The following is a 57,671-nucleotide window of genomic DNA, read 5'->3' on the forward strand; positions in this document are numbered from 1 at the left end:
CGAGGCCGATATCCCTGGCCATTTCAGAACCGGCGATCGACAGCGTCGCGCGGTCGCCATAGTTAAAGGATGTGACGATAAACAGCATCACCACTATCCAATAGCGAGCATTGGTGCGCTTTTCAGCGGCGCTCGCAGCCTGACTTAATGAACTCATTGTTGTACTCCTGAATCATAGCGTTTAGCTACGTTCATTCTGAACAGCACAACCTGTAGGGTAATCAGAATGACGTGTTAGTGTTTTTTTCGTTATATCTGGCGTACTGCTTTTGTCACTGGCAGGAAAAGTATAAAAAGAGGCCTCGACGGGCTCACCGTGCATATACACAGCTTTAGCGGGCGGAACTGCGTTAGTTTGTGGCGCATGCCTAAGGTTGTGGGGAGTAGTTCACGGAAATGGAAAACCGTCGCCTGCTTAGAGGAAGATGGGCAATATAACCTTCAGAGTGTGAATCCCCTCTCTTGACGCCGGGGAAACGCAAAGAAAAAAGCCATAGCGATGGCGTGGTTATCAGGCACATGCCCGAAGCCGGGAGGAATGGAGAACGTTAAGATAAGCCTGACCGTTTATCCGGCCACTGGCAGCTTAAGCGCGCCCTCTACGTAGGGAGAGGGCGTTCTTAATAGGATTAGTCGAGCAGTTTCGCCCACCCTTCTACCCAAGGATTGGAAACGCTTTCCGGTTCCGGGTCTTCGCTGGCGTCGATGGTGAGCATCTCGCCGATACGTCGCGCGCCCTGTTCCTGCAGCAGCGCATCAAAAGTTTTACCGCCGCCGCAGAAATTAGCGTAGGTGCTATCGCCAAGCGCGATAATGCCGTAGCGCAGATGCGGCTGATACATATCTTTAATGCCTTCATACAGCGGAACGATACTGTCCGGCAAATCGCCCTGCCCGGTGGTCGACGTCACGACCAGCACGTACTTGCCGGTATAGGATTCCCAGTCTTTCACTTCCGGGTCCTCAAATACCGTCGCTTTATGCCCCAGCCCGCTCAGAATGGCTTCCGCCTCCTCGGCGACCAACAGCGAGTTTCCGTACATTGTGCCGACAAAAATTCCGACTTCTGCCATAGTGATTATCTCCCTGGATTATCCGCGATACTCTCATCCTGACCGCTGTCGTCGGCAAACTCAACCCTTTCATTTAGCGGGAGAAGCCCCCGCCAGCCAAACTGCGACAGCGCGCGCATCCAGACGTCATCCAGACCCGCACGAATCGTTAGCGGCTCGCCGGTAAAGGGATGCGTTAATGACAGCTGGCTGGCGTGCAGCATCAGACGATTGCAGCCGAAATGTTCAGCGGCGCTGCGGTTTTGCCGTAAATCGCCATGTTTGCTGTCGCCGAGGATCGGATGGCGCAGATGAGCCAAATGACGACGCAGCTGATGTTTACGCCCCGTTTTCGGCTCCAGCTCCACCAGCCCGTAGCGGGTGGTCGGGTAACGGCCGGTGGCGACCGGCATTTCTACCGTTGCCAACCCGCGATAGTGGGTCACCGCCGGCTGCGGGCCTTTATCCTCACGAGCGAACTTATCGGCGATTTTGTCCAGCTCTTCCACCAGCGGGTAATCCAGCACATCCTCTTCAGTCAGCCAGCCGCGAACGATCGCGTGATAACGTTTTTGCATCTGGTGTTGCTCAAACTGCTGCGCCAGCAGCCTGCCCGCCTCGCTCGATAATCCCATCAGCAGCACGCCGGAAGTCGGTCGGTCCAGACGATGAGCGGTGAAGACGTGCTGGCCGATTTGATCGCGCACGGTCTGCATCACCACCACTTTCTCATCGCGGTCCAGCCAGCTGCGGTGCACCAGCCAGCCGGAAGGCTTATTCACCGCCACCAGCCACTCGTCCTGATAAATGATCTCCAGCATCAGGCGTCGTCGTCCGCGAATAACGCATCCAGCAGCAGTAGCTCGGCTACGATAGGTTCGCGCGCCGGATGAGCTTTATCCAGCGCCATCTCGTAATAAGGCGCGACGGCAAAGTTCTGCGGCAGCGGCATACCGCTGGCGATCAGTTGATGCAGACGCGGGATCAGCACCCACTGCAGCCATTCCAGCGGTTCGAGCGTGTCCAGGCAAAACGGCTGTTCGCTGGCGAAAGCGCTGCTATACGGCGCCTGTTCCTGCCAGTGGTTTGTTTCGCGCAGCAGCGCTTCAATGGCGTGCAGGCGATCGCGCACGCTAGCGTGAAGGGTCATGGGGAAACCTCGATGAATTGTAAACCGGGCGCAGGATAGCAAATCCGCGAGAGAAATAAAAAAAGGGAGCACTGTATAAACAGTGCTCCCGGTTCGTTTTGCAGCATTCCAGCTACATTGGTGCTCCCTGCTCGTCCTTGAAAACTTTTCCTGAGGTCTCCTGACCAAGTTCATCCTTAAACTAGCGCATCCTGCTTTCACACCACCCCGATGTGAAATAACTTATCCCTAAGTGTGTCCAGATCTTCCTGATCCACCGTTCATCCTGAGCGGCTCTCGTTCTCCATCCTGGAGGTGTCCATTACGCAATCCTGCGTTATCCTTGCTTCATCCTGAAGCCTGTCCTTGCAACGCCATCCCGGCGGGTCCTGCAGAAGAGCCATCATCCTGATGTTCTCTTCATTTCGCGACTCCCTGTCGACGTACATAGGATCACTGATTCCGCCTCTTCTTACAAGACTTACTACGACAATCTCTTAAGATTAGTGGCCAGACTAAAAGACCATATAATTATCAAATCATTTTATAACAATAAGTTAGATGTAATCCTTACGTTTAAAATTGCTGAAAATGATGACGATCTCTTACAGGTCTTGTAAGAGATCTCTCACAAACAACCAGGGTAAATGGATTACAGAAGGGGCTCAAGCTGATTCAGGAAACTCGCAAGTGAGTGAGAAAGGGTCTCTCTTTTTCGGGTTCCGAGCGTCTCTTTAATGACTTCGCCGCTCAGATTGCAGACCGAAATAACCTCCAGTTCGCTATCCAGCGTGGCGATAAACAGCGTCGGCGATAGCTTGAGGCGTTTTTGCACCACCAGGTGACCAATAAGGTTTTCCTGCACTCGCTGGAAGTCATCCGGGCTCCAGGCCTGCAATAAAGTAAGGTCCTGTGCCGCAAAGCGGGCGTGCATATCGCCAGCGAACTGAGTGGTATAATAACTATGAATTGGCTGTTGTACCACAATCTCCAGCGCTCGTTCAACTCCATCGAGATGGCGTGCTAACGTAAACGGCTGCGGCTGCCAGAAAACGGCATCGTTTTCACTGGCGCTGATACAGGGAGATGGGATGCCATAAAGGTCTTCGCTACGCGGCAGGCTGGCATAACGCTGCTGCCACGCATCGCAGTAACGTTGGGTAAATGATTGCAGCGCTTCTATGGTCTGATGATCCACCGGTTTCTCTCTTCACGTTAGACAGGATACACTTGGCATATAGTGTACCCGCTTTACTATGGTGAAACATGTCTTCTTACGATAATCATCAGGCGCTGGCCGGCCTGACGCTCGGTAAATCAACGGATTACCGTGATACCTATGACGCTTCGTTGCTGCAGGGCGTGCCGCGCAGCCTGAACCGCGACCCGCTTGGCCTGCATGCCGATAATCTGCCGTTCCACGGCGCCGATATCTGGACGCTGTACGAGCTGTCGTGGCTGAATGGCAAAGGCCTGCCGCAGGTCGCCGTCGGCTACGTGGAGCTGAGCGATACCACCGTCAATCTGGTGGAATCGAAAAGCTTCAAACTGTACCTGAACAGCTTCAACCAGACCCGCTTCGCCGACTGGCAGGAAGTCCAGGCCACGCTGACCCGCGATCTCAGCGCCTGCGCCCAGGGCGAGGTCAAGGTTTCGCTGTACCGCCTGGATGAGCTGGAAGGGCAACCGATCGCTCATCTGCACGGCGCCTGCATCGACGATCAGGATATCGAGATTGATAACTATCAGTTCAGCGCCGACTACCTGCAGGACGCGGCCAGCGGCAAAGTCGTCGAAGAGACGCTGGTCAGCCATCTGCTGAAATCAAATTGTCTGATCACCCACCAGCCAGACTGGGGCTCGGTACAGATTCAGTATCGCGGGCCGAAAATCGATCGCGAAAAACTGCTGCGCTATCTGGTGTCGTTCCGCCATCACAATGAATTCCACGAACAATGCGTCGAACGCATCTTTAATGATGTGCTGCGTTTCTGCCGTCCGGAATCGCTTTCTGTGTACGCTCGCTACACCCGCCGCGGCGGCCTGGATATTAATCCGTGGCGCAGTAACGGTGAATTCGTGCCGGCAACCGGCCGTCTGGCGCGGCAATAAGCGAAATTTTTCACACTTTGCGTGCGTTAACGCGTACGCAAGGTTGTGGAAAGACTACGGCCAGGGCTATTGTAATCACAGGAAGACGATAATCGTCCTGTAAGGAGTTCACTTGATTACACACGTTAGCCCGCTTGGTTCAATGGATATGCTGTCACAGCTGGAAGTGGATATGCTTAAACGCACCGCCAGTAGTGACCTGTATCAACTCTTTCGCAACTGCTCGCTTGCTGTGCTCAACTCGGGGAGCCTGACCGATAACAGCAAGGAGCTACTGTCTCGTTTTGAAAACTTCGATATTAACGTGCTGCGCCGCGAACGCGGCGTGAAGCTGGAACTGATCAACCCGCCGGAAGACGCTTTCGTCGATGGCCGTATTATCCGTTCCCTGCAGGCCAACCTGTTTGCCGTGCTGCGCGATATCCTGTTCGTCTACGGGCAGATCCACAACACCGTCCGCTTCCCGAATCTCGATCTCGAAAGCTCAATTCACATCACCAACCTGGTGTTCTCGATTCTGCGTAACGCCCGCGCGTTACACGTCGGCGAAGCGCCGAATATGATTGTCTGCTGGGGCGGCCACTCTATTAATGAAAATGAGTACCTGTACGCGCGCCGCGTCGGTACCCAGCTTGGCCTGCGCGAACTGAATATCTGCACCGGCTGCGGGCCAGGCGCCATGGAAGCGCCAATGAAAGGCGCCGCCGTCGGCCACGCCCAGCAGCGCTATAAAGACAGCCGCTTTATCGGCATGACCGAACCTTCCATTATCGCCGCTGAGCCGCCAAACCCGCTGGTCAACGAACTGATCATCATGCCGGATATCGAAAAGCGTCTCGAAGCGTTCGTACGCATCGCCCACGGTATTATCATCTTCCCGGGCGGCGTGGGTACTGCGGAAGAGCTGCTTTATCTGCTGGGCATCCTGATGCATCCGGATAACAAATCTCAGGTGCTGCCGCTTATCCTCACCGGGCCGAAAGAGAGCGCCGACTACTTCCGCGTGCTGGACGAGTTCATCGTTCATACCCTCGGCGAATCGGCTCGCCGCCACTACCGCATTATTATCGACGATGCCGCTGAAGTGGCGCGCCAGATGAAAAAAGCGATGCCATTGGTCAAAGAGAGCCGCCGCGAAACCGACGACGCCTATAGCTTCAACTGGTCGATTCGTATCTCGCCGGACCTGCAGATGCCGTTTGATCCAACGCACGACAATATGGCCAATCTCAAACTTTATCCGGACCAACCGGTGGAAGTTCTGGCCGCCGACCTGCGCCGCGCCTTCTCCGGTATTGTCGCCGGCAACGTGAAAGAAGTCGGTATTCAGGCTATCGAGAAATATGGCCCTTACAAGCTGCATGGCGATCCGGAAATGATGCGCCGCATGGACGATCTGCTGCAGGGCTTCGTTGCCCAGCACCGCATGAAGCTTCCGGGCGGCAGCGCCTACATTCCGTGCTACGAAATCTGCTCCTGATAATGTAATACCTCTCCCGGGCGGCGGTCGATCCCCTGCCCGGGCACTCCCGCCCGTAATTTCCAGTTAATTAATTTTTCTAATTAATGATTCGTAGAGTTTCCACATAGCCAATCGTTTGCGTTTCCAAAAAGAGCAATAAAATTCACCATAAAAATAACATTATGGCGAAAAAACGTCGTTTACATCACTTTTTTGCAGCAAAAACCTCGTTATTTGGTAACAGAGCTTTTATCTCATGTGCTGCAAATGATAGCCTTCGCGCCACATTTATCTGGCTGATCACCATAAACAGACTGTTGGGCTAAAAACGTTCAGGTTTAAAGTGGATTATTGCATTTGGGATCCCGATCACTGATGTATTTTCCATATAAATGTATCTTGCCGCCCAATTGTTACGGAGAAAATTTCTAAAAAACCGTAAAGCAGCGAATTTCATATTATTTAATCGTTTTTATTTACTAGATTTTGTTGATTCCTCCAGGAGATACAGATGGAAACCACACAAACCAGCACTATCGTTTCGGGTGAAACCCGCAGCGGATGGCGCAAAACGGATACCATGTGGATGCTGGGCCTGTACGGCACGGCGATCGGCGCGGGCGTTTTGTTCCTGCCAATCAACGCCGGCGTCGGCGGTATGATCCCACTGATTATCATGGCGATTCTGGCCTTCCCGATGACCTTCTTCGCACACCGCGGTATGACCCGCTTCGTGCTTTCCGGTAAAAACCCGGGCGAAGACATCACTGAAGTCGTTGAAGAACACTTTGGCGTGGGCGCAGGTAAACTGATTACTCTGCTCTACTTCTTCGCAATCTACCCGATCCTGCTGGTTTATAGCGTGGCGATCACCAACACCGTCGAAAGCTTCATGGCGCACCAGCTGCACATGACGCCGCCGCCGCGCGCCATTCTGTCGCTGATCCTGATTGTCGGCATGATGACCATCGTTCGTTTCGGCGAGCAGATGATCGTTAAGGCAATGAGCATCCTGGTATTCCCGTTCGTTATCGCGCTGATGATCCTGGCTCTGTACCTGATCCCGCAGTGGAACGGCGCGGCGCTGGAAACCCTGTCGCTGAGCAGCGCGTCAACAACCGGTAACGGTCTGCTGATGACCCTGTGGCTGGCGATCCCGGTGATGGTCTTCTCCTTTAACCACTCGCCGATCATCTCCTCCTTCGCGGTAGCGAAGCGTGAAGAATACGGCGAAGGCGCAGAGAAGAAATGCTCCAGCATCCTGGCGCGCGCTCACATCATGATGGTGCTGACCGTTATGTTCTTCGTCTTCAGCTGCGTACTGAGCCTGTCTCCGGCAGACCTGGCGGCGGCGAAAGAGCAGAACATCTCGATTCTGTCTTACCTGGCGAACCACTTTAACGCACCGGTTATCGCCTGGATGGCGCCGATCATCGCGATGATCGCTATCACCAAATCCTTCCTCGGCCACTACCTGGGCGCTCGTGAAGGTTTCAATGGCATGGTGATTAAGTCTCTGCGCGGCAAAGGCAAAACCATCGAAATCAACAAACTGAACAAGCTGACCGCGCTGTTTATGCTGGTCACCACCTGGATTGTGGCAACGCTGAACCCGAGCATCCTCGGCATGATTGAGACCCTGGGCGGTCCAATTATCGCGATGATCCTGTTCCTGATGCCGATGTACGCAATCCAGAAAGTTCCGGCCATGCGCAAATACAGCGGCCACATCAGCAACGTCTTCGTTGTGATTATGGGCCTGATTGCCATCTCCGCGATTTTCTACTCTCTGTTCAGCTAATTCTTTTAAGACCTCCCCTCGCGCCGCTTAACGGCGGCGCGCTTTCCGACAGTACTGGAATACATCATGATCAGCGTATTCGATATTTTCAAAATCGGCATTGGCCCATCCAGCTCCCATACCGTTGGACCGATGAAAGCGGGCAAACAATTTACTGACGACCTGATTGCGCGCGGCCTGCTGGCCGACGTCAGCAAAGTCGTCGTCGACGTTTACGGCTCCCTGTCTCTGACCGGTAAAGGCCACCATACCGATATCGCCATTATCATGGGACTGGCCGGCAATCTGCCGGATACCGTCGACATCGACGCGATCCCGGGCTTTATCCAGGACGTTAATACCCACGGCCGCCTGCTGCTGGCGAACGGCCAGCACGAAGTCGAGTTCCCTGTCGACCAGTGCATGAATTTCCATGCCGACAACCTGTCTCTGCATGAGAACGGCATGCGCATTACCGCGCTGGGCGACGACAAGGTGCTCTACAGCCAGACCTACTACTCCATCGGCGGCGGTTTTATCGTCGATGAAGAGCACTTCGGCCTGACCACCGAAGCGCCAGTTGCCGTACCTTATCCGTACAAAAACGCCGCCGATCTGCAGAAACACTGCAATGAAACCGGCCTGTCGCTCTCCGGGCTGATGATGCAGAACGAGCTGGCGCTGCACAGCAAAGAAGAGCTGGAACAGCACTTCGCCGCGGTATGGGAAGTGATGAGCGCCGGTATCGAGCGCGGTATCACCACTGAAGGCGTGCTCCCGGGCAAACTGCGCGTTCCGCGCCGCGCCGCCGCCCTGCGCCGTATGCTGGTGAGCCAGGACAATACCAACAGCGACCCAATGGCGGTAGTGGACTGGATCAACATGTTCGCGCTGGCGGTAAACGAAGAGAACGCCGCCGGCGGGCGTGTCGTCACCGCGCCAACTAACGGCGCCTGCGGTATCGTTCCGGCGGTACTGGCCTACTACGACAAGTTTATCCGCAAGGTGAACGCTAACTCTCTGGCCCGCTATATGCTGGTCGCCAGCGCCATTGGTTCGCTGTACAAGATGAACGCCTCTATCTCCGGCGCCGAAGTCGGCTGCCAGGGCGAAGTCGGCGTGGCCTGCTCGATGGCGGCGGCCGGTCTGGCGGAGCTGCTGGGCGCTAGCCCGGCCCAGGTGTGCATCGCCGCGGAAATCGGTATGGAACATAACCTCGGCCTGACCTGCGACCCGGTTGCCGGCCAGGTGCAGGTACCGTGCATCGAGCGTAACGCTATCGCGGCGGTCAAAGCGGTTAACGCCGCGCGTATGGCCCTGCGCCGTACCAGCGAACCGCGCGTGTGCCTCGATAAGGTTATCGAGACCATGTATGAAACGGGCAAAGATATGAACGCCAAGTACCGCGAAACCTCTCGCGGCGGCCTGGCGATGAAAATCGTCGCCTGCGATTAACGCCTCTGGCCCGGCACGCTTCGGCATGTCGGGCCAACTCTCCTCCAGCCCTGGCTCATTCTGCGAGCCTGCTTCCCGAACTTCGCTCTACCAATAGCCTCGTATTGCCACCGATGTTACCCTTATAGCCTGAGAACAAAGGGAGATATCTTGTGGCTGTTCATCTGTTAATTGTCGACGCGCTCAACCTGATCCGCCGTATTCATGCGGTGCAGGGTTCCCCCTGCGCGGATACCTGCCTGCACGCCCTCGAACAGCTTATCGTCCACAGCCAGCCGACGCATGCCGTGGCGGTGTTCGACGATGAAGACCGCGCTCACGGCTGGCGCCACCAGCGGCTGCCGGAATATAAAGCCGGGCGCGCGCCGATGCCGGAAACGCTGGAAGCGGAAATGCCGGCGCTGCGGGCGGCTTTTGAACAGCGCGGAATACGCTGCTGGGCGCTGCCCGGCAGCGAAGCGGACGATCTGGCGGCCACGCTCGCCGTTAAAGTTGCCCAGGCGGGGCATCAGGCTACCATTGTCTCGACCGATAAAGGCTACTGTCAGCTGCTGTCGCCGACCATTCGCATCCGCGATTATTTCCAGAAACGCTGGCTGGATGCGCCGTTTATCGCCAATGAATTCGGCGTGACGCCGGAGCAACTGCCGGACTACTGGGGTCTGGCGGGGATTAGCAGTTCGAAAGTACCGGGCGTTGCCGGGATTGGGCCGAAAAGCGCGGCGCAGCTGTTAACGGATTATCAGGATTTAGAAGGCATCTACGCGCGGCTTGCGGATGTGCCGGAGAAGTGGCGTAAGAAGCTTGAAGAGCATAAAGAGATGGCGTTTACCTGCCGGGAAATCGCCCGCCTGCAAACGGACTTACAGCTCGATGGCAACCTGCAGCAGCTGCGGTTGCCATCCGCGTGATCCCCGGCCGTGCTGATGCGTGACCGGGGCTGCTGAGCGCTGATTAGCGCTCGTCGCGGCGGCCGCCGACCGCCGCCCACAGGCGACGCACGTGCACGGTCACTTCTTCACGGTCGTGATACAGCTGACGGGCCTGAATCTGCGCGTTAATACCGTGCTCATCAAGCTGCGCCTGGATATAGGCCAGGTTTTGCGACACCTCTTCATAGCGCTTTTTCATCGGCAGCTTGAGGTTAAAAATGGTCTCGCGGCACCAGCCGTTCACCAACCACTGAGCCATTAACGCCGCCACTTTCGCCGGTTTCTCAACCATGTCGCACACCATCCACGAGATGTTGTTGCGGTTCGGACGATAGCGGAAGCCATCTTCACGTAGCCAGGTCACCTGTCCGGTATCCATCAGGCTCTGCGCCATCGGGCCGTTATCGACCGAAGAGACCCACATGTTGCGCTTCACCAGCTGATAGGTCCAGCCGCCCGGGCAGGCGCCGAGATCCACCGCGTACATGCCATTCGCCAGACGCTCGTCCCACTCATCCGCCGGAATGAAGACGTGAAATGCCTCTTCCAGCTTCAGCGTCGAACGGCTCGGCGCATCGGAAGGGAACTTCAGGCGCGGGATCCCCATATAAAACGGCGAGTTGTTATTGCTAAAGGAGTAGCCGGTATAGCAACAGCCGGGTGCGATAAAGAACACGTGCACCACCGGACGCTTAGGCGTTTCATAGTTAGTCAGCACGCCAGCTTCACGCAGCGCCGCGCGCAGCGGCACCGTGAACTTGCGGCAGAACTTCATCAGCTCTTTGCTTTCATTGGTATCCGCGACCTCAACGCGCAGATCGCCGCCCTTTTCCACCACGCCCTGCAGCATGCCGACGATCGGCGTGATGCGGTCTTCCGGCGGCAGGTCGCGCAGCAGTTCGCCAACGACGAACATCTGACGCGCGAAAATCAGCGAGCTAAACGGCAGATCGCGCACCAGCTTCTCGCCGTCGCCCTGTTGATAGCACTCAAAAATCACATAGCCGGAGTCGTCTTTGACCCGGGCAAAACCAAATACCTCAAGGCGGGCTGCCTTATCGGTAATTTCTGCTGCGCACTCTTTCTCAAACCCGGGGCGACAATAGAGGACAACCTTATTCATGAACAACGCCCTTACGTTTCAGACGAATTGCACCAATTAACATTAATACCCAACCGGCAAGGAAGCAGACGCCGCCTACCGGGGTAACGAACGCCCACAGGCGTAAATGCGACAGCGCCAGACAATATAAGCTGCCGCTGAACAACACGGTTCCCAGCGCCAAAAACACGCTGCTCCAGTAAAACCAGATGCTTATCCGCCGCTGCATGGCGACAGACAGGCCTAAAATCGCCAGCGTATGAAACGCCTGATACTCAAGGCCGGTGTGGATCCAGGCCATTTCGGCCGCACCCAGCGATTTACTTAATACGTGTGCGCCAAAGGCGCCCAGAGCCACAAAGATAAAGCCGCTGATGGCGGCAAAAATCAGCATAAAACGGCTGGTCATGTTGATACCCTACAAAGTCAGTTAACGCCTGGTCATCAGGCCGTTATTGTTCGTAACGAAAGCGGAATTTTTCTTGTTCGCTCGCCGCCTTCGCTAAAATCCACTGGCGGAAAGCGGCTATTTTACCCAGTTCAGCCTGACTGTCATGACAAACAAGGTAAAACGCGTTCTTACTGACCAGAACATCATTAAACGGGCAGACCAAACGGCCTGCTTCAATTTCGGACTGGGCCATAACGTTATTGGCCAGTGCGACGCCTTGTCCATGGATTGCCGCCTGCAGCACCATCGCGCTGTGGCTGAATATCGGTCCCTGTTGCACATTGATATGATTTAGACCCAGTTGCCGGGTATAAGTTTGCCAGTCGCGGCGAGAGGCATCATGTAACAGCGTATGTTGCGCCAGATCGGCAGGCGTTTTCAACGCTTTGTCGCCGGTTAACAGCAATGGCGAACAAACCGGCAGTAAATATTCGGCGTACAGTTTTTCAACACGCAACCCCGGCCAATTGCCGCGGCCATAGAAAATCGCCACGTCGACGTCGTCGGCCAGTTTATCTTCCTGACGGTCCACCGCCTGGATCCGCACGTCGATCCCCGGATAAGCTGAGTTAAAGCTTGAGAGTCGCGGCACCAGCCACTGAATGGCGAAACTGGGCAATAAACTAACAGTTAGCGCCCCTTTCGCGCTGCGCGCCTGCAGTTTACGCGTCGCTTCGGTGAGCTGCGAAAAAATCTCTTTAATATCCTGAAAATAGCTTTGCCCCTCTTCCGTTAACAGCAGCGAGCGATTGCGTCGACGAAACAGCTTCAGGCCCAGAAAGTCCTCTAGTGACTTGATTTGGTGACTTACTGCGGCCTGCGTCACAAAAAGCTCATCGGCTGCGCGAGTGAAGCTCAGATGACGTGCGGCTGCATCAAAAACACGTAATGCATTCAGAGGTGGTAATCGCTTCGACATGGTTATTCTGACTGAGATGTTAACGAGTTTTAACAAATAGGAAACAACAGTTAACCTATTAGTTTTTTTTATCTGAGCCATTATAAATTGTCCGTTGAGGTTCTACCAGCAAATACCTATAGTGGCGGCACTTCCTGAGCCGGAACGAAAAGCTTTTTTTGGAATGCGTGTTCCAACAAGCTTTTGGCTTACGGTTGTGATGTTGTGTTGTTGTGTTTGCAATTGGTCTGGGTTTGCAGACCATGGTAGCAAGGCTACCTTTTCACTTCCTGTACATTTACCCTGTCTGTCCATAGTGATTTAATGTAGCACCGCAATGCGCGGTGCTTTTTTTTGCCGAAAAATCACCGTTCTCCCCGCCTCCTCGCTATCACCAGCCTTGCCCTAATGGGGAATTTGCGCGACGATCGTGATATCGATATGAGGAATTCCATGAACGCATTCAATCCCGCCCACTTCCGCGCCCAGTTTCCAGCCCTGGCGGATGCCGGCGTCTATCTGGATAGCGCGGCGACGGCGCTAAAACCGCTGGCCGTAATCGATGCCAGCGACCAGTTTTATCGCCTGAGCGCCGGCAACGTCCACCGCAGCCAGTTTGCCGCCGCCCAGCGTCTTACCGAGCGCTACGAGGCGGCGCGCGAACGCGTCGCAGGCTGGCTTAACGCCCCTTCCGGCAAAGATATCGTCTGGACCCGCGGCACCACCGAAGCTATCAATATGGTCGCGCAGAGCTACGTGCGCCCGCGCCTGCATCCTGGTGATGAAATAATCGTCAGCGAAGCCGAACACCACGCCAACCTGGTACCGTGGCTGATGGTTGCCGAACAAACCGGCGCGCGGGTGGTCAAGTTGCCGCTGGGCGCCGATCGTCTGCCGGATATCGCGCAACTCCCTTCGCTTATCTCTTCACGCAGCCGGGTGCTGGCGATTGGCCAGATGTCTAACGTCACCGGCGGCTGCCCCGACCTGCAGCGTGCCATTGCTCTCGCCCATCAGGCGGGAATGATAGTGATGGTTGACGGCGCGCAGGGCGCGGTGCACTTCCCGGCCGACGTGCAGGCGCTGGATATCGATTTTTATGCCTTCTCCGCCCACAAGCTGTATGGACCAACGGGTATTGGCGCGCTATACGGCAAAAGCGACCTGCTGGCGGAAATGTCGCCATGGCTCGGCGGCGGCAAAATGATTACTGAAGTCTCATTCGATGGTTTTAAAACCCAGCCCGCCCCCTGGCGGCTTGAAGCCGGGACGCCCAACGTCGCCGGCGTTATCGGCCTCAGCGCCGCGCTGGAATGGCTGCAGGAAATCGATCTTGCACAGGCGGAAAACTGGAGCCGTAGCCTGGCGACGCTTGCGGAAGACGAGCTGGCAAAGCGGCCCGGTTTTCGTTCGTTCCGCTGTCAAGATTCGAGCCTGCTGGCCTTTGATTTCAAGGGCGTACACCATAGCGATATGGTTACGCTGCTGGCGGAGTCCGGCATTGCGCTGCGCGCCGGGCAGCATTGCGCGCAACCACTGCTGGCGGCATTAGGCGTCAGCGGTACGCTGCGCGCCTCATTCGCGCCGTACAATACGCAAGATGATGTTTATGCGCTGGTGCACGCTATCGACCGCGCGCTGGAAATACTGGTGGATTAATGATGACCTCGCAACCTTTAAGCGCCGCGCTCAGCGAAGCAACGCTGCGCCAGACCTTCGCCCCGCTGACTCAGTGGGAAGATAAGTACCGCCAGTTGATTTTAGTGGGTAAGAAACTGCCGCCATTAACGGACGCCCAGCGGACGCAGGCGAAAGAGATTGCCGGCTGCGAAAACCGCGTCTGGCTCGGGTATCAGGTTGATGCCGAGGGCAAGATGCACTTCTTTGGCGATAGCGAAGGGCGTATTGTGCGCGGCCTGCTGGCGGTGCTGTTAGCCGCCTGCGAAGGAAAAAGCGCCGCTGAGATTTTAGCGAAAGATCCGTTGGCGCTATTCGATGAGCTGGGTTTGCGCGGGCAGCTTAGCGCCTCGCGCACCCAGGGGCTGCAGGCGCTAAGCGACGCGGTGCTCTCCGCCGCCCGCGAGGGCTAATTCAAACGCCGTCTTCCCGGCTTGCGCTACGCTGAGCCGGGCTACGTTTCTGCGCCGTCCGGAAAAAGTCCCTCAGGCTATCCCCCCTGACGCTGCGCTTTCGCCAACATCTTCTTCAACGCATGGGATACGGCGACAAAACCAAAAGTCGCCGTCACCATCGTCGCCGCGCCAAAACCGGAGGCACAATCCATCCGCTTCGGCCCTTCCGCCGTGCTTTTCATTGCGCAGACGCTGCCATCCGCCTGCGGGTAGACCAACGCTTCGGTCGAGAAGACGCAATCGATGCCCAGCTTTCCTTTACTATTCTTCACTACGCCGAACTGGCTTTTCAGCCGCTCACGCAGTTTTGCCGCCAGCGGATCCTGAATAGTTTTCGCCAAATCGGCCACCTGGATCTGCGTCGGATCGATTTGACCGCCGGCTCCGCCGGTCGTCACCAACGGCACTTTATAACGACGGCACCAGGCGATTAGCGCCGCTTTTGGCCTGACGCTATCGATAGCGTCGATAACATAGCTAAAGCCCGCTCCCAGGTATTCCGCCACGTTCTCCGGCGTGATGAAATCATCTATCACCGTAACCCGGCACTCCGGGTTAATCAGACGTATACGCTCGGCCATCACTTCCGCTTTCGCCAGCCCAACGTTACCGCCAAGGGCGTGGATTTGGCGATTGGTATTGGTGACGCAAACATCATCCATATCAATCAGCGTAATCGCGCCAATCCCGGTTCGCGCCAGCGCTTCCGCCGCCCATGAACCGACGCCGCCGATGCCGACCACGCAGACATGCGCCTCGGCAAAACACTGCAGCGCCTTTTCGCCATATAAACGCGCCGTGCCGCCAAACCGCTGGCGCCAGGCATCGCTGATTACTACAGACATAAAACCTCAGAATAAAGTAGAGACCCCGGATCCGGCGCGTTACGCGGATCCGGGTTAGAAACATACGGACGTTTAAACGTTAACCGCTAAAGACGCTACCGGCGCCTGGCGCGTTTTTCAGCACCCACACGCGGCCATAGTGGTTATACCAACCGGCGCGATGACCGGCATCCGGGCCAATGCCCTGGTAGATATCGAAGTGCTGGCCTTTAATCGCCCCGCCGACATCCAGCGCCACCATCAGGCGTAGCTCGTACTGACCGTTAAACTTACCGTTATTATCCAGCAGAGGCACCTCGGCCAGCAAGGTGGTTCCCGGCGGAATAATCGAACGGTCAGAGGCGACCGACGCGCGGCCAATCAACGGTACCGCGCTGGCCCCTTTCACCGGCGCGTAGGACTGCGGTTTAAAGAAGACGAAAGATGGGTTCTGTTCCAGCAGCTCGCGGACTTCCGCTTCGCTATGCTTTTCGCCCCATTCACGGATCGCCTGCATCGACATATCTTCCCGCTTCACTTCGCCGCGGTCGATAAGCACTTTACCGATACTACGGTAGGGCCAGCCGTTTTTCCCGGCGTAGCTGAAGAAGTTAAGCGGCGAACCGTCGCCGAAATCGATATAGCCGCTGCCCTGAACGTCCATGATGAAGTTATCCATCAGCGAGTTGCTGTACGCCAGCACGTAGTTATCGCTGAGCGCTCCGGCATAGATGCTGGCGCGGGAAGGGAGCTTGCCGTTTTTCGGCGGCATACGGTAAATAGGATACTGGAACTCGCCCTGGCGAGTGTGGCGGGCCTGTACGACCGGGGTGTAGTAGCCGGTAAACTGCACGTTGCCGTAGTTATCGGCACCCTGCATCTGCCAGGCATCAATACCAAACTGGCGTAACGTGCGGGTATCGCCGCCGGAACGCAGCCACTCCTGAATCGCGTTATAAACGCTGCTCTGGCTGTTATAGAGACGCGGAGAGGCGCTACGAATCTGACCAACCTGCTGGGAGAAGTCGCCGGCGTTAATCGGCGCGCCTACCGCATCAGGTTGGTTTACCAATGAAAACGGCTGGGTAAACTTGCCATCACTATATTGCTGACCGCGATCGGTCGGTTTCGAGGAACAGGCGGCGAGCATCGCCAACATCGCCCCCGTCGCTACATATTTTGCCCAACGTCCTTTCATGGTATCTCTTCTTTATTGCTGCTAAGCCTTAGTGCGTGATGAAGATAACAAACCCATGCGGCTAATGAAATGCGCGAAAGCGAGCTGCAGCCCAAATTGTGTAAAAATCCGCCCATCACTGTCTACTTAGTCGCCATTTTTTACAAAATTGACGATTTCTACGAAAAAAGGTTGCATCAGAACGCTAGCGGAGTATAGTGCGCTTCCACGGACGCGGGGTGGAGCAGCCTGGTAGCTCGTCGGGCTCATAACCCGAAGGTCGTCGGTTCAAATCCGGCCCCCGCAACCAATTAAAATCTGAAGTAAATCTACTTGATGGAAGAGTAGACGCGGACGCGGGGTGGAGCAGCCTGGTAGCTCGTCGGGCTCATAACCCGAAGGTCGTCGGTTCAAATCCGGCCCCCGCAACCAATTACAATCAGAAGCAAATTTACTCGATGGAAGAGTAAACACGGACGCGGGGTGGAGCAGCCTGGTAGCTCGTCGGGCTCATAACCCGAAGGTCGTCGGTTCAAATCCGGCCCCCGCAACCAACACAATGAACACCCTCAAGGGTGTTTTTTTTGTTTCTGTCGTCCGTAGATACCGCTACAAAAAAAGCGCCCGAAGGCGCTATTTTTTTATCCGCGTCTGGCCAACGTCGCCCCATCGGCAAAGTAGGCTTTGATCCCCGCCAGAATCGACTCCGCCACTTCCTGCTGGAATTTCGCGGTCTTCAGTTTACGCTCTTCTTCAACGTTACTGATAAAGGCCGTTTCGACCAGAATCGAAGGAATATCCGGCGCTTTCAGTACCGCAAAGCCCGCCTGCTCCACCTGATTTTTATGCAGCTTATTAATATTGCCCATTTTTTGCAGCACCGCTTTACCAAATTTCAGGCTGTCGGCGATGGTCAGGGACTGCACCATATCGAACATGGTGTGGTCAACGTAACGATCGCCGCTCTTGCTGACCCCGCCGATTAAGTCCGAGGCGTTCTGCGTTTGCGCGAGGTATTTTGCGGCGGTACTGGTAGCGCCCTTGGTCGAGAGCGCGAACACCGAAGAGCCGCTCGGCTGACGGCTGGTAAAGGCGTCGGCGTGAATCGAAACGAACAGGTCGGCACGCTGCTTCTGCGCCTTGGCGACGCGCACCTTCAAGGGAATAAACACGTCTTCGTTACGGGTCATAAAGACCTTCATATTGCCTTCACGCTCAATGAGCGCGCGCAATCGACGGGCAATCTGCAGCACCACGTCTTTCTCACGAGTACGGTATTTACCAATCGCGCCGGAGTCTTCACCGCCATGGCCGGGATCGAGCATGATAACGATAGGACGATCGCGCCCGGCTTTCCCCGGCTGCGGCCCGCTCTCTGCCGGCGGTACCTGACGTTCCAGATCGCCTTTGTTGTAATCTTCCAGCAGCGCCAGCAGCGGATCCTGCACATCGGTGGCCGTAGAGGGATAAAGATCCATCACCAGACGCTCTTTAAAACCGGCGACCGGCGCCAGCGCAAACAGCTGCGGCTTGACGTTTTGTTTCAGTTCAAACACCATCCGCACGGTTTGCGGGTCGAACTGGCCCACGCGCGCGGATTTAATATACGGGTCGTCGTCGCGAATCTGCCCGCCCATCCCTTTCAGGACCGAGTTCAGGTTAACGCCTTCAATATCAACCACCACTCGCTCAGGATTGCTTAACGCAAACTGCCGATATTTCAGTACATGATTGGATTCCACCGTGACGCGGGTGTAGGTCGACGACGGCCAGATACGCACCGCGACAACCTGCGCGGCGGCGGCCAAACCGACCGGACTCACACTCATTAACCACATGGCGCCCGCCCCTTGTAAAAAACGACGGCGGCTTAATCCCGACTTGTATCCCGACATGCCACTCCCAAGCAAAAAAACGCGTTTGAAGCCAAAATGAACAGATTGACCGGAAACTTTAACCAAAGCCGCATAACCTGTCATCTATAAAAGGGTAAACAAACTTTGACACCCAAGGTTTTGTCACAATGTTTTCGCAAATTAGTGACAAATTAGGGGTTGCGCCACGAAGCAAAACAGAATAAAAATACACTTATTACGAATAATCATGCATTGAGGGCTTGTCATGGTGAAGGAGCGTCGCACTGAACTGGTCGAGGGATTCCGCCATTCTGTTCCCTATATAAACGCGCACCGGGGAAAAACGTTTGTCATCATGCTGGGCGGAGAAGCCATCGAGCATGATAACTTTTCCAGCATAGTCAATGACATTGGCTTATTGCATAGCCTCGGTATTCGCCTGGTAGTGGTTTATGGCGCGCGCCCGCAAATTGACGCTAATCTCGCGGAACACCACCACGAGCCGGTTTACCACAAGCAAACCCGCGTCACCGACGCCAAAACCCTTGAGCTGGTGAAGCAGGCCGCCGGTATGCTGCAGTTAGAAATTACCGCCCGCCTGTCGATGAGCCTCGGCAATACGCCCCTGCAGGGGGCGCATATCAACGTGGTGAGCGGCAATTTTATTATCGCTCAACCTCTTGGGGTCGATGATGGCGTGGATTACTGCCACAGCGGCCGTATTCGCCGCATCGACGAAGAAGCCATTCATCGCCAACTGGACAGCGGCGCAATCGTGCTCATGGGCCCGGTCGCGGTATCCGTCACCGGCGAGAGCTTCAACCTCACTTCTGAAGAGATAGCCACCCAGCTGGCGGTAAAGCTGAAAGCTGAAAAGATGATCGGCTTCTGCTCGTCGCAGGGGGTCTACGACCAGCATGGCGAGATCGTTTCCGAACTGTTCCCTAATGAGGCGCAGGCGCGGGTAGAGGAGCTGGAAGCGGAAGAAGACTATAATTCCGGTACCGTACGCTTCCTGCGCGGGGCGGTGAAAGCCTGCCGCAGCGGGGTGCGTCGCTGCCATTTAATTAGCTATCAGGAAGATGGCGCGCTGCTGCAGGAACTGTTCTCACGTGACGGTATCGGTACGCAGATCGTCATGGAAAGCGCCGAGCAGATCCGCCGGGCAACCATTAACGATATCGGCGGCATCCTCGATCTTATCAGCCCGCTGGAGCAGCAAGGCATTCTGGTGCGCCGCTCGCGCGAACAGCTGGAAATGGAGATAGATAAATTCACCATCATCCAGCGCGATAACACCACCATCGCCTGCGCCGCGCTCTATCCATTCCCGGAAGAGAAAATTGGCGAAATGGCCTGCGTAGCGGTGCATCCGGATTACCGTAGTTCGTCACGCGGCGAGGTACTGCTGAGCCGGATCGCCGCCCAGGCGAAGCAGATGGGGCTCAGCAAGCTATTCGTATTGACCACCCGTAGTATTCACTGGTTCCAGGAACGCGGCTTTACCCCGGTGGATATTGATTTGCTGCCGGAGAGTAAAAAACAGATGTACAACTATCAGCGCCGTTCGAAGGTATTGATGGCAGACCTGGGCTGACGGATCCCCCGGATAGCGGCTTGCGCCTATCCGGGCTACGGTTCGGTAGTCGGTTGGTAGCCCCGGTAAGCGTAAGCGCCACCGGGGGAGGATCCCCGGATAGCGGCTTACGCCTTATCCGGGCTACCCGATTGCAAATAGGCATATCCCACGCCTTCAGGATAGTCATTTTGTTCTATCACCGCCGCATCAGTGACAAATATTCAGCATCCGGGCTTTATTCCTGGTTTAATGCCGAGGTATATCTTTATCACTGCATCAACGCTATGCTCCTTCCTAAAGAATAAAAAAACAACACATTATTGATAAGCATGATGAATAATGCATAAATCTGATAGCTGGATTATTAATAGATCTCAGACGGTTGTTTCTATCATTGCTATATACCCATGGTTAATAATATTGATTACACATATTAAACACAGCCTCGTGCCCTACAATTTTACGGAAGATGGATTACATCTACTGGTTCCCATCACCGTATTATCTATTATTAACCTTGCGCTTTCGCTTATCACTATTGGATGCATGAGCGTTTTTACATTGCTAAAACCAAGAAAGCTAAAAAACTATTTCTGCGCAATGAATACCATGTCACCACTCTGGCTATACCTTTATATTTTACAGCAAATTACGACATATATTTATTTTGCATAGATTCAATAACACATTAAATAAACCCGGGTAGAACGCCATAGTCAATTCTATTAGAGAGCCGTCCAAAAAGATAAAGGTTAACAATGAAAAAGAAAACCAACGCAATTACTAAAAACATCAAGAAAATTACTGCCGTAATTTCGATTTACCCTTGGGTCTTACTGCTTTTAACCATGATGAGCAGTGGACCAGCCTATGCAGCCTTTTCCGCAGCCCTTATGACGGTCTTTTTATTTGTTATTTTATCTATCGTCAACCTTATTATTTCAGTAGTAATTATTGTTATTGCTGATATATCAACCTCACAGACTCCAAAAAGCTATGTAACCTATTTTTTGGCCATGAACTCTATTTCTCTGCTCTGGCTGCTACTTTTATTTGCTTATTAATCAGAGGTAAAGAGCGTATTCAGCCCAGCCCGAGTCCGGCGAAGATTTCCGCCAGACAGCTCTCAGGCGTAGCATATGGGACTCAATAAGCCGTTTGTGCTGACCGCTGCATTCACTGGAGCCAGGAGTACGGCTTTACACCTGTAGGTATTGATTGGCGACCGAAGCGCACACTTTCCAGGATGGATACGATGCTCCCATTCGATATACTTAGATTCTATCCCGCACGGTCAATTTAATGGGCAATTCAGCCTGACCACAAAAGGAAATAGACTATTTATGGATAATTCTGTCAACTGGTTTACCCGTAATACCAGCATCATTGTTATCACGCTCTCTATATATCCCTGGCTGCTGCTATTCATTCTACACCTGAATGGTACGTACAAAGGAACCGTGTTTGTACCAGCTTTCGAGGTGGCTATTTTTGCTTTCATGCTCTCTGTGTTTAACCTTATCATTTCAATTATTTTCATAACCTTCACATATATATTTTCACCCTCAGTTGCACAAAACGCCGTGGGACGTTTCTTTGCCATCAATTCCGTTTCTGTCGTTTGGATAGGTTTACTTTTATATTTCATTTAATGAGGATAACCATCCCCCTTCCTTTGCGCGAATCAAAACATCTTTGCCACCTGTTCCATACTACCGCGGTGGATTATGCCTTTAATTACCGCCTATCAGCTGCCGGGTACTGAACCCGGCAGATTCAGGTTTCACTGAGCAGCGAAAATCTCCGCCAGGCCGCTGCGCCGCTCGGTCCGCGTCACGATGGCCTGCGCCAGTACCTGCTCGTCGGCATAAAGCGACAGGCGCCGTTTGGCGCGGGTTATCGCAGTATAAACCAGCTCGCGGGTTACTAGCGGTACGCTACGAGAAGGTAAGATCAGCGCCGCATGATCGAACTCCGACCCTTGCGACTTATGCACCGTCATTGCCCATGCGGTATCGTGTTCCGGCAGGCGGCTTGGCTGCACCGATTTAATGCTGCCGTCCGGCATCGGGAACCATACGCGTAGGTCGCCGTCCCGTTCCAGCGCAATGCCGATATCGCCGTTAAACAGCCCCAGCGCGCTATCGTTCCGGGAAATCATCACCGGACGGCCATCGTACCAGCGTGAATGGCGCGGTAGCGTTATCGCCCGCTTACGGTGGAGCATCTGCTCCAGCTGTTCATTCACGCCGCTTACCCCATAAGGCCCTTCACGCAGCGCGCACAGCAGCTGAAACTCGCCGAAGGCGGCAATCATCTGTTCCGGCGCGGCCTGCTCGCGGCGCAGTTGCAGATAACGGCCGTAGCCCTCCTGTGCCGCCATCAGCATCGCTTCATACTCCTCGGTAGTGCTGAGCGGCCGCAGAACGATATCGTCAAACGGCTGGCGTAACGTCGCTTTCACGTCCGCACGCGCACCGGCGTTGACCGCCCGCGCCAGGCTGCCAATGCCGGAGTGACTGCCAAAGCGGTAGCTTTTTTGCAGCAGACATAGACTATCGCGCAGCGCTCCGGCCATCTGCCCCTCGCCCGCCGGCACCGTTGCGCCAGTCAGCCGCGACAGCTCTTGCGCTCGCGCCGCGGTATAGCCGGATGTCGCCCAGGCACAGATATCGCCAAGCACCGCCCCGGCTTCCACGGAGGCAAGCTGATCGCGATCGCCAAGAAAGATCACTCGCCCGTGCTCCGGCAAAGCATCAATCAGGCGCGACATCATCGGTAGGTCGATCATGGACGCTTCATCGACCACCAGCACATCCAGATGCAGCGGATTACCAGCGTGGTAGCGCATGCGCTGACTACCGGGCTGCGCCCCCAGCAGGCGATGCAGGGTACTGGCATCGGCGGGAATCAGCGCTTTTTGCTCCTCGCTAAGCGGAAGTTTTCTTAACGCCGATCCCAGAGATTCTGTCAGGCGCGCTGCCGCTTTACCGGTCGGCGCCGCCAGCCGAATTCGACAGCGCGACGTGTCGTTAATCTGAATCAGCGCCGCCAGCAGCTTCGCGACGGTGGTGGTCTTGCCGGTGCCGGGGCCGCCGGAAATCACCGAAATGCGCCGGGTCAGCGCCACCGCCGCGGCAACTTTTTGCCAGTCGATATCGTCGGTTGCCGGAAAGAGTTCATTCAGGGTTGCCGTTAGCCGCCCTTCATCGACCTCCAGCACCCGGTTCGTCTCATTAAAGAAGCGGGCGACGGTGAGTTCATTACGCCACATGCGGTTCAGGTACAACCTGTCGCCGCATAAAATCATCGGCGTCGGTTCGTCGCCGCGGCTCACCGCTGACGAAGAAAGCAACAATTGAGGCCAGTCCTGCGGCGCGCCGGCCATCGCCAGCAACTGGTCGCGGATCTCGCCGGCCTTGCCGCTTAGCGCTTCTTCAGCGTTGAGGCGCGACAGCGGCAGACAGACATGCCCCTCGCCGGCATCCCGGCTCAGCAGCGCGGCGGCCAGCTTCACTGCCGGAGGGGCATCCTGCGCCACCATCAGCGCAAACTGTACGTCCAGCGGCCGCAGCAGACGCTGCTCGGCGGCGGCCAACAGCAGTTCATCCATGGTCATAAGCCCACCTCCTGAGTAACACCAGCAAATAACGCATCGAGGCCGTCAATCAGCGGCTGCGCCGGGCGGGTGGTGAAGATCCCCTGCCCGCCTTCCTGCCCGTCCATGCCGCGTAAAAAGAGATAAATGACGCCGCCAAAGTGCCGTTCGTAGTGATAATCGGCAATACGGTGACGCAGATAGCGATGCAGCGCCAGGCTATACAGCTGGTACTGCAGGTCATAACGATGCAGGCGCATCGCCTGGGTCATCGCCTGTTGGGTGTAAGCTTCGCGGTCTTCTCCCAGCCAGTTAGATTTGTAATCCAGCAGGTAATAGCGGCCATCGTGACGAAATACCAGATCGATAACCCCTTTCAACATGCCGCGGACCTGGCGGAAATCGAGCGCCGGGGTATCAGCCGAGAGCGGATCATAGCGGCGGATCAGCGCGTCCAACTGCAGCGGATCCAGCGGTTGTTCAATCGGTAGATAGAAGGCCATTTCCACCTGTTTATCCCGCGCGCCCAGCTGATTCAGGGCGATTTCGGCCCCCGGCAGGCGTGTTCGCAGCACGCCGTCCAGCCATTCGCTCAACACCGGCGCCCACTCTTCGCCAAAACCGTGCAACTGTAGTTTTTGCGCCATCCAGTCAACCGGTACCGGCTGGCTAAAATCGAGATCCTCAAACAGGCTATGCAGAAATGTTCCCGGCGACGCGCCGCGCGGGAACTGATGAGGCGTGAGCTGCGGCTCTTCCGCCACCTCGCCCACGCCCGCGGCATCGATATCGAGACGCGGTAGCAGGTCCTGACCTGCGCTGGAACCATGCTGCTGCAGGCCGGAATAGCTGGTCACCCGCCAGTCGTCCATAACCTGGCGTGCAAGTGTCCGCGCCGAAAGCGGCGGCAGCGCGTTTTCCGGCGCCTGCCACGGCGTCTGGTCCATGCTATCGGGAAGGCATAGCGCAATATCATCACTGCACAATGCCTGTAGCCGCGCGGTTAATCCCGCCGCGTCCATCGGCTCGCCGTCCTGCAGCAGACGGCCGAGGGCGCTGTGATGAAAATCGCTGTTGCCAGGTTTATCGCTACGGCGGGTACTTAACGGCGCAACCCCGAGACTGCAGTGCCACACCGCGCGGGTCAGGGCGACGTACAACAGGCGTAAATCCTCCGCCAGGCGCTCGGCTTCCGCCAGCTCAAGGCTATTCTCCCCTTCTCCGAGGTCGAGGACCGCGGCAAAGGAATCGCGGTCGTGATAAAACGCCTGATCCTGTTTACGAAAGCGCGCGATAAATGGCAGCCAGACCAGCGAATATTCCAGTCCTTTTGATTTGTGGATAGTGACGATTTGCACCAGATGCTTATCGCTCTCCAGACGCATCTGCTGGCTGGAAGCATTGCTGTCCGGTTCGGCGATATGTTGCGTCAGCCAGCGCACCAGCGCATGCTCGCTTTCGAGCTGATTCGCTGCTTCTTGCAATAATTCGCTGATATGCAAAATATCGGTCAAACGGCGTTCGCCGCCGTGGGTCGCCAGCAGGTTTTCGGCAATATGACGCGCCCCCATCAGCGCGCGCAGCATCGGCATTACGCCGCGCTGGCGCCAGATCTGCCGGTATTCACTGAACTCCTCTACCAGCGCATCCCAGGCACGTTCATCCTGATTGAGGTTTTCGATATCCTGCGCGTTAAGGCCAAACATCGACGTTGCCAGCGCGCTGCGTAGCGTGTTTTCACGCTCTGGCGCCAGTACCGCCTGTAGAACCCACAGTAATTCCTGCGCTTCCGGGGTTTCAAAAACGCTGTCGCGGTTTGAGAGATAGACCGACGGGATCGACAAGAGCTGCAGCGCATCGCGAATAAGCGCCGCTTCGAGGCGGTTACGCACCAGCACGGTGATATCGGAGGCGCGCACCGGCTCGGCGTTTTCGCCGCGCCACAGCAGCGCGCGCCCCTGCTGGCCGGCGCTGAGCCAGTCGCGGATCTGCGTCGCGCATAATTGCGCCATAAAGGACTGATAATCGCCAGAACCGACGGCTTCGCCAGGCATTAACCACATGTTCATCGCCGGGATCGGCTTCTCATCAATGGTAAAGCGCAACGTCTGATTTTTAGCGGCTGGCTTCACCGGCAAGAATGGGATCTCGCGGAACATGAAGGGATTATCACTCAGGCCGAACAGACGATTAACGCTCTGTACCATGCCCGGCGCCGAACGCCAGTTGGTATCCAGCGTATAGTGGGCGGCAACGTCGCCGCGCGCTTTCATATAGGTAAAAATATCGGCGCCGCGGAAGGCGTAAATCGCCTGTTTCGGGTCGCCAATTAACAGCAAAGCCGTATCCGGCTGGCGACGCCAGATGCGGCGGAAGATACGATACTGCTGCGGATCGGTATCCTGGAACTCATCGATCATCGCCACCGGGAAACGCTGGCGGATGGCGCTGGCCAACGCTTCGCCGCTGTCGCCGCGTAGCGCGTCGTCAAGACGGCTTAGCATGTCGTCAAAGCCCAGTTCGCCTCGACGCCGCTTTTCGCGGGCGACCGCTTCGCGGATCTCGACCATCGCCCTGGCGATAACCAGATCGTTTAAGGTCAGCGGTGAGGCAAGCAGCGCCTCTACCGCGCTGAATAGCGGATGCAGAGGCGGTTCGCCGCCGTCTTTGGTGCGCTCAATGAGGAACGGTTGCGAGAATTTTTCCAGCGCATCAGGCAGCTGATAACTTAGCGTTTCTTCCTGCGCCCAGGCGCTTACCTTTTCGATCCACTTGCCCTGGTTACCGCGGTTGAACTTGCGGCGATCAAGCCCTGAGCTTTCCAGCACGTTTTCAATTTCACCCACCTGCTCCCGCCACTGCTGCTTCAGCGCATTGATACGTTCCAGGATTTGCTGATGGCGGCTTGCCAGCGTCTCTTCCGCGGGCGGCGGCGATTTTAGCTGCGGCGCTTCGCCCTGCAGCCAGCGGTCTATAGCCTTGAGCAGATCGCGCGGCCCTTTCCATTGCTCATGGATCACGGCGGCGATATCGCGCGGCAGCGGATAGCAGTGGCGACGCCAGAAGTCGGCGCAGGCCTGATAACGCAGGCGGGATTCGTCTTCGATCAGTTGCTGTTCAAACAGCATGCCGGACTCGAAGGCGTTGAGGCTCAGCATTCGCTGACAGAAACCATGGATGGTAAAGACCGCGGCCTCGTCCATTTGCCGTTCCGCCAGCAACAACGTTTGCGCCGCCTGGTTTTTATCGGCAATTTCCGCAAGTAGAGATGCGTAGAGCGGATCGCTGGCGCTTTCGCGCAGGCAGGCAATCCGCAGCTCGTGGATATTACTACGGATTCGCCCGCGCAGCTCTTCCGTCGCCGCTTCGGTAAAGGTCACCACCAGCAGCTCTTCCACGCTGACCGGCCGGGGGAAAGCGGATTCGCCCCCCAGCCCCAGCAGCAGCCGGAGATATAGCGCGGCGATGGTAAAAGTTTTTCCGGTGCCCGCGGAGGCTTCTATCAGCCGCTCGCCCGTCAGGGGCAAGCGGAGTGGATCAAGAGACTCAGCGGTTTCGGTCATTCATTCTCTCGCATCAGGGGTAAGGATTTCTGCAATGCGCTGACGCTTTCCCATACCTTGCCGCCTTCAGGGGCGGCGTATTCCGCCTTGCCGTTCTGGCTGCCGGAAACCTGGGATAACAGTGCCATGCCTTGCGGATCCACCACCGTCTGATGGAAGAAGTCGGCAAGTTTTTGCGGCGTCAGCAGTTTAATCTGAGCCACTACTTTATCACGTGAATCGAAGCGCATATTACCGCGATCGAAATCTTTGCTCAGCTTTGATGCTTCTTCGCTCAACGTTTGCGGCGCCTGCAGCATCTGGCTAATCGCCGCCTGCTGGATCTGGGCAAACTCTTCCGGCTTCATCGCCCGCAGTTTGGCTTCCGCCGTCGGGAAGAAAGCCTGGAAGCGCTGCCAGAGGAAAGCAGGCTGTTTATCGCTACTCTGTAGCAGGAAGCCCATCCCCCACTGGCGGCCAACATTCATTGAGAAGGCAAATACCGCATAGCCGAGTTGTTCTTCAGTACGTAACTGGTTGTAGAACCAGGGCTGAATAATCTGCCCCAACAGTGAACTGGCGGCCATGCTGCTGTATTCATCGACGTTTGGCGGCGTGAAAACTGCCGCCAGCGCGGAGTCGGTGCTGCTGCCTGCTTTTTCAAACATCGCCAGCTGTTTGCTGTCGATCAGCACGTCTTTGTTGCGACACCACTCGTTACCATCGGCGCCAAGCTGTTTTTGGATCTGGCGGGCCAGATCGGTGGACTGCCGGGCGCTCATGTTACCGATGACCAGCAGCTCCGGCCGCCCCCTGGCTTTCAGGTTATCGCGATAGTTAATCACCTCTTTCAGAGTGATTGACGGCAGCAGCGCGCGGCGCGTTTTGCGCTCAAAATAGGGTACCTGCGACAGCATCTGAATCGGCATAATCGCCTGGTCATAGGCTTTGCCTTTGTCCGCCGAATCCATCATCTGGGCATACCAGGACTTCGCCTGCTCAAGCTGCTCTTCGGTCGGCGTATAGCTAAAGTAGCCGTCCAGCAGCGCGGTAAAGAGCTGCGGCAGGCGCTGGGTATAGCCGTTGGCGTTAACCATCAGACCGTTGTTGGCGCCGGTCGAGAAGCTGATTCCACCTACCGCGGCCTGGTTGCTGAGCTGGTCAAGCGCAATGCCGGCCAGATAATCATTCAGCGCGAACATCACCTGCCGGCGCGCGCTGTCCATCGCCTGCGGGTTACGCAGCACCAGAGAGACGTCGGCCTTCGGTTCGCTGGCAAAGTACTGGCTGGGGGCATACACCACGCGCAGCGTCGGCTCATCGACGATAAGCTCCGGATGCGGGTACGCCTTATCGCTCTTAATCAGCGTGAAATCATCCGGAATATAGGGGTTCAGCGCCGGCAGCTGCAGCTTGATGGCCGCAGATTTTTGCTGCCAGTCGGTGAAGGTCTGGGGGCTAATTTTATCAACCTGGTAAGGCGCGTTGACGAAATAAGCGGTTTTGTTGTGCGGCTCATTCGGGCTGATGTACCAGATACGCGCATTTTGCGGGGTCATCATCGCCAGACGGTCTTTAATCGCCTGGGCATCATAGCGGTCGGCGATATTAACCACGTCCAGTACGTGCTCTACCGGCACGCGAATCATGGTATCGGCCAGCCACTCCACATAATCCATATCGCGGTTAATCGACGGATAGCGGAAATCAAGCTCCAGCACGTGGGCTAACTCATCAAAGTAGCGCTTATCAATACCCTGAGTACGCAACAAATTCAGGTAGCTGAAGATTGCCGCGGTAACTTCATCGCGGTGCGCCAGGCCTTTATCGGTGAGAGTCGCGGAGATGGCCAGCACGCCGCTATTGCCGTTGACGGCCGGATCGGAATCCGCGCGAATCCCTTCCGCTAGCCCCTGCTTCTGCAGCCAGTCGGATAAGGTGCCGGGGCTGCGGTTGCCGATCATATAGGTCACCAGCTCGTCGGTCTTGCTGCGGAACTGAGCGCTGTTGTTATCAATGCGGAACTCAACGCGCAGAACTTTGCGCGGCATCGCCGGCACGTAGTGAATCACAATGCCCTTCTGCGCATCGGTCACAACCGGTACGGTAATTTCCGGCTTGCTGATGTCGTGGTTTGGCACCCGCCCGTAGGTCGCGGCGGCAATGCTTGCCAACACAGGCAGTGGCTTATTACTGTAGATGACCGCCTTCATCAGGTTTGCCGAGTACCAGCGGTCGCGGAAAGCGTGCAGCGCATCAAGCACCGGGCTACCAGGCTTATCGCTTAGCGTATCGAGGTTACCGCCGGAAAATTGTGAAGCCGGGTGCGCAGGGTTGATGGTTTCAGCGCTCACCTGCGCCATGCGCATCCCGTCCCGGGTGCGCGCCATGGTCAATTCGGCGTTGACCGCGTTACGTTCGCGTTCGGCATATTTTTTATCCAGCAGCGGCGCGGCAATGGCATCAGCCAGCCGATCGACGGCGCCGTTGAGCGCGTCATTTTCCACTTCAAGGTAGAACGCGGTGCGATACGGCGCGGTGCTGGCATTATGGCTGCCGCCGTGCATTTTGAGAAATTCAGCAAGGCTGTCAGGCTGCGGGTACTTCTGCGAGCCCATTAAGGTCATATGCTCGAGATAGTGCGCCAGTCCTTGATGATCGGCCGGATCCTGTAATGACCCCACCGGCACCACCAGCGCCGACAGCGATTTCACCGCCTGCGGATCGGATACCAGCAGCACGACCATGCCGTTTTGCAGGCGAATGGCCTGATATTGACGGGGATCTTTTTCGCTTTTACGAATGGTTTCCTGAATCGGTTGCCATCCGGTGTCTGCCTGACTTAACGGCGCCCAAAGGGCGACCACTACAACAAGAACTTTGAACCATAAACTGCGGGGCATTCACGGACCTCATCATTAACAAACTTCGCGCTGCATAGCATCAGCGTGGATACCCATCATCAGGCAAAACGCCATCTTCAAGGTATTTACAACATCAGTCCGTGATTCGATGCGCATAATAAATGAACAACCTTCTTCTGCGCAATTTTTATACTATTACAATTTTATTCGGACTGATGGAAACGAAATATCGGCAACAGATAACGCTGCGCCTGCGCGATAATCTCTTCATAGTACGCAGGCTCCAGAGTGCGCCACAGGCGCTGGTACCAGATATCGGCACCTTCGCCGCTCACCACCATATTACCTTCGTAGGCCTGAAGGAACTTACTGCGGGCTTTTTGTTGCGTTTCGTCATCCATTAACATGACATCCTTTTCCGCGTCGTAACAGGCTTTTAGCCACGCGCCGCCGCTTTCCGGCAACAGCAGTAGCGGTTTTGACATCCCCTGCAGGTAGCCTTCTACCAGCTCATTCAGGTACGCCTGCGCCTGCTCCGCCGCCAGCGGCGGGAAACGCCACTCGCCTTCTTTGCGCACGAACATCCGACTTTCGCCAAGACCGCCGCTAGCACAATAGACAAGATGTTCCAGCCAAAGTTGCACGCCCTGAGAGACGCTCAGCAGCGACGGTCGCCAGCGCAATAGCCCATCCGGCTGTACCTGCTGTAGCCAGCCGGTGAGATTGATACCGTTGCACTGTAGGTCGATCTCCATACTTTGCGCGGGTTGACGACTGGCGATAACCCGCTCAGCCAGGTTCTGCATTTCCTGACGCTGCGCCTCCCACGCCAGTTCGCCAAACGCGCCAAAGGGCAGCTCACCCGCCGCACGAAAACGACGATACATCGCTGACGCATCCTGTTGTTCAATCAGCGTATTCAGCAACTGTTGGTTCAACTGGTAACGGCTTAGCCCTTCAAGTACGAAAGGCTCATCTTCGGGGATCTCGCTCTCTTCTGAGCGGAAATTCACCCGCAGACGCTGCTGGAAGAAAGCGCGCACCGGATGCTGCCAAAAGCGTAATAGCTGTTCAAACGGCAGCGTGTCGATAGCAAGCGGCGCCAGCGGCTGGATAAATTCACTATGCGCCTCTCCCTGCTGGCTGGCGGCGGCCAGCCACTCTTTTGCATAGCTCTGATCTTCATCCGGCAGATAATTGGCGGCATCGAATGGCATACGCGTATGCAGATGGGTAATGTGCTCCTTAACGCGGCGTTCGCTGGCATCGCAGTCCAGCGCTTCATCGCCTTCAAGGCTGTGGCTCTGACCGATATAGTCCGCCAGTTCCTGTACCAGCACCGAAGGATAGCGCTCGCTGTTATCCTGGATTGAGCGCCCGATGTAGCTGATGTATAGCTTCTGTTCGGCCGACATCAGCGCTTCCAGGAACAGATAGCGGTCATCATCGCGACGGCTGCGGTCGCCGCGCTGCGGTTTTTGGCTCATTAAGTCAAAGCCCAGCGGCGCGAGTGTACGCGGGTAGACGCCATCGTTCATCCCCAGCAGGCAGACGACCTTGAAGGGGATAGAGCGCATCGGCATCAGGGTGCAGATATTCACCGGCCCGGCCAGGAAACGCTGGCTGATCCGCTGCTGATCGAGGCGCTGCGCCAGCTCATCGCGCAGCAGCGATAGCGGCACGGCAGCCCCGTACTGCGCATCCAGACCGCCATCGATGATGGCTTGCCATTGCTGTTCAATCAGCGCCAGCGCCGCTTCGGTGTCGCTATCCGGCAGGAAGAAATCCGTGAGCAGATCGCGGCACACCGGCAGCCACTCTGCCAGCGGGCGATCCTGCGCCAGACCGCGGCGCCACAGATTAAGCTGCATCAGTAACGACGCGAGATTCCCTACCAGTTCGGCAATCAGCCCGCTGGATTCATCATAGGGCAGCACCGACTGCCACTCGCCCTGACTGCTGTCCATCGCATACCCCAGCAGCATACGCGTTAAACCGAAACGCCAGGTGTGCTGCCCGGTCGCCGGGAGATCCATTTCGCGCACGTTGTCGTCATCCATACCCCAACGTACGCCGGATTCATTGACCCACTGACGCAAGTAGCGCAGCCCCTCTTCATTGATATTGAAGCGCGCCGCCAGTACCGGCACATCCAGCAGCGCCAGCACATCTTCACTGGCGAAGCGGCTGTCCGGCAGAGAAAGCAACGTGATAAACGCCTGTAGCGCTGGGTGCGATTCCCGCGCCCGACGGTCGGAAATCGCCCACGGCAGCCAGCGTTCGCCGCGCGCTGCGCCGAAGACCGCCTGAATATAGGGACTGTAGCTGTCGATATCGGCGACCATCACGATAATATCGCGCGGCGTCAGCGCCGGGTCTTCTTCCAGCATCGCCAGCAGTCGGTCGTGCAGCACTTCCACTTCACGTTGCGGGCTATGGCAGACGTGGATAGCCAGGCTGCGGTCTTCAATCGCCAGCGGGCGCTTGCTCTTACTGCTGGCGAACTCTTGCGCGGTGCGCCCTGCCACCGCGGCGTTGCGCAGATCCAGAATATCGGCCTGAAGGTTATGCAGCAGGTTATCGGGGGCGATATCGACAAAGGCGTCCAGCTCTTCATAGCGCTCCAGCCCGGCCAGCAGATAGATATAATCGCGCCCGAGCTTGCCCCACGAGGCCAGCAGCGGGTTGCCAACATCCTGCTCGCCATCATCATTAAACAACCCCGGCGCCTGTTCGGTGTCGCGGAACAGCGGCAGCTCGCGCGCCTCGCGGTGGCGGCGGCGCTGGCGCGACATCAGTTTGGCAAGAAACGCCGGATCTTTAATATCGCCCCAGTAGTAGCGACAGGGGTTAGTGAAGAGTACATAGACATCGACGTGCTTGCCCAGCGCCTGCAGGGCCTGCAAATACACCGGCGGCAGCGCGGAGATGCCACAGATAAAGACCCGCGACGGCAGCCCGGCTGGCGGCTGGTCAGCATTTTCCAGCGCGCTGATAAAGCGCTGATACAGATTAGCGCGGTGCCACAGCGGTTGCCCAAGCTCCGCGGTGTATTCGACTAACGCTTTCCACAGCGGAGCCTGCCACTGCTGAGCGTCGCCCAGCCCGTCAACCCGTTCATCGGCCTCCCAGCGCATCAGCCACTCCGGGCGATAGACCAGATACTGGTCATACAGATCGGCTACCCGCGCGGCTAGCTGGAATAGCTTACGCTTGTCGCTGTCATCGCTCAGATAGTGGCGCAGCAATGTGAAGGCGTCATCGTCGAGATACTGCGGTAGCAGGGTCATCAACTTCCAGCTCATGCTCTGTTTACTGAAGGCGCTCTCGCCGGGAATATCGTCTAGCACGCGAACGAACATATCCCAGATAAAGCTGGCCGGCAGCGGAAACTCGATATTCGCCGCAATGCCGAAGCGCTTTGCCAGCGTCATTTGTAGCCATTGCGCCATACCGGTACTTTGCACCAGCACCATTTCCGGCATGAAAGGGTCATCCAGCCGCTGGCGCTCGACGATAAACTCCATCAACGCTTCAAGCACATCCAGACGGTTTGAGTGGTACACCCTTAACATATTCGCTCCTGACTACTGATTTGCCGGACAATGTAGCCGGTTCATCTGCACCCGCTTAGCGGCGGGCATGGTGATCGTTACCGTGATGCTGACACAACTTTGCCTGGATGTCTGCAAGCGGCTTATTTGCCCTTGCGCGGGCTGTGCCGGGGGAATGAGCTGGCTAAAGCGCCACGCCTCCCGCCACTGCTGGCGATAGGCGTTCAATTGAGCGGCGCCGCTGGCCAGCCCGCGGTGATAACCGCCAAGCGCCGCGATGGTCATGATTAACAGCGCCATCGCTAATAATGTCTCCGCCAGGCTAAAACCGCGCTGGCGCGCTACGGCATCAGGCATAACGCACTCTCCTTTAACGGGCAAAAATCGCTCCAGCCATGCGCTAAATAGCGCAGCACGCCCTTTTCAACCCATGCTGACTGCCACAGCTGTACTGTGCCGCTGCCGGCGATAAGCAGCGCGCGGCCATCATTAAAAAGCCGCAGGCACGCTCGCCAGCGTTGGCTGTTTTCCTGTTGACACACCACATCGCTCTGCAGCGGCCAGTTCACCCCTTTGCCCCATTGCAGCGCCGACTGCGCGGCGGCCGTATCGCGAATCGCCTGGGTTTCGGCGCTCACCTGCGCCAGCAGAGATCGCTGCTGCTGATTCATCCCCTGCAACAGCAGGCTGCCCAGCGCCAGTAACAGCAGCACCATCAGCAGCGATGAAACTCCGCGCTGGCGTTTCACAGGTTGAACCCCGTCACCCGATATTGCGCCTCGGCAGAAATACGCGAGTCCGATTGCGCCTGCGCCCCCAGGGTAACGATAAGTTCAGGAGAAAAGCCGCTTATCGCCTGCCGCTCAACGTGAAAGCGCGTGACCGTGATAGCGGCGGGATTGGTCATTTTCTCCCAATTTTTACCGCCGCAGTCAGCGACGCCGCGCCGCGTTTCCAGCGCTCCGTCGCGCAGACGAAAACCGGTGGAATCGGCATCGGCCTCCGGCGCCAAATCCCAAGTGCCGTTACTGTTACCATCCCAGCGAACGATGACGCACTGTCCGCCGTCGGCTATCGCCAGCGCCTGACCATTACAGTGACCCGCGCAATATCCGGCTCGCTGCAGGTGTTTGGCTAACGCATAGACCCGCTGCCATAGTTCGTTTTCCAGCGCCTGCTGCTGCGTTTGGCGAAGAATCTGGCGCTGTAGCGCCGGAAGGAAACGAGCGGCCCCCAGCAGTAACACAGAGCCTATCGCCATAGCGATTAGCGTTTCAATGAGCGAAAAGCCGCGCACTGCTACTGGCATAATTCCTCTCCTTCCCGGCACAGGCGTATGCGCCCCCAGTTAGAGACAACGATCCGCCACGACCCGACCTCGCTTTGCAGCAGGATATGCCCGGCCCAGGCGCTGTTGCGCAGGCCGTAAAAACCGATGCCTGCCGTCAAATGTTGCAGCGTAATTCCCGGCCACAGCGGCTGCAGGGTAAAAGGCGTTTTCGCGTGACAGTCCGCTTCCACGCCGCTTACGCCCAGACACCAGCCTGCGGGCGAATGTCCGACGTTAATGATGCGATCGCGGTTGTGCCAGTTAGCGTCATCGCGCAGCAGAACGAGATAATCGCGCACCTGGCAGGCGACCTGCCACAGGCGCTGTTGCTGTTGCCAGCGCTGCCAGCCGTACATACCGCTGGCGCTGAGGATGACCACCAGCATCATGGTGACCAGCATTTCAATTAGGGTGTAGCCATGCTGTCTGTTCATGGCGCCGAGTATGCGTTGCTCTGAGTGTCAATTCGAATGGTAAATCTACGGTTCGCGTCGCGGCTCGGGAAAATATTTGGCGGTTGCAGGATGTTGAACGACGGCAGGAATCCGGCTCGCAAAATTTTGCGGAGGGCAAAAAAAACCGGCGCTGGTGGCGCCGGTTTGTCATCACTACAGAGACATTAAATCGCCACAGGCGCTTTAATTCCCGGATGCGGGTCATAACCTTCAATTTCGAAGTCTTCAAAACGGTAGTCGAAAATCGACGCCGGTTTGCGTTTTATGACCAGCTTCGGCAGCGGACGCGGTTCGCGGCTCAGCTGCAGGTTAGTCTGCTCCAGGTGATTGCTGTACAGGTGAGTGTCGCCGCCGGTCCAGACAAAATCGCCCACTTGCAGATCGCACTGCTGCGCCACCATATGCACCAGCAGCGCATAGCTGGCGATGTTGAACGGCAGACCGAGGAACACGTCGCAGGAGCGCTGATACAGCTGGCAGGAGAGCTTGCCGTCGGCGACGTAGAACTGGAAGAACGCGTGGCACGGCGCCAGCGCCATTTTATCCAGCTCGCCGACGTTCCACGCCGACACGATGATGCGGCGGGAATCCGGGTCATTTTTCAGCTGTTCCATGACCGTGCCGATCTGGTCGATATGGCGGCCGTCCGGCGCAGGCCAGGAACGCCACTGTTTGCCGTAGACCGGCCCCAGATCGCCATTCTCATCCGCCCACTCGTCCCAGATGGTGACGTTATTTTCGTGCAGATAGGCAATGTTGGTGTCGCCCTGCAGGAACCACAGCAGTTCATGGATGATGGAGCGTAAATGACAGCGCTTGGTGGTCACCAGCGGGAAGCCTTCCTGCAGGTTAAAACGCATCTGATGGCCGAAGATAGAGATCGTGCCAGTGCCGGTGCGGTCATTTTTTGGCGTGCCCTCGGCGAGCACTTTCTGCATCAAATCAAGATACTGTTTCATGGTTCCTCAAGAGTTTTGTTGCTGTGGACGGTGACGATAAGCCCAAACCATCATAATGATACCCGCAAGCACCATCGGGATCGAAAGAATCTGCCCCATGCTGATGTACTGCACCCAGCCGCCGGTAAACTGCGCGTCCGGCTGGCGGAAGAATTCCACAATAATGCGGAACAGGCCGTAGCCAATCAGGAACAGGCCGGAAACGGAACCGGTCGGGCGCGGTTTACGGATAAACAGATTCAGGATCAGGAATAGCACCACGCCTTCCAGCGCCAGCTCATAAAGCTGCGAGGCATGACGCGGCAGCGCGCCGTAGGTATCGAATAATGATTGCCATTCCGGATGCGACGGCAGCAGCGCCAGGTCCTCAGCGCGCGAGCCCGGGAAAATCATCGCGTAGTGGAAGTTCGGGTCAACGCGGCCCCACAGCTCGCCGTTGATAAAGTTGCCCAGACGCCCGGCGCCGAGGCCAAACGGGATCAGCGGCGCGATGAAGTCGGAAACCTGGAAGAAGGTGCGCTTGGTGCGTTTGGCGAAGATAATCATCACCAGAATCACGCCGATCAGGCCGCCGTGGAACGACATGCCGCCATCCCAGACGCGGAACAGATATAGCGGGTCGCTAAGGAAGACCGGCAGGTTGTAGAACATCACATAGCCGATACGGCCGCCGAGGAATACGCCGAGGAAGCCCGCGTAGAGCAGGTTTTCCACTTCATTTTTCGTCCAGCCGCTGCCCGGACGATTAGCCCGACGGGTGGCCAGCCACATCGCAAAGACGAAACCAACCAGGTACATTAAGCCGTACCAGTGGAGAGAGACCGGTCCAATGGAAAATATTACCGGATCGAACTCCGGAAAATGCAGGTAGCCACTATTCATCTGTCACCATAAAGACTTGTTATTCCGCCGAAAGTGGACAGCGGTGATGATCCGTGCCCGCATAAAACGGGCACTCCGAAGGAGGCGAATGATAGCATAAGCATGTAGTGCGATCCGCGCCGAACGTGTAAAAGATATGTATACGGATGCTAACAGAGTGCGGTTTTTCCCGGGCTCGCTACTCGCGGTGCCGTTTTTTTTGTCGGGTGGCGGCTAACGCCTTACCCGACCTACGGTCCGTGCGGCCTGCCTTTAATTTATTCACCACGCTGGCTGACACTGCTGGTGCTGGCGATCTCAAAATCCCCGGTGGCGCTGCCGCTTACCGGGGCTACAGCACGATGCGATTTGGTAGCCCGGAGAAGGCGCAACGTGCGGCGTCCGGGAAAAACCCTTAAAAAGTTGCAAACCGATAACAGTATGTAAGTTACCGTCCGCCGCGGATCAGGCCGCCGAGACCGCGGCGCTCCATAAACGCCGCCACCTGGTGGCGCACTTCGGTGGTCATCTGCGCTTCCAGACTGCGCCGTGACAGCTCCTGCGCTTCTTCGATATCGATACGGCGTAGCAGATATTTCACGCGCGCGACCGAACGGCCGTTCATCGACAAATGGCGATAGCCGAGGCCCACCAGGATGGTGACGCACATCGGGTCGCCGGCCATTTCGCCGCACAGGCGCAGATCGATACCAAAACGCTCGGCATCATGGGCGATCATCGCCAGCGCCCGCAATACAGCAGGATGCAGGCAGTCGTACATATTGGCGACGCGGGTATTGTTGCGGTCGACCGCGAGGATGTATTGCGTCAGGTCGTTGGTGCCGACCGAGATGAAGTCGATGCGGTTCGCCAACTGCGGCAGCATAAAGACCATAGACGGCACTTCCAGCATCACCCCAAGGCGCGGGCGGGGAATCGCATAGCCAATCATCTCTTCGACTTCACGGCTGGCGCGCTCAATCAGGCGGCGGGCTTCATCAACTTCTTCGAGGCTGGTGACCATCGGCAGCAGTATACTGAGGTTGCCGGTGGCGGCATTGGCACGCAGCATGGCGCGCACCTGGATCAAGAAGATCTCCGGCTGATCGAGCGTAATACGGATCCCGCGCCAGCCAAGGCACGGGTTCTCTTCGCTAATCGGCATATACGGCAGTTGCTTATCGGCGCCGATATCCAGCGTACGCAGGGTCACGGGCTTGCTGTTAAACATCTGCAGCATGCCCTGATACTGGGCGACCTGCTCCTCTTCGGAGGGGAAGCCGCTCTGTAACATAAACGGAATTTCGGTGCGGTAAAGCCCGATACCATCGATAAAGCTGCCAAGCTTCTCTTCATGCTCCGGGCTCAGACCGGCGTTGAGCATCACTTTTACCCGCTCGCCGCTTTTCAGCTCGGAAGCGCGTTCGAGATCGTCTTCCGCCAGCCGGCTCAGCTCGTTCTCTTCGCTGATTAACCGCTGATACTCCTGTAGCAGCACCGGTTCGGGATCGACCAATAGATCGCCGCGGTAACCATCAACGATCAGCATATGGCCATGCAGCAGTGACGGCTGAATGTCGGCGCCCATTACCGTCGGGATGCCCAACGCACGCACCATGATCGCCGCGTGGGAGTTGGCCGCGCCGTCGCGCACCACCACCCCGACTAAGCGGTCCTGCGGCACTTCCGCAAGCGTGGTAGCCGACAGTTCGTCAGCCACCAGGATAATGCGCTCAGGCCAGGTATTCGGCCCCTGGGTGGTGTCGTCGAGATGGAACAACAGCCGCTGCCCGAGAGTACGTAAATCCCCCGCCCGCTCTTTCAGATAGCCATCGCTGAGCGCGGCAAACTGCTCGGCAAATTTTTCAATGACCTTTTTCACCGCCCATTCGGCGACGGAGCCTTTGTCGACTTCATCGAATAGCTCACGGCGCAGGCGCGCATCGGATAGCAGGTGCGAATAGAGGTCAAAAATAGCCGCCGTCTCTTTTTGCGCCCCGGCGGCGTAGCGTTTGCTGTAGCGACGAAACTCATTCGCCGCTTCTTCCAGCGCGCCGGTGAGACGTTCGCGCTCGGAAGCGGTATCCAGCGTCGAGGCCTCGTAGACCTGCTCCATCAATGGCAGGCTGGCATCCATCCAGCCTTCGGCAATCGCTACCCCGGATGATGCCGGCAGCGCGCGGATGCGTGTCTGTCGATACTGCCCAAATAGCGCATTCAGCTGCGATTGGGAGAGAATCGCCGCCATCTGGGTGGCGAGGGTGACAAGGAAGGACTCTTCGCTTTCATCGAACTGGCGCAGCTCACGCTGCTGGACTACCAGCACACCCAGCAGCTGACGCCGCTGGATGATCGGCACGCCAAGGAAGGCGCGGAAACGCTCCTCCTTAACAGCCGGGATGTATTTAAAGCTGGGATGCTTTTGCGCATCGGCCAGGTTGATCGGCTCGGCCAGTCGCCCCACCAGGCCCACGAGACCTTCATCAAATGCGAGTGCGACCGTACGTCCGCGAGGTTTTTTCAGCCCGCGCGTGGCCATCAGGTAATAGCAGCGTCGATCGTTGTCAGCCAGATAAACCGAACAAACTTCCGTTTCCATCGCTTTACAGACATCCGTAACCAGGATATCCAGCGCCTCGTTTAAACGCGGCGCGCTGGCGACCTTCTCGACTATTTCTCGCAACCGAGTGAGCATAATGTGCGTGGCTTAACCTCTTTTACGTCGATAAGCAGGCGCGCTTTGCGGCTTTGGTGTGGTTTCAGCAAGCGACATGGTGACGCCCGCGAACTCTTTCATCACCCGGCGGTAAACGTCGCGCTTAAACGACACCACCTGACGAACCGGGTACCAGTAACTTACCCATCGCCAGCCATCAAACTCAGGTGTACTGCTGGTTTGCATATTAATAGCCGTATCGCTGCCGACCAGTTGTAGAAGAAACCACTTCTGCTTCTGACCGATACAAACCGGCTTTGTGTCCCAACGCACCAAACGTTTAGGCAGCTTGTAACGCAGCCAGTTACGGGTTGAGGCCAGGATCCGCACATCTTTGCGGCTTAACCCAACCTCTTCGAACAATTCCCGATACATTGCCTGCTCGGCGGACTCGCCTGGATTAATGCCCCCTTGCGGGAACTGCCACGAGTGCTGACCATAGCGCCGGGCCCACATCACCTGGCCCTGGCGGTTACAGATTACAATGCCGACATTTGGGCGGTAGCCATCGTCATCAATCACCGGACTACCTCAAAATAAGCTTCAATGTGAATGATTGTTTCACACTCGTTGGAAACGGTAAACCACTCTCTGTGTGGCGTGATAACGAATAACATTTGAATAACTCACAGTAATCACCCGAGTTATAAACAGTGAACGCCATCCCCGGGCCATTTTATTCACTTTTTCTGTGGATAGAGTTGTGAAGAAGTACGGAATTAACCAGGGAAAACCCAGAGTAGTCCGAACGACGTAGAGATAGGGCTTCTTAATAATGACATACTATTCATTAAGTTATCATAGTTCATACCGACAAATTACAGCATAACGTGATGATCATCACATATGCGATCCGGCAACTGATGAAAGATCGAACAATGCCGCTTTTATCCACAGATAAAGCACACTCGTCGGGCACATTTTGTCTAAAAATTCGATTTTCGTCGCACGTCAAGGCTGTAAATCGAACCAGTAGTGAGGCTTTTCCCCAGTTATCCCATTTTTCTGTGGATAACATGGTGTAAGATCCTGTTCATTGTCAGTGACCAGTTCTGGAAAACCCGTTTTCACTGTTTTCACAAGCGGAAAAATGGGACAAAAAACATATATAAATCATCACATTGGTATAGTTACCCATAAAAAGGTAAACTCTATCCACAACGCACAAAAATAGCGCTCACTTTTTAACCAGAGGTTTTCCATCATGTCAGCCATCGCTCCGCTTACCGCTCCGCCGCAAAGTCAGGAGCAACTTCTTGCTCAGGCCCAGCGGCTGGCGGGTTATTCACTGGGTGAACTGGCGGCGCTGGCGGGGATCCCCATTCCCCGCGATTTGAAACGCGACAAAGGCTGGATTGGCATCCTGCTGGAGATTTGGCTGGGCGCCAGCGCCGGAAGCAAACCCGAGCAGGATTTCGCCGCCTTAGGCGTGGAGCTGAAAACTATCCCCATCGACCGCCAGGGGCGTCCGCTGGAGACCACGTTTGTTTGCGTGGCGCCGCTAACCGGCAATAGCGGCGTGACCTGGGAAAGCAGCCACGTGCGGCATAAGCTACAGCGCGTGCTGTGGATCCCGGTAGAAGGCGAACGCGAGATCCCGCTCGCGGAACGCCGCGTCGGCGCGCCGCTATTGTGGACGCCAGACGAGGAAGAAGATCGCCAGCTACGCATGGATTGGGAAGAGTTGATGGATCTTATCGTGCTTGGCCAGGTTGAACGAATCACCGCCCGCCACGGCGAGGTGCTGCAACTACGCCCAAAGGCGGCCAACAGCAAGGCGCTAACGGAAGCGATCGGCGCCCACGGCGAGCCGATCCTCACCCTGCCGCGCGGCTTTTATCTGAAAAAGAACTTCACCGCCGCGCTGCTGGCGCGTCATTTTCTATTAGGTCATGAATAATTTTTTGTTCTGCCATAACGCCTGCATATAATTACCACTTTATTTTTTGCAGGACTTTGAACAATGTTATTTGCATGGATAACCGATCCTAACGCCTGGCTGGCGCTCGGCACGCTGACGCTGCTGGAGATCGTTCTCGGGATCGATAATATTATTTTTCTCTCTCTGGTTGTTGCTAAGCTTCCCACCGCCCAACGCGCCCATGCGCGGCGCATCGGGTTAATGGGAGCCATGCTGATGCGTCTCGGCCTGCTGGCGTCTATCGCCTGGGTCGTTAAGCTCACCAACCCGCTCTTCACCGTATTTGGTCAGGAGATCTCGTTTCGCGACCTGATCCTGCTGCTCGGCGGCCTGTTCCTGATCTGGAAAGCGAGTAAAGAGATCCACGAATCGATTGAAGGCGAGGAAGAAGGTCTTAAAACCAACGTCCACTCCTTCTTTGGCGCCATCGTGCAGATCATGCTGCTGGATATCATCTTCAGCCTTGATTCAGTCATTACCGCCGTCGGCCTCTCCGATCATCTGTTTATTATGATGGCCGCGGTGGTGATTGCGGTTGGGGTGATGATGTTTGCCGCACGTCCGATCGGCGACTTCGTTGACCGTCATCCGTCGGTCAAAATGTTGGCGTTGTCGTTTCTGATCCTGGTCGGCTTCACGCTGATGCTGGAGAGCTTCGATGTGCATGTACCAAAAGGCTACATCTACTTCGCGATGTTCTTCTCTATTGCGGTCGAAACCCTCAACCTGATGCGCAATAAGAAAAACCCGCTGTAAGCCACAAAATTGCAGTCCGGAAGCGGGCTGCAATCCTTTTTAAGACTTTACTGCTTTTTATGTCTCACAAATCAGGCTATTAATATACTGGTACGAGGTGCGGCCATAAGAGAGGTAATGACGATGAAAAAATGGGCAGTATTGATTTCCGCCGTAGGACTGGCGTTCTCGGTTTCCGGTTGCAGCAGCGATTATGTCATGGCGACAAAAGACGGACGTATGATTCTTACCGACGGTAAACCGGCGGTTGACGATGACACCGGTTTGATAAGCTACGAAGATCAGCAAGGCAATAAAATGCAGATCAACCGCGACGACGTGTCACAAATTATTAAGCGTTAAGCTTTTTCGTCGGTTAACAGCATAATTACCGACAACCACAGCCACAGAAAAGAGTCGGGATCCCCCTGCTATATCCCCAGGGCAGCCCCCTTCAGGATCTCCAGACCCGGCTTTTTTGATATTTTCCCTTTCTCTTTTTCTCTCCCTCTGCCATGTTGTTATTCCCATCAGCCTGCAAGCGCTTTGAAGTTTGTGGGGAGATAGTTTTGTCGGGAAACTCCTGACCTTGTTGATAAAAATAAGGAAGCCGGCTATGCAGTATCACCGTATCCCACACAGTTCTCTTGAAATCAGCACGCTGGGGCTGGGCACAATGACCTTTGGTGAGCAAAATAGCGAGGCCGACGCTCATGAACAGCTCGACTACGCCGTAAGTCAGGGAATCAACCTGATTGATGTCGCCGAAATGTATCCTGTCCCGCCGCGCCCGGAAACCCAGGGGCTGACCGAAACCTACGTCGGCAACTGGCTGGCGAAACGCGGCAACCGCGAAAAGCTGGTTATCGCCTCTAAAGTCAGCGGCCCGGCGCGCAATAACGACAGCAGCATTCGCCCGAACCACGCGCTGGATCGCAAAAATATTCGCGACGCGCTGCACGACAGCCTCAAGCGTCTGCAAACCGATTATCTCGACCTCTATCAGGTCCACTGGCCGCAGCGCCAGACCAACTGTTTCGGCAAGCTGGGCTATACCTGGAGCGACTCCGCGCCGGTGGTCACCCTTCTCGATACGCTGGAAGCGCTCACCGAATTCCAGCGCGCCGGTAAAATTCGCTATATCGGCGTCTCTAACGAAACCGCCTTTGGCGTCATGCGCTATCTGCATCTGGCCGATAAGCACGACCTGCCACGCATCGTCACGATTCAAAACCCGTACAGCCTGCTTAACCGCAGCTACGAAGTGGGGCTGGCGGAAGTGAGCCAGTATGAGGGCGTTGAGCTGCTGGCGTATTCATGCCTGGCGTTCGGTACGCTCACCGGTAAGTACCTCAACGGCGCGCAGCCGGCCGGCGCACGCAATACGCTATTTAGCCGCTTTACCCGCTACAGCGGCGAGCAGGCGCAGAAAGCGGTGGCCGCTTATGTGGACATTGCCAAACGCCACAATCTCGATCCGGCGCAAATGGCGCTGGCCTTTGTGCGTCGTCAGCCGTTTGTCGCCAGCACCCTGCTCGGAGCCACGACCATGGAGCAGCTCAAGACCAACGTCGAGAGTTTGCATCTTGAGCTGAGCGAAGAGGTGTTAGCGGAGATTGAAGCGGCGCATAAGGTGTATACCTACCCGGCGCCGTAAGGGAGTAAAGCCCCGGATAGCGGCTGGCGCCTTATCCGGGCTACACAACCCGCGATATTCGGTAGTTCGGTAGCCCGGCTAAGCGTAGCGCAAGCCGGGGGGAGTCCCGGATAGCGGCTGGCGCCTTATCCGGGCTACACAACCCGCGACCTTCGGTAGTTCGGTAGCCCGGCTAAGCGTAGCGCAAGCCGGGGGGTGTCCCGGATAGCGGCTGGCGCCTTATCCGGGCTACACAACCCGCGACATTCGGTAGTTCGGTAGCCCGGCTAAGCGTAGCGCAAGCCGGGGGGAGTCCCGGATAGCGGCTGGCGCCTTATCCGGGCTACACCACCAGCGACATTCGGTAGTTCGGTAGCCCGGCTAAGCGTAGCGCAAGCCGGGGATTATTTACGCCGTCCCCACCACCACAACGCGGCAATGGCTAGCGCAAAGACCGCGCCAAACCCTATCCCCACGCCAACCGGCGGGATCCCAACGCTGACCGCCAGCGAGTACAGCCCCAGCATTAGCAGCATCGCCACGTTTTCACCGAGGTTCTGCACCGCAATGGCGTTGCCTGCGCCAACGGTATGTTTCCCGCGTTCCTGCAGCAGCGCGTTCAGCGGCACGATAAAGAAGCCGCCGCATACACCGAGCAGCAGCAGTAGGCCAAATGCTGGCAGTAGCGACTGCTGCACCGCGAAGACTATCACCGCGACGCCAATCAATATCCCGGCAGGCATACAGCGCGAGACGGTTTCCAGCGTTACCAGCTTCGCCGCTGCGCCTGCGCCAACTACAATCCCGACGGCGACCATCGCATTGAGGTAGGTCGGCATTGCGTTGCTGGTGATCCCAAGCGCCACCGGCACCCAAATCACCAGCAGGAAGCGCAGCGTCACCCCCGCCCCCCAGAACAAGCTGGTGCCCATCAATGAAAAACGCGTTTCGCTATTACGCCACAGCGTTTTACAGGCGCTGAAAAAGCTTTGGGTCATCGGCCGGAAACGCCACGACTGTCCAGGACGGGCGGCCGGTAGCTTCGGGATCCACAGGTTAGCGACCACTGCGCCGCCATAAACCAGCGCACAAACGATAAGCGCCGCCAGCACGTGCCAGTCCGCAAGAATGCCGCCCGCCATCGACCCCAGCAGGATCGCCGCGATGGTCGACGACTCCATCAGCCCGTTAGCCTTCACTAACTTATCGCCGGTGGTCAGCTCGCCGAGAATACCGTATTTCGCCGGCGAATAGGCCGCCGCGCCGATCCCCACCAGCGTATAGCCGATAAACGGATTGACGCCAAAGCAAATGCACCCGGCGCCGAGCAGCTTCAGTCCGTTAGCGACCATCATTACCCGGCCTTTGGCGAAGCTGTCGGCAAACTGCCCGACAAACGGCGCAAAGAGAATGTAAGCGCCCACAAACAACATCTGCAATACCGGCTGGCTCCACTCCGGATAGTAGAGCTGCTTCATCAGCGCCAGGGTGGCGAACAGCAGCGCATTATCGCCGAAGGCCGACAGGAACTGGGCGCAGATCACCGCCATCATCCCTTTCGAGTACAGTGAAGCGTTAGTGTGCACTGACTCACTCATTTGAATGTTCCGCCTCTTCTACCATACCTTTCAGGGTGACAAAGTCTGGCTTGCCGCTACCCAGCACCGGCAGCTGTTTCAGCCAGCGAATATCGCGCGGCACCGCCAGTTCCGGTACGCCATGTTCACGTGCGTAGCGCAGCAGCTTTTCGCGATTGAGTTCATTATCGGTGGTAAACAGCACCAGCGCCTCGCCTTTGCTGGCGTCCTGCTTAATGGCCGTGGCGTGCATTTTGTCCGGCGAGACCGCCAAAGCGACCTGCTCGACCATCTCCAGCGAGACCATTTCGCCGGCGATTTTGGCGAAGCGTTTGGCGCGGCCCTGGATACGCACGTATCCCTGCTCGTCAAAGACGACGATATCGCCGGTGTCGTACCAGCCGCTCTCCACTTCACCGTACTGGTTTTCCGCCGTCGGCGCTTCCAGCACGCCGGGGTTTTCTACCCGCAAATAGCCTTTCATGATGTTAGGCCCTTTTAACTGCAGTCGGCCTCCCTGTTCGATGCCGGGCATCGCCAGCAATCGGGCATCCATCCCCGGAAGAATGCGTCCGACGGTGCCGACTTTCGCCGCCATCGGAACGTTGATGGAGACCACCGGCGCGCATTCGGTCACGCCGTAGCCTTCAAGGATGCGCAGGCCGAATTTGTCCTGCCACAGCTGTTTGGTACTGTCCTGCAGTTTTTCCGCCCCTGCCACCACATAGCGCAGACGATAAAAATCATACGGGTTGGCAAAGCGGGCATAGTTGGCGAGGAAGGTTGAGGTGCCGAACAACACGGTACAGTTACGATCGTAGACCAGCTCCGGCACCACCCGATAGTGCAGCGGGCTTGGATAGAGGAACACTTCCGCGCCGGTAAACAGCGGCGTCAGCAGGCCGACCGTCAGGCCGAAGGAGTGGAACAGCGGCAGTGCCGACATAAAGCGATCGTTGGCGGTAAAGTCGGCGATGGTTTTAATCTGTTCCACGTTAGCCAGCAGGCTTTTATGGCTATGCACCACCCCTTTTGGATTCCCCTCCGAGCCGGAGGTAAAGAGGATCATCGCCGCATCTTCCGGCTGCTGCTTGACCTGCGCCAGACGCGGCGCCAGCAGATGGCTAAAAATCCACAGCTTGTCGGCGGTAGTGACATCGCCTTTCAGATCTTCCAGAAACACCCAGCGCACCTGAGTCAGCTGCTCCGGCAGGTGCCAGAGCTTGCCCTTATCGAGGAAGGTACGGGAAGTAAAAATGGTTTTGATTTCCGCGGCGGTAATCGCGCTAGTGAGCCCTTTGACGCCGGCGGTATAGTTCATCATTGCCGGGATACGCCCGCGGGCAATCGCGCCGAAAATCACCGCCGCGCTAATACCGGCGTTAGGCAGCATCAGGCCGATTTTCTCGCCCTGCGCGCTGTATTTTTCCAGAATACGCGCCACGAACAGCGTTTTGGTCAACAGTTTACGGTAGGTATCCGGCTGGAAATTAATATCTTCCACGCAGTTTTTGCGCGCGCCAAAGCGGTCCTGCGCCGCCAGTAGCGACTCATACAACGTTTCACGCGGACGCACGGCCATACGCGCTTCCATCATAATCTGGTGCAGCATTTCGCCGGCGATTTTTCGCCGATCGCGGGCGCGCGGCGCTTCCGGCATCGGCAGATGCGTCGGCGGCAGTAAATGGAGCTGAATACGCGGGAACAGGCGGCGTTTTACCAGCCCCTTCAGGCGGCTGAACGGCGTAAGTTCGGCGCCTTCAATTCGCAGCGGCACAATAGTCGCTTTCGACTTCGCCGCCACAAACGCCGCGCCGTCATAGATTTTCATCAGCGAACCGCTCACCGAAATACGCCCTTCCGGGAAGATAACGACCGGACGCCCCTGCTCAATCAGGCGCACCAGATGCTTAATTGACATCGGTTTGGTGGGGTCCAGCGGCACAAAGTCGATAAGCGGCGTCAGCGCCCGCATAAACCAGCGCTGGCTAATCGAGGTATAGACCGCAAACACCGGCCGAACGGGCAGAAAGAGCGCCAGTAAAATACCGTCGAGAAATGAGACATGATTTGGCGTAATTAATACTTTTTCCTGATAAAGCGCCTGAGTGTCTCCGGTCAATCGTACCCGGTACAATCCTTTGAACAGTAATCGAAAAAATCCCAACAGCATAACGACTCCGCGTGGCTGATTTAGTATTCCGAGCAGGTTACATGAGAAGGCGGGGAAAAGCAGTGTGGGGGAAGAAAATTCAGAATAAAAAAAACCTGCGCATCCGCGCAGGTCGGTGCAAGATAATCAGTACGAAGTGCGTACTTAAGAAACTCACCAATCAATACCTCTGGGACCCTGATTGTCGCGTTTTTACCCACGACCGCGCCAGCGCGAAAACGCAAGGGAATGAGCCTAAGTGCAACCAGGTATTGCGATTTTCGCTGTCTGTAACAGGCTGAATGACAGGCAAAAAAAAACCTGCGCATCTGCGCAGGTTGGTGTAATTAAGTGGTCAACGTGACGTTGACTCCACCTATCAATACCTCTGGGATAGCCAGAGTATCAATGCATCACTCAACGAAACCAGCGAACATTCGCAACAGCTAATCGCAAAGTGTAAGCAAAGATGAGAATTCTCTTTTCATCGTTGCATCCCACGCATTGTGCTGTGTAACTTTGTCACCGCTAATCTCCGTCTGCGTCACATTTGTATCAACCAGAATAGCTGTAGCCTTGAATCTGCTGCGCTTTCCCGTAACATAACTATTATGTAAACGCTTACCCTAAAAAAGGTCCGGTATGGCGACAATTAAGGATGTAGCCCGACTCGCTGGAGTGTCCGTCGCTACCGTCTCACGCGTTATCAACAACTCGCCAAAAGCGAGTGAAGCCTCTCGTCAGTCGGTAACGGCGGCGATGGAAACGCTGAACTACCACCCCAACGCCAACGCCCGCGCGCTGGCGCAGCAGTCGACGGAAACCATCGGCCTGGTGGTGGGCGACGTTTCCGATCCCTTCTTCGGCGCGATGGTCAAAGCCGTCGAACAGGTGGCCTACGGCACCGGTAATTTTCTGCTTATCGGCAACGGCTACCACAACGTGCAAAAGGAACGTCAGGCGATTGAACAACTCATTCGCCACCGCTGCGCGGCGCTGGTGGTACACGCTAAAATGATCCCCGACGACGAGCTGGCAGGGCTGATGAAACAGATCCCCGGCATGGTGTTGATCAACCGCATCGTTCCCGGTTTCGAGCAGCGCAGCGTGGCGCTTGACGACCGCTACGGCGCCTGGCTGGCGACCCGCCATCTGATTCAGCAGGGCCACAGCCGCATTGGCTATATTTGCTCCAACCACGCGATTTCCGATGCCGAAGACCGGCTGCAAGGTTATTACGATGCCCTGAAAGAGAGCGGCCTGCCCGTCAATGACCGGCTGGTCACCTTCGCCGAGCCTGACGAAAGCGGCGGCGAGCTGGCGATGACCGAGCTATTAGGCCGCGGCAGAAACTTTACCGCCGTCGCCTGTTACAACGATTCAATGGCCGCCGGCGCAATGGGGGTGCTCAACGACAATGGTATCGAGGTGCCGCAGGAAATTTCGCTGATTGGCTTCGATGACGTACTGATCTCGCGCTACGTGCGCCCCCGCCTGACCACCGTGCGTTATCCGATCGTCACCATGGCGACCCAGGCGGCGGAGCTGGCCCTGGCATTGGCGGAACAGCGCCCGGCGCCGGAAATCACCCACCTCTTCAGCCCGACGCTGGTGCGCCGTCACTCGGTGATAACGCCCGCGGAAAGTGACAAGTCGTAGCGGTAGAGGTTCACGGCGGTGGCCGGGTAATCCAGCCCCTCGCCGATATAGCGCCAGCCAAAGCGTTCGTAAAAGTCGCGGCAGGCGGAATAGAGATAAAGCTGTGAATAACCGCACTGGCGGGCATAGTCGATAACGTGCTGCTGCAGCTTACCGGCCAACCCCTGCCCGCGCGCCGTTTCGGCGACAAACAGCGCCGCCATCCAGGGGAATAGATCCTGACGGCTTATCAAATCGCAACGCCACAGCCCTATGGTCCCCAATAGCGCCTCGCCTTCGGTGGCGATAAAGGTCAGCGGCAGCGCCCCTGGCGTTTGGCTATGTTCAACAATACTGCTAAAAAACGCCTGCGGTAAGGCATCGTCGGCAAAAGCCTGCCATAGCCACTCCGCCACCAGCGGCGCATGCTGCGGCGCGGCGTACAACGGTTGAATCTGCATTTTTACCCCCTGTGAATCGATGAATTCTAGCGCGCCGCGCCCGCCCGCGCATCAAGGGTCGGAAAATGCCTTCAACAGGATTTCCGCAAAAAGCGTGATCGCGATAGTCTTTGCCGTCGTCAGGCTCATATCCCTCTGAATGACTGTGGTAAACTGCGCCCTATCACGGGTTATCAGGAATCGACGAATGGCAACAATGCTGGATGTCTCAATACGCGCAGGCGTCTCGAAAGCGACGGTTTCCCGCGTGTTGAACGGCACAGGTCAGGTAAAAGAGAGTACCCGCCAACAGGTCTTCAAAGCGATGGAAGAGTTGGGCTACCGGCCCAATTTTCTTGCCCGCTCGCTGGCGAATCGCACCAGCAATAGCATTGGCCTGGTGGTATCGACATTCGACGGTTTCTATTTTGGCCGCTTGCTGCAACAGGCGTCGCGTCAAACGGAAGCCTGGGGCAAGCAGCTTATCGTCACCGATGGCCACGATGCGCCCGAGCGGGAAGAAGAAGCGGTGCAAATGTTGGCCGACCGCCAGTGCGACGCCATCGTGCTCTACACCCGCCATATGAGCGAACAAAAAATCATGTCGCTTATCGAGTCCATCGAAACGCCGCTGGTAGTGATTAACCGCGATGTCAGCCAGGCGCGGGAACGCTGCGTGTTCTTCGAACAGCAAGAAGCGGCGTTTCAGGCCGTCGACTATCTGATCTCCCAGGGGCACCGCGATATCGCCTGCCTGACCGTGCCGATGCACACCCCAACGGGTAAAGCGCGCCTGGCGGGCTACCGCAGCGCGCTGGAAAAGCACGGAATTGCGTGGGAACCGGCGCGGGTAAAGTACGGCGATTCGACGATGACCCGCGGTTATGAGCTATGTCGGGAATTATTAGAAGAGAAAACGCCGTTTAGCGCGCTGTTCTCCTGTAACGATGATATGGCGTTGGGGGCCTCGAAAGCGCTGCATCAGGCGGGGTTACGCATTCCGCAGGACGTGTCGCTCTTCGGCTTTGACGACGCACCCAGCGCAAAATGGCTGGAGCCGGGATTATCGACGGTCTACCTGCCGATCGACAATATGATCACCACCGCCATCGACCAGGCGATTAAGCTTGCCAACGAACAGCCGATCGAAACCATCCCGCCGTTCACCGGCACGCTGGTGCTGCGTGAATCGGTGACGACGGGGCCGTTCTTTAAATAAGCTCCAGCGCCAGCAGTTCTTCAATGGTCTGGCGGCGGCGAATCAGGCGCGCGCTGCCGTTATCAAACAGCACTTCCGGCAGCAACGGGCGGCTGTTGTAGTTTGAAGACATCGATGCGCCGTAGGCGCCGGTGTCGTGCAGTACCAGGTAATCCCCTGGCGCGACCGCCGGCAGCAGGCGAGTTTCCACTTTACCGCCCTCCTGCTGGGTAAAGACGTCGCCGGATTCGCACAGCGGCCCAGCGACGACGGTTTCCAGCTGTGGTTCGCCGCTCAGGTCGCGCCCGTCCGCCGCCAGCGCGGTAATATGATGATAGCTGCCGTACATGGCCGGGCGCATCAGATCGTTAAAGCCGGCATCGATCAGCACGAAGTGGCGGCTACCCATCTCTTTCACGCTACGCACCTGCGATACCAGCACGCCGGACTCCGCCACCAGGAAACGCCCCGGTTCGATCTCCAGCTTTATCGGATGCCCCAGATGTTTGGCGATCTGCTCGCGCGCGGCATTCCACAGGCCAAAGTAGTGATCGGTATCGATCGCCTCTTCGCCTTCGTGATAGGGGATCGATAAACCGCCGCCGGCGGAGATCGCCTGTAGATCCTGGCCAAACTCCACCACCTGGCGCACCATCGCGCCGCATACTTGCTCAAGATGGCCGTAATCAACGCCGGAGCCAATATGCATATGGATACCGACCAGCTGCAGCGAATGGCGGCGAATCACCTCCAGCGCTTGCGGCAGTTGGCTGTACCAGATACCGTGTTTGCTGTTTTCGCCGCCGGTATTGGTCTTCTGGCTGTGGCCATGACCAAATCCCGGGTTGACGCGCAGCCAGACGCGGTGGCCCGGCGAGACTTCGCCCAGCTGGCTAAGCATATCCACGGATCCGGCATTTACCGGGATCTGTAACGCTTTCACTCGCTCAAGAGTCGCGCGATCGATCAGATCGGCGGTAAAGACGATATCGTCCGGATGCTGCACGGGGTCGTAGCCTGCCGCCAGCGCGCGTTCGATCTCGCCAAGCGACACCGAATCCACCTTCACGCCCTGCTCGCGCATCAGACGCAGAATATGAATATTGGAGCAGGCCTTCTGCGCAAAACGCACCACGTCAAACTGGCTAAGTTGGGCAATCTGGCGGCGGATAATCTGCGCGTCATAGACCCATACCGGGCAGCCAAACTCAGCGGGCAGGCGCAGTAGATTGTCGGTGGTCAGATCGGTATCGGTGGCGTTCAGCGAGCGTGGCATAAGGACTCCGGTGCGTACGTGTGTTTGTCGATGTTTTTTTCGATTACGCCACAGCGTGAAGAGAATAAAAAATATCGTTTTATCGCGAGTCTATGCAAAAATGATATGGCTATCTGATGCTAACCGGGAGCCGCCCATGCCAGCCGTCAACTTACGCCATATCGAGATTTTCCACGCGGTGATGACCACCGGCAACCTGACCGAAGCGGCGCGGATGCTGCACACCTCGCAGCCGACGGTCAGCCGTGAGCTGGCGCGTTTTGAGAAAGTACTCGGCTTAAAGCTGTTTGAGCGCGCCCGCGGCCGTCTGCAGCCGACGGTGCAAGGGCTGCGACTGTTTGAAGAAGTACAGCGTTCATGGTACGGGCTGGATCGCATCGTTAGCGCCGCGGAAAGCCTGCGCGAATTCCGCCAGGGGGAGCTGTCGGTAGCCTGTCTGCCGGTCTTTTCGCAGTCATTTCTGCCGCTGCTGCTGCAGCCGTTCCTCGCGCGCTATCCGGACGTCAGCCTGCAGATCGTGCCGCAGGAGTCGCCGCTGCTGGAGGAGTGGCTGTCCGCCCAGCGCCACGATTTAGGGTTAACGGAAACGCTGCATACGCCGGCCGGCACCGAGCGCACGCCGCTGCTGACCTTAAATGAGGTCTGCGTCCTGCCGCTGGATCACCCGCTGGCCGCGAAAACCGAACTCACCCCCGCCGACTTCCACGGCGAAAACTATATCAGCCTGTCGCGCACCGACAGCTACCGCCAGCTGCTTGATGCGCTGTTTATGGAGCACCAGGTGAAACGACGGATGGTGGTTGAAACCCACAGCGCGGCGTCGATCTGCGCGCTGGTGCGCGCCGGAGCGGGCATTTCGGTGGTCAACCCGCTCACCGCCCTCGACTACGCTGAGAGCGGCGTGGTGGTGCGGCGCTTCAGCGTCGATGTGCCCTTTACCGTCAGCCTAATCCGCCCGCTACATCGCCCCGGTTCCGCGCTGGTCGACGCCTTTGTTCAGCATCTGCAAACCAGCCTGCCGCGTATCGAACAGCCGCTGGCGGCGGTACTTAAGAGAGCATAAATTCCACCGCGTCGGCGGCATGGATCGCCGCGGTATCAAATACCGGCAGCGGGCTACTCGTTTCCGGTACCAACAGGCCGATTTCGGTGCAGCCGAAGATAACGCCTTCCGCCCCCTGCGCCGCCAGCGCCTCGATGACCTGCAGATAATAGTCGCGCGAGGCGTCGCTAAAGGTGCCGAGGCACAGCTCATCAAAAATAATTTGATTGATGCGCGCCCGATCGTCGGCCTGCGGGATCAGCGTCTCAATGGCAAACTGCTGCTGCAGACGGCCGCGATAAAAATCCTGCTCCATGGTGTAGCGGGTGCCCAATAACGCGACCCGACGCTGGCCTTTAGCGCTGATCGCCCGCCCGGTGGCGTCGGCGATATGCAGGAACGGCACTTCGCAGCGGGCTTCAATCGCCTCAGCCACTTTATGCATGGTGTTGGTGCACAGCACGATGCCCTCGGCGCCGGCCTGCTGTAGCCCCAGCGCCGCCGCGGCGAGGATCTCGCCGGTGCGCTCCCACTCCCCTGCCGACTGGCAGGCTTCAATCTCATGAAAATCAACACTATGTAGCAACAGGCTGGCGGAATGCAGGCCGCCGAGCCGCGCTTTAATGCCTTCATTAATTAACCGGTAATAGGGAATGGTGGATTCCCAGCTCATGCCGCCCAGCAGGCCGATGGTTTTCATTATCTGCTCCTTTATGGTTTGCTCCAGTGAAGCAAACCTGCCGATAACTTTCCACTGTTGCTGTTGGGCGGCGACCACATCAGAAGAAATATTTAAAGCGCACGCGCGCGCCGTAGCGTTCGTCGTCGTTCCCGCTCTGCTGGGCCGACGAATCCAGCCATGAGGCATAGGCGCCGAGATAAATATTAAAGTTCGGCATATCCATGATATTCGGCAGTTGCCAGGAGGCATGGATCGTGTGGATGTCATAGCGGCCCGGCGTCAGAATCGCGCAGTCGCCATCGCACTCGCCGCTGACGCCCGCCATATTAAACTGGTCGATTTTGTTGTGCGCGTAGATATATCCCAGCTCGACGCGATGCCACAGCGCGTTGATACCGGCGCTGAAATCCTCTTCATCCGCCGCATCCAGATAAGCGGTGCTGAGGTTCACCACCATGCCATCCTCGGCATCGGTTTTCAGCGTATTCCAGCTCATGGTCAGTCCGTAGCCGGTACGGTTGGACTGATCGACCCAGCGTCCATGCTGGTTTTGATAGCCATAGGCATTGTTCACCAGGTTGCTCTCAACCGCCGCCGCCACTGACCACGGGCCGGATTGCCAGGCCGCCACCGGCCGCACATAGACCACGTTTTTATGATTTTCGAGCGCGTTGCCGTGATAGTTTTGATCGACGAATAACGAGCTGCCGTCTTCCACCAGCGTGTTGAGCTCAAAGTACCAGTTATCGAGATATTTGCTCAGCAGGAAATTACCGCCGCTGCTGCTACGCCCGCGCCCCTCTTTCATCATGTAGATATAACCGTAACCGTCGCTATAGAGATCGTTGGCGGTATTACCAGAATATTCAATAAACGTATCCTGATTCAGCGGGAACATATCGTAGGCTTCAAAGCGCCCCACTTTTATTTTCCAGTCATTTTCCTGACCAAAGAAAAATACGGCATCATCAAGATTCATTTTCCCGGTCATATCCGCCAGCGGCTGTACGCTAAAGCCGGAATATTTACCATTCGCGCCTTTACGTAAGCCATCGAACCCTAACAAAATACGCCCATTGATATCCCAGCGTTCTTTATCCCCCGGCGCCCAGTTCTTATTCGCGCTGGTTTTTACCGAGGTCAGGCTGCCGGTTCGGCTGGCGCCATCCATATTAAATTCAACATCACCGTAAAATTTTAAATCGACATCTTTATTCACCGCCAGCGCGGGCGCGGCAACCGTCGCGGGCGCTGGCGCGCTGCTTTTAGCCGTCGTGCGCTCCTGCTGCTTCAATTCGCGGATTTCCGCCTCGGCGTTTTGCGCCCGCTGCTCGGTGGCTTTTAAGCGCTGCTCCATCTGCGCCAGGCGCTCCTCAAGCGAAAGCGTTGGCTCTGCGCCAGCGGCGGGAATAAATAAAGACGAGATAAGACATCCAACCCAGATTTTATTCATCGTTAGACCCTGCTTATTATATATTAAATGTATTGTTTTATTTTTTCGGTAAATATTGAAAACCCGCCGGCGATTGCTAACGGGTTATTCGGGTTAATTACTATTTAATTAGAGCTCCCATGCTCCGCCATCAATTAATGCCGCGCTACCGCTCCAGGAAAATAAAACTAATTCTCTGTGCTGCGCGTCAGGATAAATACGGCTGCTGAGGCAGGCTTCGCCGTCATTGACGAAAACCTCAACGGATGAGCTATCGAAAAATAACCGCAGCTTCAGCGCCGAACCGGTGGGTAACGGAACGCTGCGGGTGCCGCACAAACCATATTGCGGATAGCGGCGCTCCAGTACCAGCCGCTGCATCTGATTGTCGACATATACCTTCAACCCTTCGCCAAAGCTCAAACCGTACTGCTCGGCGCCGCTATTGGCCGTATCCCAATGCAGGTTGACCTCCATGGTTTCGCAGCGCTCTACCATCGTCAGCTGCTGATTCTTCAACGAACTGACCGGCCACGGGAACCAGTCGCGGCGCAGGCCTTCCACCTCTTTTGCCGGACGCATCAGTAACCGATTATTCGCGCCGAGGCTTAACTCGCGCGGCAGCGACAGCATACCGGCCCAGCCGTCCTGCTGCTCCGGCAGCGGCGACTCCCACATGTCCAGCCAGCCGATAACAATCCGTCGGCCATCAGGGGTGAGGAAGCTTTGCGGCGCATAGAAATCGTGGCCGCTGTCGAGTTCGACAAACGCCTCTTCGCGGACGAAAGTTTGCCCCGGCTGCCAGTCCCCCAGCAGATAGCCGCTCTGGAATAAATTGCGCCGGGCAAAGCCGTCCGCGGCCATCCCCTGCGGCGAGAACATCAGCACCCGCTTGCCATCGAGTTCAAAGAAATCCGGGCACTCCCACATGTAGCCCATCCCCGCTTCGGCCTGGGCAAGAATACCGGCATCCTGCCAGTGGCGCAGGTCGTCAGAACGGTACAACCGCACCTGACCGACGTCGTCTACCCGCGCGCCGACCACCATGTACCAGCTTTCACCTTCACGCCATACTTTCGGGTCGCGAAAATGGTGCATCCCCGGCGGGGTATCAATGACCATCCCCTGGCGCTCAAAATGGATGCCGTCGCGGCTGGTCGCCAGACACTGCACCTGGTACAGATTATTTTCATCAGCGGGATCGCCATGAAATTTATGGCCGGTGTAGATGAGCGCCAGCGTATCGCCATCAACCACCGCCGAGCCGGAGAAACAGCCGTCTTTATCTTCCTGCCCTTCCGGCGCCAGCGCCACCGGCAGGTGTTCCCAATGCACAAGGTCCTTGCTGCGCGCGTGGCCCCAGTGCATCGGCCCCCACTCATTTGAATACGGGTGGTGCTGATAAAACGCGTGGTACCAGCCGTCGAACCATACCAGCCCGTTGGGGTCGTTGATCCAGCCGGCACGGGCAGCCAGGTGATAACGCGGATACCAGCGCGGGTTGAGATCCACGCTTTTCGCCTGCAGTTCCCGCTCCGCGTTACTAATGGAATACATCATATTCATTTCTCTTTTCAGTCAGATAGTGGATGGCTGCGACATGAGCGAATCCGAAGAGGCCTTATTGGATCGCAGCAGGAAGATGGAGATGAAGGTGGTGCAGAACACCAGCAGTCCCATGATCAGATAGGAGTCGGCGAAGCCGTATTTTTCATAGCTATAGCCCGCCAGCGGCGACAGGACGGTGGCGATAACCGAACTGGTGCAGGCGAAACCCACCAGATACAGGGTGGATGAAAGGCGTTTATCAAAGTTCAGGCTGTTGTATTTGAAGATAGAAACCAGCAGCACCGGCAATTCCACGGCGTGCAGCAGTTTCGTAATCGAGATCAGAACCGGGCCTTCCACCAGCCCGGAGGCCACCATGCGCATCGCCATCACCATGCCGGCGAAGATCAGGCCGTTTTTCGCGCCGATGCGGTTGACCAGCCACGGGGCGCAGAACATCCCCGCCGCTTCAAGGAACACCTGGAAGGAGTTGAGATAGCCATACATGGCGTTCCCTTCATGCAGCGTGGCGAACTGCGAAGAGAAGTAGACCGGGAACTGCTGGTCGTAAACG

Annotated in this window: 49 protein-coding genes and 3 tRNA genes (2 of these 52 cut by a window edge); 21 read left to right on the forward strand and 31 right to left on the reverse strand. The window is 56.6% G+C overall.

Annotated features, from left to right (window positions below):
* The 5 genes from PGR23_RS16875 to syd all read right to left on the reverse strand — a co-directional run.
* Nucleotides 1-157 carry the beginning of an MFS transporter gene (locus PGR23_RS16875; protein WP_045397599.1) on the reverse strand. Its footprint begins 1,196 nt before the window's first position, so only the first 157 of its 1,353 coding nucleotides appear in the window; its start codon is at nt 155-157; its stop codon lies beyond the left edge, outside the window.
* Nucleotides 158-629: 472 nt separating this feature from the next.
* Complete coding sequence (locus PGR23_RS16880) at nt 630-1,073, reverse strand: flavodoxin (RefSeq protein WP_396279447.1); 444 nt, start codon at nt 1,071-1,073, stop codon at nt 630-632.
* Between the two features lie 5 nt (nt 1,074-1,078).
* Entirely contained in the window at nt 1,079-1,873 is a 795-nt protein-coding gene (truC, locus tag PGR23_RS16885; RefSeq protein WP_045397602.1) for a tRNA pseudouridine(65) synthase TruC, read from the reverse strand.
* Nucleotides 1,873-2,202, reverse strand: coding sequence for a YqcC family protein (locus PGR23_RS16890; RefSeq protein ID WP_396279446.1), 330 nt, complete (start codon nt 2,200-2,202; stop codon nt 1,873-1,875). The genes truC and PGR23_RS16890 overlap by 1 nt, the downstream gene beginning before the upstream one ends.
* Before the next feature lie 631 nt (nt 2,203-2,833).
* Nucleotides 2,834-3,379, reverse strand: a complete 546-nt coding sequence (syd, locus tag PGR23_RS16895) for a SecY-interacting protein (RefSeq protein ID WP_047044234.1) — start codon at nt 3,377-3,379, stop codon at nt 2,834-2,836.
* A 68-nt stretch (nt 3,380-3,447) separates the two neighbouring features.
* On the opposite strand from syd, the gene queF reads away from it, so the two are divergent.
* From queF to xni, 5 genes are all read left to right on the forward strand, one after another.
* Nucleotides 3,448-4,293: an NADPH-dependent 7-cyano-7-deazaguanine reductase QueF gene (gene queF, locus PGR23_RS16900; RefSeq protein WP_047078974.1), complete on the forward strand. Its 846-nt coding sequence runs from the start codon at nt 3,448-3,450 to the stop codon at nt 4,291-4,293.
* A gap of 112 nt (nt 4,294-4,405) precedes the next feature.
* Nucleotides 4,406-5,773 (forward strand): nucleotide 5'-monophosphate nucleosidase PpnN, encoded by a 1,368-nt coding sequence (gene ppnN, locus PGR23_RS16905; protein WP_045377482.1) that lies wholly within the window; start codon nt 4,406-4,408, stop codon nt 5,771-5,773.
* A gap of 493 nt (nt 5,774-6,266) precedes the next feature.
* Nucleotides 6,267-7,556, forward strand: coding sequence for an HAAAP family serine/threonine permease (locus PGR23_RS16910; protein ID WP_045377485.1), 1,290 nt, complete (start codon nt 6,267-6,269; stop codon nt 7,554-7,556).
* 66 nt (nt 7,557-7,622) lie between these two features.
* Nucleotides 7,623-8,990, forward strand: a complete 1,368-nt coding sequence (locus PGR23_RS16915; protein WP_045397617.1) for an L-serine ammonia-lyase — start codon at nt 7,623-7,625, stop codon at nt 8,988-8,990.
* Nucleotides 8,991-9,142: 152 nt separating this feature from the next.
* Nucleotides 9,143-9,901, forward strand: a complete 759-nt coding sequence (xni, locus tag PGR23_RS16920) for a flap endonuclease Xni (RefSeq protein WP_045397621.1) — start codon at nt 9,143-9,145, stop codon at nt 9,899-9,901.
* A 43-nt stretch (nt 9,902-9,944) separates the two neighbouring features.
* Here the strand turns inward: xni and rlmM are convergent, their stop codons facing one another.
* The 3 genes from rlmM to gcvA are packed head-to-tail and all read right to left on the reverse strand — an operon-like array spanning nt 9,945 to nt 12,394.
* On the reverse strand, nt 9,945-11,045 hold the full coding sequence (rlmM, locus tag PGR23_RS16925; protein ID WP_015369947.1) for a 23S rRNA (cytidine(2498)-2'-O)-methyltransferase RlmM: 1,101 nt from the start codon (nt 11,043-11,045) through the stop codon (nt 9,945-9,947).
* Complete coding sequence (locus tag PGR23_RS16930; protein ID WP_015369946.1) at nt 11,038-11,433, reverse strand: DUF423 domain-containing protein; 396 nt, start codon at nt 11,431-11,433, stop codon at nt 11,038-11,040. Before PGR23_RS16930 ends, rlmM begins: the two co-directional genes overlap by 8 nt.
* A gap of 43 nt (nt 11,434-11,476) precedes the next feature.
* Nucleotides 11,477-12,394 carry a glycine cleavage system transcriptional regulator GcvA gene (gene gcvA / locus PGR23_RS16935; RefSeq protein ID WP_015369945.1) on the reverse strand — a complete coding sequence of 306 codons (918 nt, stop codon included), beginning with the start codon at nt 12,392-12,394 and terminating at the stop codon, nt 11,477-11,479.
* 432 nt (nt 12,395-12,826) lie between these two features.
* On the opposite strand from gcvA, the gene csdA reads away from it, so the two are divergent.
* Nucleotides 12,827-14,032: a cysteine desulfurase CsdA gene (gene csdA / locus PGR23_RS16940; protein ID WP_320483158.1), complete on the forward strand. Its 1,206-nt coding sequence runs from the start codon at nt 12,827-12,829 to the stop codon at nt 14,030-14,032.
* Nucleotides 14,032-14,463, forward strand: a complete 432-nt coding sequence (gene csdE / locus PGR23_RS16945; protein ID WP_047044222.1) for a cysteine desulfurase sulfur acceptor subunit CsdE — start codon at nt 14,032-14,034, stop codon at nt 14,461-14,463. The genes csdA and csdE overlap by 1 nt, the downstream gene beginning before the upstream one ends.
* A gap of 77 nt (nt 14,464-14,540) precedes the next feature.
* On the opposite strand, the gene tcdA is transcribed toward csdE, so the two are convergent.
* A complete protein-coding gene (gene tcdA / locus PGR23_RS16950; RefSeq protein WP_047078971.1) occupies nt 14,541-15,350 on the reverse strand; it encodes a tRNA cyclic N6-threonylcarbamoyladenosine(37) synthase TcdA in 810 nt (269 codons plus the stop codon).
* Nucleotides 15,351-15,429: 79 nt separating this feature from the next.
* The gene (gene mltA, locus PGR23_RS16955) at nt 15,430-16,527 is read right to left on the reverse strand and encodes a murein transglycosylase A (protein WP_045377497.1); all 1,098 of its coding nucleotides are present in this window, start codon (nt 16,525-16,527) and stop codon (nt 15,430-15,432) included.
* Nucleotides 16,528-16,739: 212 nt separating this feature from the next.
* On the opposite strand from mltA, the gene PGR23_RS16960 reads away from it, so the two are divergent.
* The 3 genes from PGR23_RS16960 to PGR23_RS16970 all read left to right on the forward strand — a co-directional run bounded on the left by PGR23_RS16960 (nt 16,740) and on the right by PGR23_RS16970 (nt 17,060).
* Nucleotides 16,740-16,816: transfer RNA gene (locus tag PGR23_RS16960), tRNA-Met, on the forward strand.
* A gap of 45 nt (nt 16,817-16,861) precedes the next feature.
* Nucleotides 16,862-16,938: transfer RNA gene (locus PGR23_RS16965), tRNA-Met, on the forward strand.
* A gap of 45 nt (nt 16,939-16,983) precedes the next feature.
* Nucleotides 16,984-17,060, forward strand: a tRNA-Met gene (locus tag PGR23_RS16970).
* A gap of 87 nt (nt 17,061-17,147) precedes the next feature.
* Here the strand turns inward: PGR23_RS16970 and amiC are convergent.
* Nucleotides 17,148-18,401: an N-acetylmuramoyl-L-alanine amidase AmiC gene (gene amiC / locus PGR23_RS16975; RefSeq protein WP_015703319.1), complete on the reverse strand. Its 1,254-nt coding sequence runs from the start codon at nt 18,399-18,401 to the stop codon at nt 17,148-17,150.
* Nucleotides 18,402-18,627: 226 nt separating this feature from the next.
* On the opposite strand from amiC, the gene argA reads away from it, so the two are divergent.
* The 3 genes from argA (at nt 18,628) to PGR23_RS16990 (ending at nt 21,593) form a co-directional block, all read left to right on the forward strand.
* Nucleotides 18,628-19,959: an amino-acid N-acetyltransferase gene (gene argA / locus PGR23_RS16980; protein WP_015369939.1), complete on the forward strand. Its 1,332-nt coding sequence runs from the start codon at nt 18,628-18,630 to the stop codon at nt 19,957-19,959.
* A 740-nt stretch (nt 19,960-20,699) separates the two neighbouring features.
* A complete protein-coding gene (locus PGR23_RS16985) occupies nt 20,700-21,005 on the forward strand; it encodes a hypothetical protein (protein ID WP_396279445.1) in 306 nt (101 codons plus the stop codon).
* 279 nt (nt 21,006-21,284) lie between these two features.
* On the forward strand, nt 21,285-21,593 hold the full coding sequence (locus PGR23_RS16990) for a hypothetical protein (protein ID WP_049061285.1): 309 nt from the start codon (nt 21,285-21,287) through the stop codon (nt 21,591-21,593).
* Nucleotides 21,594-21,724: 131 nt separating this feature from the next.
* On the opposite strand, the gene recD is transcribed toward PGR23_RS16990, so the two are convergent.
* The 12 genes from recD to rppH all read right to left on the reverse strand — a co-directional run bounded on the left by recD (nt 21,725) and on the right by rppH (nt 40,342).
* Entirely contained in the window at nt 21,725-23,560 is a 1,836-nt protein-coding gene (gene recD, locus PGR23_RS16995) for an exodeoxyribonuclease V subunit alpha (protein ID WP_396279444.1), read from the reverse strand.
* Entirely contained in the window at nt 23,557-27,102 is a 3,546-nt protein-coding gene (gene recB, locus PGR23_RS17000) for an exodeoxyribonuclease V subunit beta (RefSeq protein ID WP_396279443.1), read from the reverse strand. The genes recD and recB overlap by 4 nt, the downstream gene beginning before the upstream one ends.
* Nucleotides 27,099-29,984 carry a pitrilysin gene (ptrA, locus tag PGR23_RS17005; RefSeq protein WP_213797095.1) on the reverse strand — a complete coding sequence of 962 codons (2,886 nt, stop codon included), beginning with the start codon at nt 29,982-29,984 and terminating at the stop codon, nt 27,099-27,101. The genes recB and ptrA overlap by 4 nt, the downstream gene beginning before the upstream one ends.
* A gap of 164 nt (nt 29,985-30,148) precedes the next feature.
* Entirely contained in the window at nt 30,149-33,520 is a 3,372-nt protein-coding gene (gene recC / locus PGR23_RS17010; RefSeq protein WP_396279442.1) for an exodeoxyribonuclease V subunit gamma, read from the reverse strand.
* Between the two features lie 12 nt (nt 33,521-33,532).
* Entirely contained in the window at nt 33,533-33,856 is a 324-nt protein-coding gene (locus PGR23_RS17015) for a prepilin-type N-terminal cleavage/methylation domain-containing protein (RefSeq protein WP_015369934.1), read from the reverse strand.
* Nucleotides 33,841-34,248, reverse strand: coding sequence for a DUF2509 family protein (locus tag PGR23_RS17020; RefSeq protein WP_032715733.1), 408 nt, complete (start codon nt 34,246-34,248; stop codon nt 33,841-33,843). The genes PGR23_RS17015 and PGR23_RS17020 overlap by 16 nt, the downstream gene beginning before the upstream one ends.
* Nucleotides 34,245-34,808: a prepilin peptidase-dependent protein gene (locus PGR23_RS17025; protein WP_430915643.1), complete on the reverse strand. Its 564-nt coding sequence runs from the start codon at nt 34,806-34,808 to the stop codon at nt 34,245-34,247. The genes PGR23_RS17020 and PGR23_RS17025 overlap by 4 nt, the downstream gene beginning before the upstream one ends.
* Nucleotides 34,799-35,263 (reverse strand): prepilin peptidase-dependent protein, encoded by a 465-nt coding sequence (locus PGR23_RS17030; RefSeq protein ID WP_063447528.1) that lies wholly within the window; start codon nt 35,261-35,263, stop codon nt 34,799-34,801. Before PGR23_RS17030 ends, PGR23_RS17025 begins: the two co-directional genes overlap by 10 nt.
* 185 nt (nt 35,264-35,448) lie before the next feature.
* A complete protein-coding gene (thyA, locus tag PGR23_RS17035; protein WP_045398131.1) occupies nt 35,449-36,243 on the reverse strand; it encodes a thymidylate synthase in 795 nt (264 codons plus the stop codon).
* Nucleotides 36,244-36,249: 6 nt separating this feature from the next.
* Nucleotides 36,250-37,125 carry a prolipoprotein diacylglyceryl transferase gene (gene lgt / locus PGR23_RS17040; protein ID WP_015369928.1) on the reverse strand — a complete coding sequence of 292 codons (876 nt, stop codon included), beginning with the start codon at nt 37,123-37,125 and terminating at the stop codon, nt 36,250-36,252.
* A gap of 427 nt (nt 37,126-37,552) precedes the next feature.
* Nucleotides 37,553-39,799, reverse strand: a complete 2,247-nt coding sequence (ptsP, locus tag PGR23_RS17045) for a phosphoenolpyruvate--protein phosphotransferase (protein WP_015369927.1) — start codon at nt 39,797-39,799, stop codon at nt 37,553-37,555.
* A gap of 12 nt (nt 39,800-39,811) precedes the next feature.
* Nucleotides 39,812-40,342: an RNA pyrophosphohydrolase gene (gene rppH, locus PGR23_RS17050; protein ID WP_015703328.1), complete on the reverse strand. Its 531-nt coding sequence runs from the start codon at nt 40,340-40,342 to the stop codon at nt 39,812-39,814.
* 453 nt (nt 40,343-40,795) lie between these two features.
* On the opposite strand from rppH, the gene PGR23_RS17055 reads away from it, so the two are divergent.
* The 5 genes from PGR23_RS17055 to PGR23_RS17075 all read left to right on the forward strand — a co-directional run bounded on the left by PGR23_RS17055 (nt 40,796) and on the right by PGR23_RS17075 (nt 44,133).
* Nucleotides 40,796-40,960 (forward strand): hypothetical protein, encoded by a 165-nt coding sequence (locus tag PGR23_RS17055; RefSeq protein ID WP_223683768.1) that lies wholly within the window; start codon nt 40,796-40,798, stop codon nt 40,958-40,960.
* Nucleotides 40,961-41,024: 64 nt separating this feature from the next.
* Entirely contained in the window at nt 41,025-41,720 is a 696-nt protein-coding gene (gene mutH, locus PGR23_RS17060) for a DNA mismatch repair endonuclease MutH (protein WP_047044200.1), read from the forward strand.
* A 63-nt stretch (nt 41,721-41,783) separates the two neighbouring features.
* The gene (locus tag PGR23_RS17065; protein WP_045396707.1) at nt 41,784-42,497 is read left to right on the forward strand and encodes a TerC family protein; all 714 of its coding nucleotides are present in this window, start codon (nt 41,784-41,786) and stop codon (nt 42,495-42,497) included.
* A gap of 123 nt (nt 42,498-42,620) precedes the next feature.
* Nucleotides 42,621-42,839, forward strand: a complete 219-nt coding sequence (locus PGR23_RS17070) for a YgdI/YgdR family lipoprotein (protein WP_004867116.1) — start codon at nt 42,621-42,623, stop codon at nt 42,837-42,839.
* Nucleotides 42,840-43,092: 253 nt separating this feature from the next.
* Nucleotides 43,093-44,133, forward strand: a complete 1,041-nt coding sequence (locus PGR23_RS17075) for an NADP(H)-dependent aldo-keto reductase (protein WP_047044198.1) — start codon at nt 43,093-43,095, stop codon at nt 44,131-44,133.
* A 383-nt stretch (nt 44,134-44,516) separates the two neighbouring features.
* Here PGR23_RS17075 and lplT read toward each other — a convergent pair whose 3' ends face one another.
* Together lplT and aas are read right to left on the reverse strand one after the other, a co-directional pair.
* The gene (gene lplT / locus PGR23_RS17080) at nt 44,517-45,710 is read right to left on the reverse strand and encodes a lysophospholipid transporter LplT (RefSeq protein WP_045396702.1); all 1,194 of its coding nucleotides are present in this window, start codon (nt 45,708-45,710) and stop codon (nt 44,517-44,519) included.
* Nucleotides 45,703-47,862 carry a bifunctional acyl-ACP--phospholipid O-acyltransferase/long-chain-fatty-acid--ACP ligase gene (aas, locus tag PGR23_RS17085; RefSeq protein ID WP_045396698.1) on the reverse strand — a complete coding sequence of 720 codons (2,160 nt, stop codon included), beginning with the start codon at nt 47,860-47,862 and terminating at the stop codon, nt 45,703-45,705. The genes lplT and aas overlap by 8 nt, the downstream gene beginning before the upstream one ends.
* 621 nt (nt 47,863-48,483) lie before the next feature.
* Between aas and galR the strand changes: the two genes are divergently transcribed.
* Nucleotides 48,484-49,500 carry an HTH-type transcriptional regulator GalR gene (galR, locus tag PGR23_RS17090; protein WP_047065280.1) on the forward strand — a complete coding sequence of 339 codons (1,017 nt, stop codon included), beginning with the start codon at nt 48,484-48,486 and terminating at the stop codon, nt 49,498-49,500.
* On the opposite strand, the gene PGR23_RS17095 is transcribed toward galR, so the two are convergent.
* Entirely contained in the window at nt 49,461-49,940 is a 480-nt protein-coding gene (locus tag PGR23_RS17095) for a GNAT family N-acetyltransferase (protein ID WP_047078960.1), read from the reverse strand. The two genes, galR and PGR23_RS17095, sit on opposite strands and share 40 nt — an antisense overlap.
* Before the next feature lie 196 nt (nt 49,941-50,136).
* Here PGR23_RS17095 and PGR23_RS17100 point away from each other — a divergent pair, with 196 nt between their 5' ends.
* Nucleotides 50,137-51,138: a LacI family DNA-binding transcriptional regulator gene (locus PGR23_RS17100; protein WP_161801907.1), complete on the forward strand. Its 1,002-nt coding sequence runs from the start codon at nt 50,137-50,139 to the stop codon at nt 51,136-51,138.
* Here the strand turns inward: PGR23_RS17100 and lysA are convergent.
* Nucleotides 51,131-52,393 carry a diaminopimelate decarboxylase gene (gene lysA / locus PGR23_RS17105; RefSeq protein WP_396279440.1) on the reverse strand — a complete coding sequence of 421 codons (1,263 nt, stop codon included), beginning with the start codon at nt 52,391-52,393 and terminating at the stop codon, nt 51,131-51,133. The genes PGR23_RS17100 and lysA overlap by 8 nt on opposite strands.
* A gap of 136 nt (nt 52,394-52,529) precedes the next feature.
* Between lysA and PGR23_RS17110 the strand changes: the two genes are divergently transcribed.
* A complete protein-coding gene (locus PGR23_RS17110) occupies nt 52,530-53,456 on the forward strand; it encodes a LysR family transcriptional regulator (RefSeq protein ID WP_045396671.1) in 927 nt (308 codons plus the stop codon).
* Here the strand turns inward: PGR23_RS17110 and PGR23_RS17115 are convergent.
* The 4 genes from PGR23_RS17115 to PGR23_RS17130 form a co-directional block, all read right to left on the reverse strand.
* Nucleotides 53,443-54,135 carry an aspartate/glutamate racemase gene (locus tag PGR23_RS17115; RefSeq protein WP_396279439.1) on the reverse strand — a complete coding sequence of 231 codons (693 nt, stop codon included), beginning with the start codon at nt 54,133-54,135 and terminating at the stop codon, nt 53,443-53,445. The two genes, PGR23_RS17110 and PGR23_RS17115, sit on opposite strands and share 14 nt — an antisense overlap.
* 79 nt (nt 54,136-54,214) lie before the next feature.
* Nucleotides 54,215-55,570 carry a carbohydrate porin gene (locus PGR23_RS17120; protein WP_396279438.1) on the reverse strand — a complete coding sequence of 452 codons (1,356 nt, stop codon included), beginning with the start codon at nt 55,568-55,570 and terminating at the stop codon, nt 54,215-54,217.
* Between the two features lie 108 nt (nt 55,571-55,678).
* A complete protein-coding gene (locus PGR23_RS17125) occupies nt 55,679-57,109 on the reverse strand; it encodes a glycoside hydrolase family 32 protein (RefSeq protein ID WP_396279437.1) in 1,431 nt (476 codons plus the stop codon).
* 18 nt (nt 57,110-57,127) lie between these two features.
* Nucleotides 57,128-57,671: the 3' end of an MFS transporter gene (locus PGR23_RS17130; protein ID WP_045373827.1), read on the reverse strand. It continues 698 nt past the right edge of the window; only the last 544 of its 1,242 coding nucleotides appear in the window; its start codon lies beyond the right edge, outside the window — the gene reads right to left on this strand; its stop codon occupies nt 57,128-57,130.

The sequence above is a fragment of the Klebsiella sp. 141162 genome, from assembly GCF_050600755.1.
Lineage (GTDB): Bacteria > Pseudomonadota > Gammaproteobacteria > Enterobacterales > Enterobacteriaceae > Klebsiella > Klebsiella aerogenes.

What these genes read in the sequence shown, in the direction of transcription:
- mltA (WP_045377497.1), bottom strand. Translation starts at nt 16,527, where the DNA reads ATGAAAGGACGTTGGGCAAAATATGTAGCGACGGGGGCGATGTTGGCG.
- PGR23_RS16910 (WP_045377485.1), top strand. Translation starts at nt 6,267, where the DNA reads ATGGAAACCACACAAACCAGCACTATCGTTTCGGGTGAAACCCGCAGC.
- recD (WP_396279444.1), bottom strand. Translation starts at nt 23,560, where the DNA reads ATGACCATGGATGAACTGCTGTTGGCCGCCGCCGAGCAGCGTCTGCTG.
- PGR23_RS17075 (WP_047044198.1), top strand. Translation starts at nt 43,093, where the DNA reads ATGCAGTATCACCGTATCCCACACAGTTCTCTTGAAATCAGCACGCTG.
- PGR23_RS16890 (WP_396279446.1), bottom strand. Translation starts at nt 2,202, where the DNA reads ATGACCCTTCACGCTAGCGTGCGCGATCGCCTGCACGCCATTGAAGCG.
- mutH (WP_047044200.1), top strand. Translation starts at nt 41,025, where the DNA reads ATGTCAGCCATCGCTCCGCTTACCGCTCCGCCGCAAAGTCAGGAGCAA.
- PGR23_RS17065 (WP_045396707.1), top strand. Translation starts at nt 41,784, where the DNA reads ATGTTATTTGCATGGATAACCGATCCTAACGCCTGGCTGGCGCTCGGC.
- recC (WP_396279442.1), bottom strand. Translation starts at nt 33,520, where the DNA reads ATGTTAAGGGTGTACCACTCAAACCGTCTGGATGTGCTTGAAGCGTTG.
- csdA (WP_320483158.1), top strand. Translation starts at nt 12,827, where the DNA reads ATGAACGCATTCAATCCCGCCCACTTCCGCGCCCAGTTTCCAGCCCTG.
- csdE (WP_047044222.1), top strand. Translation starts at nt 14,032, where the DNA reads ATGATGACCTCGCAACCTTTAAGCGCCGCGCTCAGCGAAGCAACGCTG.
- gcvA (WP_015369945.1), bottom strand. Translation starts at nt 12,394, where the DNA reads ATGTCGAAGCGATTACCACCTCTGAATGCATTACGTGTTTTTGATGCA.
- lplT (WP_045396702.1), bottom strand. Translation starts at nt 45,710, where the DNA reads ATGAGTGAGTCAGTGCACACTAACGCTTCACTGTACTCGAAAGGGATG.
- PGR23_RS16985 (WP_396279445.1), top strand. Translation starts at nt 20,700, where the DNA reads ATGAAAAAGAAAACCAACGCAATTACTAAAAACATCAAGAAAATTACT.
- thyA (WP_045398131.1), bottom strand. Translation starts at nt 36,243, where the DNA reads ATGAAACAGTATCTTGATTTGATGCAGAAAGTGCTCGCCGAGGGCACG.
- lgt (WP_015369928.1), bottom strand. Translation starts at nt 37,125, where the DNA reads ATGAATAGTGGCTACCTGCATTTTCCGGAGTTCGATCCGGTAATATTT.
- PGR23_RS16930 (WP_015369946.1), bottom strand. Translation starts at nt 11,433, where the DNA reads ATGACCAGCCGTTTTATGCTGATTTTTGCCGCCATCAGCGGCTTTATC.
- rlmM (WP_015369947.1), bottom strand. Translation starts at nt 11,045, where the DNA reads ATGAATAAGGTTGTCCTCTATTGTCGCCCCGGGTTTGAGAAAGAGTGC.
- PGR23_RS16915 (WP_045397617.1), top strand. Translation starts at nt 7,623, where the DNA reads ATGATCAGCGTATTCGATATTTTCAAAATCGGCATTGGCCCATCCAGC.
- PGR23_RS16990 (WP_049061285.1), top strand. Translation starts at nt 21,285, where the DNA reads ATGGATAATTCTGTCAACTGGTTTACCCGTAATACCAGCATCATTGTT.
- PGR23_RS17100 (WP_161801907.1), top strand. Translation starts at nt 50,137, where the DNA reads ATGCTGGATGTCTCAATACGCGCAGGCGTCTCGAAAGCGACGGTTTCC.
- PGR23_RS17115 (WP_396279439.1), bottom strand. Translation starts at nt 54,135, where the DNA reads ATGAAAACCATCGGCCTGCTGGGCGGCATGAGCTGGGAATCCACCATT.
- PGR23_RS17025 (WP_430915643.1), bottom strand. Translation starts at nt 34,808, where the DNA reads ATGCCAGTAGCAGTGCGCGGCTTTTCGCTCATTGAAACGCTAATCGCT.
- ptrA (WP_213797095.1), bottom strand. Translation starts at nt 29,984, where the DNA reads ATGCCCCGCAGTTTATGGTTCAAAGTTCTTGTTGTAGTGGTCGCCCTT.
- PGR23_RS17095 (WP_047078960.1), bottom strand. Translation starts at nt 49,940, where the DNA reads ATGCAGATTCAACCGTTGTACGCCGCGCCGCAGCATGCGCCGCTGGTG.
- PGR23_RS17125 (WP_396279437.1), bottom strand. Translation starts at nt 57,109, where the DNA reads ATGATGTATTCCATTAGTAACGCGGAGCGGGAACTGCAGGCGAAAAGC.
- PGR23_RS17015 (WP_015369934.1), bottom strand. Translation starts at nt 33,856, where the DNA reads ATGCCTGATGCCGTAGCGCGCCAGCGCGGTTTTAGCCTGGCGGAGACA.
- queF (WP_047078974.1), top strand. Translation starts at nt 3,448, where the DNA reads ATGTCTTCTTACGATAATCATCAGGCGCTGGCCGGCCTGACGCTCGGT.
- argA (WP_015369939.1), top strand. Translation starts at nt 18,628, where the DNA reads ATGGTGAAGGAGCGTCGCACTGAACTGGTCGAGGGATTCCGCCATTCT.
- ptsP (WP_015369927.1), bottom strand. Translation starts at nt 39,799, where the DNA reads ATGCTCACTCGGTTGCGAGAAATAGTCGAGAAGGTCGCCAGCGCGCCG.
- galR (WP_047065280.1), top strand. Translation starts at nt 48,484, where the DNA reads ATGGCGACAATTAAGGATGTAGCCCGACTCGCTGGAGTGTCCGTCGCT.
- PGR23_RS16880 (WP_396279447.1), bottom strand. Translation starts at nt 1,073, where the DNA reads ATGGCAGAAGTCGGAATTTTTGTCGGCACAATGTACGGAAACTCGCTG.
- recB (WP_396279443.1), bottom strand. Translation starts at nt 27,102, where the DNA reads ATGACCGAAACCGCTGAGTCTCTTGATCCACTCCGCTTGCCCCTGACG.
- tcdA (WP_047078971.1), bottom strand. Translation starts at nt 15,350, where the DNA reads ATGTCTGTAGTAATCAGCGATGCCTGGCGCCAGCGGTTTGGCGGCACG.
- aas (WP_045396698.1), bottom strand. Translation starts at nt 47,862, where the DNA reads ATGCTGTTGGGATTTTTTCGATTACTGTTCAAAGGATTGTACCGGGTA.
- lysA (WP_396279440.1), bottom strand. Translation starts at nt 52,393, where the DNA reads ATGCCACGCTCGCTGAACGCCACCGATACCGATCTGACCACCGACAAT.
- PGR23_RS17110 (WP_045396671.1), top strand. Translation starts at nt 52,530, where the DNA reads ATGCCAGCCGTCAACTTACGCCATATCGAGATTTTCCACGCGGTGATG.
- truC (WP_045397602.1), bottom strand. Translation starts at nt 1,873, where the DNA reads ATGCTGGAGATCATTTATCAGGACGAGTGGCTGGTGGCGGTGAATAAG.
- PGR23_RS17030 (WP_063447528.1), bottom strand. Translation starts at nt 35,263, where the DNA reads ATGAACAGACAGCATGGCTACACCCTAATTGAAATGCTGGTCACCATG.
- amiC (WP_015703319.1), bottom strand. Translation starts at nt 18,401, where the DNA reads ATGTCGGGATACAAGTCGGGATTAAGCCGCCGTCGTTTTTTACAAGGG.
- PGR23_RS17120 (WP_396279438.1), bottom strand. Translation starts at nt 55,570, where the DNA reads ATGAATAAAATCTGGGTTGGATGTCTTATCTCGTCTTTATTTATTCCC.
- PGR23_RS17070 (WP_004867116.1), top strand. Translation starts at nt 42,621, where the DNA reads ATGAAAAAATGGGCAGTATTGATTTCCGCCGTAGGACTGGCGTTCTCG.